The sequence below is a fragment of the Burkholderia sp. AU30198 genome (assembly GCF_020419825.1).
Taxonomy (GTDB): domain Bacteria; phylum Pseudomonadota; class Gammaproteobacteria; order Burkholderiales; family Burkholderiaceae; genus Burkholderia.
The window spans coordinates 1-56,047 of sequence record NZ_JAIZSA010000027.1 but is presented as its reverse complement, the minus strand read 5'-3'; the positions used below and the strand labels follow the sequence as shown (position 1 = coordinate 56,047).

The following is a 56,047-nucleotide window of genomic DNA, read 5'->3' as shown; positions in this document are numbered from 1 at the left end:
GAGTTCGGTGCCACGCTCGACGGCCAGCGCGTATATTCATGGTGGAGCCTGCCGGTCGAGGCCGGGCAGACGCTCGTGCTGCCGGCCGCGAAACGCGGGATGCGCGGCTACCTGTGCATCGCCGGCGGCATCGACGTGCTACCGATGCTCGGCTCGCGCAGCACCGATCTTGCATCGCGTTTCGGCGGCCTCGGCGGGCGCGCGCTGCGCGACGGCGATCGCCTCCCGGTCGGCGTGCTTCCGGCCGGGATAGGTTGCCTCTCGGCCGATGCGCCCGAATTCGGCGTCAAGGCGCCAGCGTGGTGCGCGTTCGCGCGTGTCGACGAGCCGCCGCGCCGGCACCGCCCGGCGCATGCACCGTGGGCGATGCCCGTGCGCGTGCTGCCGGGCCCCGACTACGCGTCGTTCGCCGCCGATTCGCAGCAGGCGCTCTGGGATGAAGAATGGCTTGTCACGGCGAACAGCAACCGCATGGGCTATCGGCTTGCCGGCGTCGAACTCGTGCGCGAGCGGCCGGCCGAGCTGCTGTCGCACGCGGTGCTGCCCGGCACGATCCAGGTGCCGCCGAACGGCCAGCCGATCGTGCTGATGCACGACGCGCAGACCACCGGCGGCTACCCGAAGATCGGCACGGTGATCCGTGCGGACCTGTGGAAACTCGCGCAGGCGCGGCTCAACCTGCCGATCCGCTTCGTGCGCACGACACCCGACGCCGCGCGCGCCGCCCTGACCGCAGAACGTGCCTATCTGCGGCAGATCGACGTGGCGATCGACATGCGCGAGGAAGCGCGCCGCCGCGCCGAATCGCGCGCGGCGTGACAATAGAGGGTGCAGTAGAGAAGACGGGCCACGTAATCAGTGGACGAGGAACATCATGGAAATCGATCTGAATGCCGATCTCGGCGAAGGATGCGGTTCGGACGAGGCGCTGCTCGACCTCGTGACGTCCGCGAACATCGCATGCGGGTGGCATGCGGGCGGTGCGAACGCGATGCGCGACTGCGTGCGCTGGGCCGTGCAGAAAGGCGTGGCGATCGGCGCGCATCCGAGCTTTCACGATCCGGAGAATTTCGGCCGCAAGGAAATGCAGCTGCCGGCCGGCGACATCTATGCGGGCGTGCTGTACCAGCTCGGCGCGCTGTCGGCGATCGCGCAGGCCGAGGGCGGACGCATCGCGCACGTGAAGCCCCACGGCGCGCTCTACAACCAGGCCGCGCGCGATCCGATGATCGCCGATGCGGTGGTGTCCGCGATCCGCGATTTCGATCCGTCGCTCGCGGTGTTCGGGCTCGCGAACAGCGTGTTCGTCGCGGCCGCGCGGCACGCGGGGCTCGCCGCGGTGGAAGAAGTGTTCGCCGATCGCGGCTACCGCGCGGACGGCTCGCTCGTGCCGCGCAACCAGCCCGGCGCGCTCGTCGACGACGAGGACACGATGATCGCGCGCACGCTGGACATGGTGCGCAGCCGGCAGGTACGCGCGATTGGCGGCGAATGGGTGATGCTCAATGCGCAGACCGTCTGCCTGCACGGCGACGGGCCGCATGCGCTGGCGTTCGCGAAACGGATTCGCGCCGCGCTCGAGGCGGTGGGCGTCGACGTGGTCGCGCCCGGCCTGCTGCAGGCCGACGAACGCGCCTGATCCGGCCCACCGCGCGGGCGGGCGCGCAATCCGTCGCACAAAAGAAAAAAGCGCCCTCGTGGCGCTTTTCCGTTGGCGCAATCGCTGCGGCTTCGCCGTCTGTCGATTCTCGCCCCCCGAAACCGTCTTGCGACGGTGACCGGAAACATCTTCCGGATTAAAAAACGTCCGCCGCCGCCCGATTACTGCCTTTCCCCGGTGGGACGACGGAACGTTGCTTATCCCGCAAGTCGGCCTGCATGCCTTGTTGTTGTCCGACGATGATTGGCCCCGCCGTACATGCAGACACTTTCGCGGCCGGCACGTGCATCACGTGCCGGCAACGCGCTAACCCCGCGCTTTATTTTCTGCTACCCCGTAGAACTTTTTCTATTCTTTTCATTTTTTCAACTTGTGGATCGAAGAATAGATATTGGCAGATCGGGATGTCAATCGTTTGAAACGCTATTTTCCGACGAATCGAGGGTTTTCCTTATCGGATAGCGTGCCCATACGGGCGTTTGACGCCGTTCGCGCGACGTCGATCAAACAGGGGAGGAACGGTTCGGGCGCGACGGCGACGTTCAGTTCGCGTCGACGCTGTAACCTTGTTGACGCAACAATTCGAGCACGCCGCGCGGGCCGCCCAGATGCAGCGCGCCGATCGCGACGAACAGCGGCCGGTTCGGTGCGGCGATTGCCGTCATCCGTGCAACGAAGCGGCGGTTGCGCTCGTACACGATCTTGTTGTCGATCGACGCCGACAACGCCTTCGAACGCGCGAGCCGCTCGCTCTTCGCGACCGCCCATGCCGAGATCGCATCGGCGTCGCCAATTCGCCACAGTCGATGCAGCGCCTTGATGTCGTCGGCGTTCTGCGCGGGCGTCTGCACCATGTCCTGCGCGAGCATCTCGCGCTGCTCGGCCAGCGTCAGCCCGGTGAACGCGCGCATCTGTTCGGCGAGCGTCTCGAGCCCGATCACGCGGCCGCCCTTCTTCTTCAGGAACACGTTCTGCAGCTGCGCCTCGGTGCCGTACTCGGTCTGCAGGCCGGCCGACAGCGAATCGTAGGTCTCGACGACGAGCGCCGCGAGCCACGGCCGCATCTTGCGGATCTCGGCGAGCGCGGCCGGATTGCCGTGCAGGCGCGCCGCGAGCCGCAGCCACAGCGGCTCCGGCAGCAGGCGCTGCAGGCACGGGTAGCGGCAGACGCCGTACTTCGACACGTCGTCCTGCGATTCGAGCAGGTCGTCGGGCGACAGCTCGAGCGCCAGTGTGGGCGACGCGGCGAGCGCCGCGAGGATGCGCGGCCGGAACGGCTGCGCGCTCGGGTAATCGGACGGGTCGCCGGTGTGCAGCGTGCCGAGCACGTAGAGCGTGACCTTGCCCTTGGTCGCGACGTAGAACGGCATGCGCGCGGGCTGCACACGCACGGTGCCGCGCGATACCGTGCCGTCCGACACGGCGGGTGCGTGGAAGCCCGGCAGGCTCATGCCGGGCGGCGGGACTTGCGACGGATGGATCGGTGACGTGGCCGGCGCGCGCCCTTCGGCGCGCGCGGATTCGACGGGAACCACGAGGCTGGCCGCCACGCACGCGCCGGCCAGCGCCGCGCCCGTGACGGTACGCACGCTCCAGCGCCGCGCGTAGCGGTACGCGCGCATCACGCGCGCGCTGCTTGCCCCCGCACGGCGCACGCCGGACGCGCGCGCCGCCAACGCTTCAGGCATTCGCCTCCCCTACCTCCTCGGCCCGATGGCAGGCCACGCGCCGGCCGTCGACCTCACGCAGCTGCGGCTCCTCCGCACGACAGCGCTCGACCGCATACGGGCAGCGCTGGTGGAACGCGCAGCCCGACGGCGGATTGAGTGGCGACGGCAGTTCGCCCTGCAGCTTGATCTGCACGCGGCGGTCTTCCTCGAAGATCGCCGGTGTCGCCGACATCAGCGCGCGCGTGTACGGATGGCGCGGCCGTGCGTAGATCGTCGCCTTGTCGCCGAGCTCGGCGACGCTGCCGAAGTACATCACCATCACGTCGTCCGCGACGTGCTCGACCACCGCGAGGTTGTGCGAGATGAACACGTAGCTGGTCTTGAACTGCTCCTGCAGATCCATGAACAGGTTCAGGATCTGCGCCTGGATCGACACGTCGAGCGCGGACACCGGCTCGTCGGCGACGACGATGCGCGGATCGAGGATCATCGCACGCGCAATCGCGACGCGCTGGCGCTGGCCGCCCGAAAACATGTGCGGATAGCGCTTCGCGTGCTCGGGCCGCAGGCCGACCGTGCGCATGATCTGCGCGATGCGCTGCGCGCGTTCGGTGGCCGTCAGGTTCGCGTTGATCTCGAGCGGCTCGGCAAGCGTCTGCTCGACGGTCTTGCGCGGGTTCAGCGACGCGAACGGGTTCTGGAACACCATCTGCACGCGGCGGCGCAGGTCGGCGACCGTCTCGCGGCTTGCGCCGGCGACGTTCTTGCCGTCGATCGTCAGGCTGCCCGAAGTGGGCGTCTCGATCATCGTGAGCTGGCGCGCGAGCGTCGACTTCCCGCAGCCCGATTCGCCGACGACGGCGAGCGTCTTGCCGCGCTTCAGCGAGAACGACACGCCGTTCAGCGCCTTCACCGTGCCCTGCCCGAACATCCCGCGCTTCACCGAATAGTGCTTCGCGAGGCCGTCGGCCACCAGTACGGCTTCCTCGTCGTGCGAAGTGGCACGCGCTTGATTGACTGCATTCATCGTGCACCTCCCGTCAGGTCGAGGTTGGAAACGTTGAGCGGCTTGATGCAGCGTGCGCGCATCGCATCGTTGCCGGACACCAGCGTGTCGAGCGCCGGCCGCGCCTTGCGGCAGTCGTCGACGACGTACTTGCAGCGCGGCGCGAACAGGCACCCGGACGGGCGATCATCGCGGCCCGGCACCATGCCGGGCAATGCGGCAAGGCGACGCGCCCCCTTATTGTGCTCGGGAATCGCCGCGAGCAGCGCTTCCGTGTACGGATGGTGCGGCGCGCGGAAGATGTCGGGCACGCGGTTGGTCTCGATCACCTCGCCCGCGTACATCACCGCGACGCGCTGCGCGACCTCCGACACCACGGCCAGGTCGTGCGAGATCAGCACGAGCGCCATCCCGCGCTCCTTCTGCAGCTTCACGAGCAGATCCATGATCTGCGCCTGGATCGTCACGTCGAGCGCGGTGGTCGGCTCGTCGGCAATCAGCAGCTTCGGGTTGCACGCCACCGCCATCGCGATCATCACGCGCTGGTTCATCCCGCCCGACATCTGGTGCGGGAACGACGCGATGCGGTTCTTCGCATCGGGAATGCCGACCTGGTCGAGCAGCTCGAGCGCGCGCCGGTGCAGCGCGTCGCCGCGCAGCCCTTCGTGCAGCTTCAGCACCTCCTTGATCTGGTAGCCGACCGTGTAGCTCGGGTTCAGGCTCGTCAGCGCATCCTGGAACACCATCGCGATGTCCTTGCCGACGATCTTGCGGCGCGCCTTCGGCGACGCCTTCAGCAGGTCGACGCCGTTGAACGTGACTTCATCGGCCGTCACCTTGCCCGGCGCATCGATCAGGCCCATCAGCGCCATCATCGTCACGCTCTTGCCCGAGCCCGATTCGCCGACGACGCCCACCACCTCGCCCGGCGCGATCGACAGGTTGATCCGGTCGACCGCGGGCAGGCCATTGAAGTTCACCGCGAGATTGCGGATGGTCAGAAGATCTTGGCTCATGGTCAGGCCATCCGTTTCAGTTTGGGATCGAGCGCGTCGCGCAGCCCGTCGCCGAGCAGGTTGATCGCGAGCACCGAAATCAGGATCGACAGGCCGGGCATCGTCACGATCCACCATGCGTTGTCGATGTAGTCGCGCGCGGAGGCCAGCATCGCGCCCCACTCGGCGGTCGGCGGTTGCACGCCGAGGCCGAGGAAGCCGAGCGCGGCCGCGTCGAGGATGGCCGACGAGAAGCCGAGCGTCGCCTGGACGATCAGCGGCGCCGTACAGTTCGGCAGCACCTGCGAGAACATCAGGCGCAGCGTGCCGGCACCGGCCACGCGCGACGCCGTCACGTACTCCTTCTGCAGCTCGCCGAGCGCCGATGCGCGCGTGAGACGCACGTAAGCCGGCAGCGCGACGATCGCGATCGCGAACATCGTGTTGGTGAGGCCCGGGCCGATGATCGCGACGACCGCGACCGCGAGCAGCAGCGACGGCAGCGCGAGCAGCACGTCCATGATGCGCATCACCGGCGTGTCGGCCCATTTCTGGAAGAACGCGGCGACGAGCCCGAGCACGATGCCGGGGATCAGCGCGAGCACGACCGACACGAAGCCGATCCAGAACGACATCCGCGCGCCGTACATCAGGCGCGAAAGAATGTCGCGGCCCGCTTCGTCGGTGCCGAGGATGAATTTCCAGTTGCCGCCGTCGAGCCAGGCGGGCGGGATCTTCACGAAGTCGCGGTATTGCTCGGCCGGGCTGTGCGGCGCGAGCAGCGGGGCGAGCAGCGCGACCAGGATCAGCACGATCACGACGATGCCGGCGCCGACCGCACCGCGGTTGCGCGAGAAATTGGCCCAGAACTCGCGCAGCGCGAGCGCACGGCCGCCGGCCGGCGCGGATTCGGTCGGCAGGGTATTTTGCAGATTGCTCATGGGATTACCTCGTGTGGCGGATGCGCGGATTCAGCACGCCGTACAGCAGGTCGACGACCAGGTTCACGACGATCACGAGCGTCGCGATCAACAGGATGCCGCCCTGGACGACCGGATAGTCGCGGCGGCCGATCGCATCGATCAGCCACTTGCCGACACCGGGCCACGAAAAGAGCGTCTCGGTCAGCACGGCGCCCGCGAGCAGCGTGCCGATCTGCAGGCCGATCACGGTGACGACCGGGATCAGCGCGTTGCGCAGCGCATGCACGACCACCACGCGCGCGGGCGACAGCCCCTTCGCGCGTGCGGTGCGGATGTAGTCCTCGCGCAGCACTTCGAGCATCGACGAACGCGTCATCCGCGCGATCACCGCGAGCGGGATCGTGCCGAGCACGATCGCGGGCAGGATCAGGTGGCTGACCGCCGACTTGAACGAACCTTCATCCGGCGCGAGCAGCGCGTCGATCAGCATGAAGCCCGTCGGGTGCGGGAAGTCGTATTCGACGGCGATGCGCCCCGACACGGGCGTCCAGCCGAGGTACGACGAAAACACCATGATGAGGATCAGCCCCCACCAGAAGATCGGCATCGAGTAGCCGGTGAGCGCGGTGCCCATCACGCCATGGTCGATGACCGAGCCGCGCCGCAACGCGGCGATCACGCCGGCCGGCAGCCCGACCGCGAGCGCGAACACGAGTGCGCACAGCGACAGTTCGACGGTCGCCGGGAAGCGCGCGAAGAACTCGCCCGCGACGCTCGTGTTGGTGATGATCGACGTGCCGAGATCGCCATGAATCGCGCGGCCGATGTAGTGGAGGTACTGCATGGGCAGCGGCTGGTCGAGCCCGAGGCGTTTCATCGCCTCCGCATGCATGGCGGGATCGACGCCGCGCTCGCCCATCATCACTTCGATGGGGTCGCCCGGTATCAGGTGAATCAGCGCAAACGCCAGGATGGTGATGCCGATGAAAGTCGGGATCACCATGCCCACGCGGCGCAACACGAATGTGAACATGATGCGTCTCGTATTTTCTTGTGGGAAATGTGCGACCGGCGACGGGAAGCTTTTGGCCTCCCGCCGCCGGATGAATTAGCCGGTCTTCTCGACAGCTTACGCCGGGCGTGTTACTTCACGCCAACACCATCGAAGCGGGCATAGCCGAGCGGCTCGATACGCATGTCGACCACGGTCTTGCGCACCGGCTGGTAGACCGTCGAGTTCGCGATCGGCGAGAACGGCAGCTGCTGCGCGAAGATCTGCTGAGCCTGCGTGTAGAGCTTCGTGCGCGCGTCCTGGCCCGTCGTCGTGCGGCCCTTCTGGACCAGATCGTCGAACGGCTTGTAGCACCAGTGCGAGAAGTTGTTGCCCTTGATCGCGTCGCAGCCGAGCAGCGTGCCGAGCCAGTTGTCCGGATCGCCGTTGTCGCCCGTCCAGCCGATCAGCATCGTGTCCTGCTCACCCGAGTGCGCGCGCTTGATGTACTCGCCCCACTCGTACGTGACGATCTTCGCCTTCACGCCGATCTTCGCCCAGTCGGCCTGGATCATCTCGGCCATCAGGCGGGCGTTCGGGTTGTACGCGCGCTGCACGGGCATCGCCCACAGCGTGATCTCGAAACCGTTCGGGAAGCCCGCCTTCGCGAGCAGCGCCTTCGCCTTCGCGGTGTCGTTCGGCGCCATCTTCAGGTTCTTGTCGTACGACCATTGGGTCGGCGGCATCGGCGCGGAAGCAGCCTGGCCTGCGCCCTGGTAGACGGACTCGAGGATCGCCTTCTTGTTGATCGCCATGTCGAGCGCCTGACGCACCTCGAGCTTGTCGACCGGCTTGTGCTCGACGTTGTACGCGAGGTAGCCAAGGTTGAAGCCTGCCTGCGACGGCATGTCGACGCCCGCATCGGCCTTCAGCGTCGCGATGTCGGCCGGACGCGGATAGCTCATCACCTGGCATTCGTTGCGCTTGATCTTCTGCACGCGCACGCCCGGGTCGGGCGTGATCGAGAAGATCAGCTTCGAGAGCTTCACTTCGCCCTTCTTCCAGTAATCAGGATTGCCGTCGAATCGGATCGTCGCATCCTTCGTGTAGCTGCGGAAGATGAACGGGCCCGTGCCGATCGGCTTCTGGTTGATGTCGGCGGCCTTGCCTGCCTTCATCAGCTGGTCGCCGTATTCGGCCGACAGGATCGACGCGAATTCCATCGCCATGTTCTGGATGAACGGCGCATTCGGCTCGGCGAGCGTGAACTTCACGGTGTACGGATCGACCTTCTCGACCTTCGTGATCAGCTTGTCGAGGCCCATGTCGGTGAAGTACGGGAACGACACCGGGTACGCCTTGCGGAACGCCTGGTTCGGGTCGAGCATGCGCTCGAACGTGAACAGCACGTCGTCCGCGTTGAATTCACGCGTCGGCTTGAAGAAGTCGGTCGTGTGGAACTTCACGCCGTGGCGCAGGTGGAACGTGTACACCTTGCCGTCTGACGACACATCCCACTTCTCGGCGAGGCCCGGCTCGACCTTCGTGCCGCCGCGCTCGAATTCGACGAGGCGGTTGTAGACGGTGAACGTGGCGGCGGTGAAATCGACGCCGGTCGTAAATTGCGCGGAATCGAAACCCGCCGGGCTGCCTTCTGAGCAGTAGACGAGTGTCTTGTTCGGGATCTGTGCGAATGCAGAGCCCGCGACGCCGAGCGATGCCGCTGCCACGCCTGCAATGGCGGTAACACGCAGGGTGTGCAACAGACGGTTGTATTCCATGTTTCCTCCAGGTCTCCAGATCGGAACCGAACCCCGCCAGGGGCCGGTGTACGCGGATATTACTTGAGCTAACGATGTGGCAACAAGCTGGAGAAAAAACTCTTCTGGATGCCCGCCGGGTTTTTGCCGATGTTTAGTGGGGGTAAAAAAATGCGATAACGCGCGCGAGCGACAATTTCGTTCATCTCGCGCAAGTTTCGTTCGACGACTAAACAATTCGGGCGCGAACGCGAAGGGTCGACGCACCGTTTATCGTGTTCTGCAGCACATCATTGCGTTTTGCGAAACGATCCGATGACTGCCTTCAAATCGTCATGTCGTCACGCCGGTGCGTCGAGGTCGGCGCTGCGCGCGGGCACGAACGCGACCGCGACGATCGACAGCGCGATCCCGGCCATCACATAGTAGGTCGGCGCGAGCGGCGTGCCCGTGACCTTGATCAGCCACGTGACGATGAACTGCCCGAAGCCGCCGAACAGCATCACCGCGACGTTGTACGCGATCGACAACCCGGTCGAGCGCACGTTGGCCGGAAACAGCTCGGCGATCATCGCGCCGAACGGCCCGTAGTAGCCCGCGAGCGTGACCGACAGCACGGCCTGCACCGCGATCAGCCGCGCGATGCTCGGCGCGGCATCGAGCCACGCGAACAGCGGATACATCAGCACGAGCGTCAGCACCAGCGACCATAGCGACAGCCCCTTGCGGCCGATGCGGTCCGACCACGCACCCGCGATCGGCGACAGCACCATCAGCAGCAGGTTGCCGACGATCACCGCATAAAACGATTCCGCGTAGGGCAGCTTCAGCTGCTTCACCGCGAAGGTCGGCAGATAGCTGATCAGCACGTAGATCGTCACCGTCAGCGCGATCACCGAGCCGAGCCCGCACAGCACCTCGCGCGGGTGGCGCGTGAACACGTCGCGAAGCGTCGCGCGGCGTGCGTTCTGCTGCGCATGCAGGAACGCTTCGGAATCGGCGAGATGGCGGCGGATGTAGAAACCGATCGGGCCGATCACGAGCCCGAGGATGAACGGCACGCGCCAGCCCCAGTTGCGCAGCGCATCGTGTGACAGCCCGCGCGTGACGGCTGCGCCGACGAGCGCGCCGATCAGCAGCGCGGCCGCCTGGCTCGCCATCTGCCAGCTGCCGTAGAAGCCGCGTTTCGAGAACGGCGCGGCTTCGATCAGCAGCGCCGTCGCACTGCCGAATTCGCCGCCCGCGGAGAAGCCCTGCAGCAGCCGGCCGAGCACGATCAGGAGCGGGCCGCCGATGCCGATCGCCGCATAGGGCGGCGCGATCGCGAGCAGGAAGATGCCGGCCGTCATCAGCAGGATCACGAGCGACAGCGCGGCCTTGCGGCCCGCGCGATCCGCATACAGCCCGAACACGATGCCGCCGATCGGGCGCATGAAGAACGCGACGCCGAACGTCGCGGTGGTCAGCAGCAGCGACGAGTATTCGCTGGAGGTCGGGAAGAACAGCTCGGCGATCACGACCGTCATGAAGCCGAACACCGTGAAGTCGTACCACTCGAGCGCATTGCCGATCACGGCGGCCGCGACGGCGCGCCGGTTCAGCGCACGCTCGGGCCGGATCGTTTTCGTTGAATTCGCAATCGTCGCCATGCGTGCCTCGTCCTCGTCAGTTCGCCGTGTCGGGCGGCGCGGCGCGCGGGGTGCCCGCGGCGCGCTGGTTTGCAGCGAGTGTAGAAAGCGACGGAACCGTTTTCAAGCAATAAAAAACGCCCGCCATCTTTCGACGGCGGGCGTTTTGCGGTTTTCGCCACAATGCGGCATCGCACGATGCCGCACGGGCCTCAACCCATCTTCGAGAAGGCGCTGCACCAGCCCTTCGCCGACACCTGCTTGCCGGGGAAGGCGCCGCACGGGCCCGAGGCCGAGCCCTTCTTGCCCTGGTACAGCATGCAGGCCGCGCAATCCTGGCCTGCTGCGTATTTCGGGTACTTCGTCTTGTCGACCTTGGTGGCATCGGCCTTGTAGCCGAGCGCCACGGCGGTCGGATCGGTTTCCGACAGCATCGGCGCATCGGCCAGCGCTTCGCGCGACAGCGCCAGCGCGGACACGGCACCAATGCTCGTAATCAGGAAACTCCGACGGGATGTTTTCATGGGGGACTCGCTCCAACGTTATCGGTTTGAAAGCTGTTCTGGCGACAGCCGTTCGACAGAATAACGCTCAAGCGAATAAATGTGCGCGCCGAAATTCCAGAGATAAGGAATTTCGCACGGCCGCCACACGGCCGATACGCACCCGCCACACACCCGCCACACCCTCGCCACGTCAGCGGTAAGCCGCCATGTCGCCCACGCGCTGCGCGAGCGCTAGCGACGCGGTGAGCCCCGGCGACTCGATGCCGAACAGGTTCACGAGCCCGCGCACGCCATGCTGCGCGACGCCCTGCACGATGAAATCGGCCGGCGGCTCGCCGGGCCCCGCGACCTTCGGCCGGATGCCCGCGTACGCCGGCTGCAGCGCGTCGTCGGGCAAGTCCGGCCAGAACGCGCGAATCGACGCGTAGAACGCGGTCGCGCGCGCGGGATCGACTTCGTAGCGCAGCGCATCGACCCATTCGACGTCCGGGCCGAAGCGCGCCTGCCCGCCGAGATCGAGTGTCAGGTGCACGCCGAGCCCCGCGCGGTCGGGCATCGGGTAGATCAGGTGCGAGAACGGTGCACGCCCCGACAGGCTGAAATAGTTGCCACGTGCAAGATAGAGCGGCGGCACCCAGCGCGGGTCGAGGCCGCGCGTGCGACGCGCCAGCGCCTGCGCGCCGAGGCCCGCGCTGTTGATCACGCAGGCGGCCTCGATCTCGGCCGGCGCGTCGCCGCCCGTGCGCACGACGAAACGCCCGCCGCGCAGCACGTCGATCGATTCGACCGGGGATTTCAGTGCGCACACCGCGCCGTCGCGCTCCGCGTCGCCGAGCAGCGCGAGCATCAGCTGGTGGCTGTCGACGATGCCGGTGGACGGCGAGTACAGCGCCTCGACGCATTCGAGCGCGGGCTCGAGCGTCTGCGCGTCGGCGCGCGTAAGCGGCATCAGGTCGAGCACGCCGTTTTCGGTCGCGCGCGCGGCGATTGCCTTCAGCTGCTTCACCTGCGCGGCGCTCGTCGCGACGAGCAGCTTGCCGGCACGCCGGTGCGGCACGTGATGCGTCTCGCAGAATTCGTACAGCAGGTCGCGCCCGTGCACGCACGACATCGCCTTCAGCGACCCGCGCGGATAGTAGAGCCCCGCATGGATCACTTCGCTGTTGCGTGAACTCGTACCCGTGCCGATCGCATCGGCGGCCTCGAGCACGAGCGTTTCACGCCCGCGCGCGGCCAGTTCGCGCGCAATCGCCAGACCGACGACGCCCGCGCCGATCACGACACAATCCATCTGCTCCATGACGTTTCGCGCCGCTAGCGCGTCGAGGGGATAGAAGAGAATTGTACGTCTCGGTTCACCCGCTTGCCGAAGGTCGTGCAACGTATCGCGACGACGCCGTGCATACCGTACGACACACGGCACGACACGCGGCGCGGCACGGCGCGCGCATGCCGCCGCCGTGCGCGCGCCGCCGGGTCAGAAGCCGATCGGCCGGCGCTTCGCGGCGCCCTCGTCGGCCCGGATGTCGCGCGGCCCGATCGCATCGCGGCCGTCGAGCCGTGCGGCACCGAATGCGTGCAGCAGCGCGCGGCGCATCGTGCGCGGCGGGGTCGCGGCCAGCACGTCGAGCGCGTCGTCACCGAGGGTATCCGGGAAGCGCCGCCCCCACGCATGCGACGTGCGGATCTCGTCGTAGATCGTCTGCGCAATCCGGCGCGCGCCGGCCGCATCGGGCGGCTCGATCTCGTACACGTTCATCCGGTTGAGCAGCGGCTCCGGAATCGCGTGCGCCTCGTTCGCGGTCGCGATCCAGATCACGTTGCCCGCATCGATCGGCACTTCCGCGAATTCGTCGATGAACGCGCGCGCGGTGTCGTGTTCGAGCAACGCGTACAGCGCGCCGAGCGGATCGTATTGCGCGTCGCTGCCGGCCTTGTCGATCTCGTCGACCGCGATCACCGGGTTCGCGTAGCTGCCGTTCACGAGCGCATCGAACACCTTGCCCGGCTTCGCGTTCTTCCATTGCGACGACGCGCCCGACAGGATCCAGCCGGCCGTCAGCGAACTCATCGGCACGTAGTGGTACGCGGTGCCGAGCAGTTGCGCGAGCGCCTTCGCAAAGTGCGTCTTGCCGATGCCCGGGGGCCCGAGCAGCAGGATCGGCATCAGTTCGAGCCGGTCGTCCGTTTCGAGGCACAGCGCGACCTGCTTGCGCACGTCGTCGAGCGGCTCGGCGAAATTGGGCAATGCCTCGCCGAGCGCGTCGAACGACGGCATCCGGTTCGGCTTCACGCAGAAGCGCAGATTGCCTGTCTTGAGCATCCTCTCGTAGGTGGCGCGCAGTGCGTCGCTCGCGCTCTCGTTCAGGTCACTCAGCGCCGTCTCGACCTGCTCGAGGTCGTACACCGTGCTGAAGGACGCCACCGCCAGTTCCTGTTTCACCATCGCCGTCGTCATACCAACCTCGCTGCCGCTTGCTGTCACACGACCATCAGACCCTTACGATTTCAGTGTAGCGATCCCGCATCCCCGCGCAAGCAAGCAGCCGCGTGCGTCTGCTGCTAACACCCCGCGCGCGCTGCACGCCGGCGCGCCGCGGCGTATGATCGTCGGTTCACCCACCTGCCGCACCGGCCTTGCCGACCGCGCCCGCGCGGCGCGTCGGACCCCGTCCCGAAGGTATGCCGATGTCCGTTCCCGTTGCTTTCCCGCGCGTCGATGCCGATGCGACCGGCGCCGTCGACGCGGCGCTCACGTCGCGCCGCGCGATCCGCGCGTTCCTGCCGACGCCCGTGCCGCGCGACACACTCGAGGCGATCCTCGAAGCCGCAAGCCGCGCGCCGTCGGGCACCAACATCCAGCCGTGGCGCGTGTACGTCGCGACGGGCGCCACGCGCGATGCGCTCGCCGCCGCGCTCACCGCGGCCCACGACGATCCCGCGCGCGACGAGAAATACGTCGCCGAGTACGACTACTACCCGCGCGAATGGGTGTCGCCGTATATCGACCGGCGCCGCAAGGTCGGCTGGGACCTGTACGGCCTGTTGAACATCGGCCGCGACGAGAAGGCGCGCATGCATGCGCAGCACGCACGCAACTTCCGCTTCTTCGATGCACCGGTCGCACTGTTCTTCACGCTCGACCGCGTGATGACGCACGGTGCATGGCTCGACTGCGGGATGTTCCTGCAGGGCGTGATGACGGCCGCCCGCGCACGCGGGCTCGATACCTGCCCGCAGGCCGCGTTCGTGCCGTTTCACCGGATCGTCGCCGAACACCTCGGCATTCCCGCCAACGAGCAGCTGGTCTGCGGGATGTCGCTCGGCCATGCGGACCCGGACGCGATCGAGAACCGGCTCGTCACCGAGCGCGCGCCCGTCGCGGAGTTCACGCGCTTTTTCGCTTGAAAACGCATGACGCGGCCCTACCTTTTGAACAGGATCGCGTCGTGCGGTGAACCTGCGATGGCGCGTCCTGTCACATCGCGATCGAAAACGATCGGGCGTAAGATGTGCGTCCGTTCCCCGCTATTCCGCGTTTCCGGAGACGTTTCATGCTGAAACACGGCCTGGCCGTCCTGCTCGCGAGCGTCGCGCTCGCCGCCCATGCGCAGAGCCCCGCACCGGCCTCCGTCGCATGGGAGATCCAGGTGGTGCGCGACGGTCAGACCATCGACACGTTCCAGCAGCGCACCACCGTGGGTCAGACCCGTACCGATACCCATCGCTATCCGTCCGCCGTGCCGGTCGGCTGCGGCAATGCCGCGCGTGTCGTGCCGACCGAGCGCGCGCGCTCGGTGACGGTCGCGCCGCTCACCGTCGATGCCGGCGCGAACACCGTGTCGCTCGCGCTCGACGTGCAGGAAACGATCGACGACGAAGGCGCGAAGCCGGCCGATCCGTGCCTGCCCGCATCGCCGCGGCAAATCGTCGCGAGTCACCCCGGCCTGTCGGTCGGCAGCGACGCGTGGACCGACTGGACGCTGGTCGAACAGCATCCGCACCTCGTGTACCGCGTGCGTGCGCACGTCGCGAAGGATTGAGCGTCATGTCCGCCGACGCCCTGTCCCTGCCGTTCGCCGACCCACACGCCGCGCCCGACGAACTCACCGCGGTGAGCTGGAACCTGCACAAGGGCCGCTCGCCGCTCGGCTTTACCGCGTGGAACGCGATGCGCAACTGGATGCAGTCGACGCACGCCGACGTGTATTTCCTGCAGGAAGCGATGGCGCGCCGCATGCCGCGCCCCGTGCTCGCGCCCGGCTTCGGCGCGCCGATGGACGACGCGGTCGACGACGTATGGCACTGCCAGGCCACCGAGATCGCGCATGCGCTCGACTGGCAGATCGCGCTCGGGCCGAACGTGTTCAAGCCGTCGTGGCGGCACGGCAATGCGATCCTGTCGCCGCATCCGCTCGACCTCGGCGGCCGCTGGGACATCTCGGCGCACCGCTTCGAGCGGCGCGGGCTGCTGGTCGCGCGCGCGACGCTCGCGGGCGCGCGCCCGGTCACGCTGCTGTGCGCGCACCTCGCGCTCACGCGCGCCGCGCGGCTGCGCCAGATGCACTGGATCGCGCACTGGATCGTGCGCAACGCGGGCGACGGCCCGCTGATGCTCGCCGGCGATTTCAACGACTGGCGCAACGATTCGGTCGCGCTGTTCGGCGAGATCGGGCTGTCCGAGGTCGCGACGCTGCTCGGCGAATCGGGCCGCACGTTCCCCGCGTTCTCGCCGGCGCTCGCGCTCGACAAGATGTTCGTGCGCGGGCTGACGCCGCTCGAATGGCGCGCACCGTCCGGCGAGGCCGCGTGGCTGTCGGACCACCTGCCGTACATCGCGCGCCTGCGCCTCGATCCGCAATAACGTTCCCGGTATCGGCCGGATGTCAGCCCGCTTGCGCGCCGCCAATGCGCAGCCGCGCAACGCGCGCTACATTAACGGGTCGCCCTTTCCGCCAGCGCCCGCCATCGGGCTGCGCCGCCATGACCTACCTGCCGATCCTGCTGCAAATCGCCGTCGTCTATCTCGTCGCGGCGATCACCCCCGGCCCGAATTTCTTCATGATTTCGCAACTGTCGCTCGCGGGGCGGCGCAGCCTCGGTGCCGCGTCGGCGCTCGGTGTCGGCACCGCGTCGGTCGCATGGGCGACGCTCGCGATGCTCGGCCTCGCGGCCGTGCTGCACCAGGTCGAATGGCTGTACGAGGCGATCCGGATCGGCGGGGCCGTGTACCTCGTGTACTTCGGCTTCAAGCTGCTGCGCGCGGGCATGCGCCGCGACGCGGCGCCGGCCGACGCGCCCGACGAACGCGCGCCGCTGGCCGCGCCGCACGCGCGCGACTACCTGCGCGCGTATCGCAGCGGCCTGTTCACCTGCCTGACGAATCCGAAATCGTGCGCATTCTGGACCAGCGTGTTCGCGGCGATGCTGCCCGCGCACGTGCCGCTGTGGTTCAACGGCGCGGTGCTGGTGACGATCGGCGTGCTGTCGGCCGGCTGGTATTCGTGCGTCGCGTACCTGTTCGCGAGCCCGCGCGCGCAACGCGGCTACCGGCGCGTGCGGCGCCCGCTCGACGCGCTGTGCGGCGTGGCGCTCGTCGGCCTCGGCGCGAAACTCGCGGCCGAACGCTGAAAATCGAAAGCAGATTGAAATAATTCGTTGCGCCAAATCCGCGCGGCCGCGGGGGTCAAGCCCGCGATCCGCGTCAACAGGGTAAAATAACGAGTTCCTCAAACGTCTGTCATCGAGAAGGCGCGTGTCCGACGCGCCGGCCGGCCGATCCGCGATCGGGCCGACGCACTCGGTTTTTTGCCCATTTTTGGGCCCGTTACTCGCGTTCGCTACGCGCGTCCGTTTTCAAAGCCATGAGCAAATACGACACCGCCACCGTCCAATCCGTCCATCACTGGACCGACACGCTGTTCAGCTTCACCTGCACCCGTGAGGCGAGCCTGCGCTTCAACAACGGCGAATTCACGATGGTCGGCCTCGAGGTCGACGGCAAGCCGCTCGCGCGCGCCTACTCGATCGTCAGCCCGAACTACGAAGAGCATCTTGAATTCTTCAGCATCAAGGTGCAGAACGGCCCGCTGACGTCGCGCCTGCAGCACCTGAAGGTAGGCGACACGGTGCTGATCGGAAAGAAGCCGACGGGCACGCTGGTCGCCGACAACCTGCTGCCGGGCAAGACGCTGTGGATGCTGTCGACGGGCACGGGCCTCGCGCCGTTCATGTCGATCATCCGCGATCCGGACATCTACGAACGCTTCGACAAGGTGATCCTCACGCACACGTGCCGCCTGAAGGGCGAGCTCGCGTACATGGACTTCATCAAGCACGACCTGCCGGGCCACGAGTACCTGGGCGACATCATCAAGGAAAAGCTCGTCTACTACCCGACGGTCACGCGCGAAGCGTTCGACAACGAAGGCCGGATCACCGACCTGATCTCGACGGGCAAGCTGTTCACCGATCTCGACGTGCCGCCGTTCTCGCCGGAAAACGACCGCGTGATGCTGTGCGGCAGCACCGCGATGCTGAAGGACACGACCGACCTGCTGAAGCAGGCCGGCCTCGTCGAAGGCAAGAACAGCACGCCGGGCCACTACGTGATCGAGCGCGCATTCGTGGACTGATCGATCCCCCAATTTGCGCGTCATCAAGAACCGGAGCGAAAGCTCCGGTTTTTTTTCATCCCTACTTGGCGAATTCGTAACAAATTGGGATCATCCCATCTCAAATAGTTACATTTGGATACGTCATCGTCCGGTGCTCGGGTGTCAGTGTTTTTCCTACAACACGTTCATTCCGATTATTCACATTTACCCTTAAATGTCCGCCCGACATGACCTTTTCAGAAATTTTGAGATATTATTCGCCGCGCGTGGTTGCCGTTTGGATGGGAGTGGAAGGGTCGGATGCAAGTGTTACAGAACGTAACTTTTGTTACCTCGGCTGGAGGCGATTCTCTGGCGGCGACCGTCATCGAAACGGCAGCCGATCCACGCAGCCAGCCGGTGTCTGAACCGCTTTCTGACAGCAGGGAGAGTCATGGATACGTCGCTTAACGCGCCCTTGGGCGCCCACGCCCCGTTCCCGTCGCAACAGCTCGTGCCGGGCTGCGTCGCGACTCCGCCCATCGCCGACGCCGGGTCGAAACGCGGCACCTCCGCCGCGCGGATCGCCGCGCTGTCCGCCCAACTGCTCGCCGCCGACGAAGCGGCTCGCCGCCACCTGGCCGGCGAATTGCATGACGGGCTCGGCGCCGAACTCACCGCTGCGCGTTTCGCGCTCGCAAACGTTCAAACGTGGCTGCCGGCCGATGCGCCGGACGGGTGCCTGCGCGCGCTGGAGCTGGCTCAGCAGGCGCTCGACGCCGCCACCGACGCGAATCGCCGGCTGATCGACGAGCGCGACACGCCGGCGCTCGATGCGGGCGTGGTCGGCGCGTTGTCGTCGTGGGTCGACACCCATGCGGCACGCACCGGCCTGCGCACCAGCTTCGTGTGCGCGGCCGACGCACGCCTGACGCAGATCGCCGGCGCGAGCGCGCTCGCGGTATTCCGCGTCGCGCAGGAAGCGTTGTCGAACGTCGCGAAGCACGCGCGCGCGACGTCGGTCGACGTGCGGATCGCCACCGACGGCACGCATCTGTCACTGATTGTCTCCGACGATGGTACCGGTTTCTCCCGGAGCCGCCGCACCGGCTACGGCCTCGCCGGCATGCGCGCCCGTTGCGAGGCATTCGGCGGCCACTTCGAGACGGCCACGCCGGAAACCGGCCACGGCACGCGCGTCACCGCGCGCTTCGCTTGGGGTTCGCTGCTCGCGGTGCCCGTCGCGGCCCGCCGCGCGTCGCTTTCGTGAGGTCGTCATGAGCCTGAACATCCTGCTCGTGGACGATCACGCGATCGTCCGGCAAGGGATCCGCCAGCTGCTGATCGACCGCGGCGTCGCACGCGACGTCACCGAGGCCGAGAACGGCGGCGACGCAATGGCCGCCGTCGACAAGCAGGAATTCGACGTGATCCTGCTCGACATCTCGCTGCCGGACACGAATGGCATCGAAGTGCTCAAGCGCGTCAAGCGCAAGCTGCCGCGCACCCCGGTGCTGATGTTCTCGATGTACCGCGAGGACCAGTACGCGGTACGCGCGCTGAAGGCCGGCGCCGCCGGTTACCTGTCGAAGACGGTCAATGCCGCGCAGATGATCGGCGCGATCCAGCAGGTCGCGGCCGGCCGCAAGTACGTGAGCCCCGCGATGGCCGAGGCGCTCGCCGAATACGTGTCGTTCGAGAACGAGCCGCTGCCGCACGAGAAACTGTCCGACCGCGAATACCAGACGCTCTGCATGCTCGCGTCGGGCAAGCGGCTCACCGACATCGCGAACACGCTGTCGCTGTCCGTGAAGACGGTGAGCGTGTACCGGTCGCGGCTGCTCGAGAAGATGCGGCTGTCGAACAACGCCGAACTCACGTTCTACGTGATGAGCAACCGGCTCGTCGACATGTCGCCCACGGCGGGTGCCTGATCTCCCCGCCCCGATTCAACTGATTCAACCGACTCACCCGATCCAGCGACGCGGCGCACGCCGCGCCGCGGCCCACAGCCGCCCGTCTGGCGCGCAAGCGCTTGTTTTATCGGACGATTTCGCGGCGCGCCGCTGCGCCGCAGCGGGTTTTATGCGCCAAATCGGCTAAAATTACGGGTTTTCACTCGGCCAGTGCTACCGCGCCCGCGCGCGCTGGCGATTCATCCGCAATGTCTCTCTTCCGCAAGAAAAACGTCGATCGCATGATCGCCGGCGCGCACAGCGCCGGGCTCAAGAAAGCGCTCGGCGCGATCGACCTCACCTTCCTCGGCATCGGCGCGATCATCGGCACCGGCATTTTCGTGCTGACCGGTACCGGCGCCGTGCAGGCCGGCCCCGCGCTGATGCTGTCGTTCGTGATCGCCGCGATCGCGTGCGGCCTCGCCGCGCTGTCGTACGCGGAATTCGCGTCGACGATCCCCGTCGCCGGCTCGATCTACACGTATTCGTACGCCACCCTCGGCGAGCTCGTCGCGTGGATCATCGGCTGGGACCTGATGCTCGAATACGGCCTCGCGTCGTCGGCCGTGTCGGTCGGCTGGTCGGGCTACCTGCAGTCGCTGCTGCAGGGCTTCGGGCTCACGCTGCCCACCGTGCTGACAGCCGCGCCCGGTGCGGTGCCGGGTGTCGTCACGTGGTTCAACCTGCCCGCGTTCCTCGTGATGATCGTGATCACGACGCTGCTGTCGATCGGCATCCGCGAGTCGACCCGCATCAACAACATCATGGTGTTCATCAAGGTGTCGGTCGTGCTGCTCGTGATCGCGGTCGGCGTGTTCCACGTGACGCCCGCGAACTGGAAGCCGTTCATGCCGCACGGCTGGAACGGCGTGTTCGGCGCGGCGGCCGTGATGTTCTTCGCGTTCATCGGCTTCGACGCGGTATCGTCGGCGGCCGAGGAAGTGAAGAACCCGAAACGCGACCTGCCGATCGGCATCATCGCGTCGCTCGCGGTGTGCGCGGTGCTGTACGTGACGGTCGCCGCAGTCGCGACCGGCATCGTGCCGTCGGCCCAGTACGCGAACATCTCGCACCCGATTTCGTACGCGCTGCAGGTTGCCGGCGAGAACTGGGTCGCGGGCTTCATCGATCTCGGCGCCGTGCTCGGCATGCTGACCGTGATCCTCGTGATGAGCTACGGCCAGACGCGCGTGATCTTCGCGATGTCGCGCGACGGGCTGCTGCCGGCGACGCTGTCGCGCGTGCACCCGCGCTACGCGACGCCGTTCCTGACGACCTGGCTCGTCGGCCTGTTCTTCGGGCTGATCGCCGCGCTCGTGCCGCTCAACGTGCTCGCCGAGCTGATCAACATCGGCACGCTCGCCGCGTTCTCGATGGTGTCGATCGCGGTGCTCGTACTGCGCCGCACGCACCCCGATCTGCCGCGCGCATTCCGCTGCCCCGGCGTGCCCGTGGTGCCGATCCTCGCGGTCGCGTCGTGCCTGTTCCTGATGCTGAACCTGGAGCCCGTCACGTGGGCCGCGTTCGGGGTGTGGCTCGTGATCGGCCTCGTGATCTACTTCCTGTACTCGCGCCACCACTCGAAGCTCGCGCACGGTCACCACGACGCGCACTGAGCGCCGTCGTCGCGCGCGCATGCCGCGCGATGACGCGACAACCCGCGGGGCCACCACCGGCCCCGCGCGGCACCCCCTCCCCCGAACCGGCCGCTGCGCCGTTCCCGCGATCAATCGCTGTCCGATTGTCGCGATGTCTTGCCCGATTCTCCGGATTGGCCCGCTCGAGCCACCGCACCGCCTGCGCGTGCGCGCCGCGCGGTTCATAATCCCGCCATCGAACGACGGTCCCGGGCAGCGGGCCGTCCGGCAACAGGAAGAAGATGATGGAAAGCGTCGATCTCGATGTATTGAAATCCAGCGCACGCTGGCTCGAAGAAGGGCGCCGCGTGCTGCTCGTGACGGTCGTGAAGACGTGGGGCTCGTCGCCGCGCCCCGAAGGCGCGATGCTCGCGGTGCGCGAGGACGGGCTCGTGGTCGGCTCCGTGTCCGGCGGGTGTATCGAGGACGACCTGATCGCCCGCGTGCACGCGAGCGGGATCGCGGCCGACGCGCGCCCGGAAGCGCTCAAGTACGGCGTAACGGCCGAGGAAGCCCACCGCTTCGGGCTGCCTTGCGGCGGCACGATCCAGCTCGTGCTCGAGCCGCTCACGCGCGACAGCGGGATTACCGCGCTGTGCGAGGAAGTCGAGGCCGGCCGCCTCGTCACGCGCACGATGACGCTCGCGACCGGCCGTGCTTCGCTGTCGCCCGCGCAGGCGGCCGACGGGCTCGCGTTCGACGGCGAGCGGCTCGTGACGATCCACGGGCCGCGCTACCGGATGCTCGTGATCGGCGCGGGCCAGTTGTCGCGCTATCTGTGCCAGATCGCGGTCGGGCTCGACTACCAGGTGACGGTGTGCGATCCGCGCGAGGAATACACGGATGCATGGGACGTGCCGGGTACGCGCGTCGTGCACACGATGCCCGACGATACGGTGCTCGACATGAAGCTCGACGCGCGTTCGGCCGTGATCGCGCTCACGCACGATCCGAAGCTCGACGATCTCGCGCTGATGGAGGCGCTGAAGACACCCGCGTTCTACGTGGGCGCGCTCGGCTCGCGACGCAACAACGCGGCGCGACGCGAGCGGTTGCGCGAATTCGATCTGAACGAAGCGGAACTGAGCCGGCTGCATGGGCCGGCCGGCATCTACATCGGCAGCCGGACGCCACCGGAAATCGCGATCTCGATCCTCGCCGAGATCACCGCCGCGAAAAACAACGTGTCGCTGCCGACGATCCTGCAGGTCGAGGGCGCGAAGGCCGCGCGCGAGATCGCCGCGAACAGCGGCACGGCCTGCGGACTCTGATCGCTATCGACGCCGGCGCAGGGTCGCGCCGGGTACGCGGCCGCAACGCGCCAGGCGGACAAAACTGACGAAAAGGCACGCGCCTGCACCAGGCCAGCGCGTGTCGCCGATCAGGTCAGGCCGGCGGCAATCACACGGCCGCAACGAGCGAAACAGACGGAACCGGCTAAAGGGGCGCACGCGCCGGTACCAGACCGGCGCAATGACCGCCGATCAGGTCAGGCCGGCGCCGGGCACGCGGCCGCAACGAGCGAAGCAGACGGAACCGGCCAAAGGGGCGCACGCGCCGGCACCAGACCGGCGCAATGACCGCCGATCAGGTCAGGCCGGCGGCAAGCGCCGCGGCGACCGAACCCACCACCAGCACGACGCCGACCGTGCGGCGCTTGTTCAGCTCGGTCCACAGCAGCACGCCGGTCAGCGACAGCAGGATCAGCGACCCCGCGATCGTGTCCATCAGCAGCACCCAGCCGAGATTCATCCCGACGCCGCGATGCAGGTTGTTCAGCGTCGTCAGGAACGTGTTGCCCGTGCGCTTCACCGCGACGTAGCCGTTACCGACCCAGTATTCGGCCTGCAGGTTCTGATGCGGGCCGAACAGGCCCATCTGCCAGTGCTCGGGCTGCATCACGCGTTGATCGCCCCACGCCACCGGCTGCGCGGATTCCTTGCGCATGCGGCCCGGCTTGCCGTCGAAATGCAGTTCGTGCTGCAGCCACTTCATCATCGCGGCGGGCGTCTTCGGCGCCGGATCCGGCAGCGCGATCTGCATCTCCTCGACCTGCGGCTCGCCGGTCGAAATCTTCAACGGCGGCGCACGGTGGTTGAGCAGCACGCCCGTCACACCGAACAGCAGCCCGAGCACCGCGCCCCACAGCCCGACCCAGCCGTGCACCTTGCGCAGCCACTTGATGAAGGTCGCGCGACGCGAACGCTGGCGGCGCGCGGCCAGTTCGTCGTCGCTCAGCGGGCGGGCCGCCGGGTGCAGCACGGTGACGCCCGCGCGGGAAGTACCCGTCTTGGGCGGATTGATCGTTTCGGGCGCGTTCACGCGAAAGTTTCCATTCGTTCAAAACAACGGGCGGCGCACAGAAAATGCGCGCCGCCCGAGCAACATGAAAATGAGAATGGATATCATTACATAAATCTATTGGCGGCTCAATCCGCCCGGGCACGTAGCGGCGCCCCCGAATAGAGAAGAAATGCGGACGAAGCGCGTGCGTTACGCCACGATGCCGATCAATAGACCGAAAATGTCACCGGAATGACCGCGAAAGGCAGCGATAGCGTTTCGTAATGAATCGCGCGGCGCCGGCCCGTCAGCCCGTCAGCGCAGCGGCGGCAGCGGAAAGCGCGGCCCGACGTCGTCCGGCGCGGGCTCGGTGCGGTCGAGCGCATACAGCCACGCGAGCAGATCCGCGACCGCCTGGTAGAGCTGCGGCGGAATCCGGTCGTCGAGGTCGACCTGCATCAGCAGCGACACCATCTCCGGCGCCGTATGCACGTACAACCCCGCATCGTGTGCGCGCGCGACGATCATCTCGGCGAGCACGCCGTAGCCCTTTGCAACTACGCGCGGCGCCGCGTCGCCGCCCTTCGGATCGTAGACGAGCGCAGCCGCGCGCTTGCGGGACGTCATGCTCATTGCAGCGCCTCGTCGTCGATATCCGGCGCTCGCGTCGCCGGGCCGCCGGCCGCGCCGCGCGCATACGCGGCGGCCGCCGCCTGAGCCGCAAACAGGTCGAAGCCGTCCGGGCCGTCGTCGACCGCGCGGATCGACAGCCCGCCCACCTTGAGCCCCGACACTTCAAGCCGCTGCCGCAGCGCCGCCTCGTGCCGCGTGAGACGGTCGGCGCCGGTCTGGTTCGCACGCAGCCGCGCAACCAGTTGCGTGCCGTTCAGCACCAGCTCAGCGTCGACCGTGCCGAGCGACGGCAACGTCAGCGTCAGGCGCGTGCGCCAGGCGATACCGTCGCCCGCGCCGTCGTCGCCGCGCGGTGCGCGGCTGCCCGGATCGTCGGGCTCGATCGTCCAGTCGAGCCGCGCGCCGGGCCACGCGTCGCCCGTCCAGCGGAACTGGTCGGTCGCGAGCGCGTCGAGCTGCTGCCTGACGAGCGGCACGGCGGCCGGATGGACGGGCGCAAGCGTCTGCGTCTGTGCCTGCGAATCGGACGATGCGGTGGCCAGTTCGGCGCGCGCGGGCGTCCAGCGCGCATCGGGACGCTCGCCGAGCAGATCGGCCATCTCGGGCGACAGCGACGCGCCCTGTCGCACGCCTGCCGGCAAGGCCTGCGCAGGATCGCGAGCCGGCGCACCGCCCTGGGCCGGCATACCCGGCTGCGCCGTCGCCCGCGCGGTGGCAGGCAACGGCGGGCGCTGCGCGAGCAGCTCGTCGAGCACATCGGTCGCGCCGTGCTGCGCGGCATCCGGGTCGGCCGGCGCGAGTGCGGCCGCGAGGCGTGCCTGCGGCTCGCGCATCAGCGCCGCGAGCGGACGCTGGCCCGCCAGCCACTGCGCCAGATGGGATTCGTAGAAAAGGCCGCTTTCGCTCACGGCCTGCGCGAGCGCTGCACGCAGCGCCGCGACCGGCAGGGCCGCGGCTGCTTCGTGCACCGCCGCAGCGGAAGCCGGCGAGGAAGACGCAGCCGGATCGGACAAGGCCGGCGCGCGGGCCGGCACCGCCGTGTCGGTCAGCAGCACGGTGGGGTCGGCCAGCAACGGCGCGCGGCCGGCGATGGCCGGCGTCGAGTCGCCGCCCGCGCGCGAGATCGCGTCGAGCACGCGCCCGACCTCGGACAGTGCGGTCTGGGTGGAAGCGGGTGGCGCGGCGGGCGGGCTGCCGGCCGCAGGCGAGGACGACGCGCCGGTGCCCGGCGTGCCGACCTGCGAGGTCGCGCCGCCGCCGGCGGGTGCCGACACGGTGCCGGTCAGCAGGCTGTCGAGGCGGCTCGCCAGCAGCGCGGCCGCAACGGAGTCGATACCGGTCATGATCGGAGCCTGCTCACCTCAGCCACTTCGTTGCGAATCCGGGAGCGGCACATCGGTGCCGCCCGCGGGAACTGCGCGTCTGCCGCAACGGGCTCGTGCGCCCCCGCGCCCGTTTCCCCGGAAACGGGCCCTACCCGCGCGCGCGGTAGAGATCGGTCAATACCTTGGTCGAGCGCCGCGCCTCGAACAGCGCGGACAGCCGCGCGACGTCCGGGCTCGCGAGATCGCGGATCGCGGCGTCGTCGGCCAGGATGCGGCGGATCAGGTCGAGCTTGCGGCCGAGATCCGATTCGTCGAGCACGACACCCGGATCGGCTTCCTTGAGCCCGTCGACCAACTGCATGAATTCGGCCTGCAACCCCGGCAACGCGCTCCAGTCGGCGCTGCGCGCAGCGCACAGCATCCGGCCCGACACGGCGGCGAGCGCCTCGTAACGTTCGAAGTATTCGGCCTTGCGATTCATCTTGATGCTTCCACTGCCTGTTGCGCGGCCATCCGCGCGACTTCCGGGGCGATCCCCGTCCATGCTTCCTCGAGCGTCGCGAGCAGCCCGTCGACCTCGACCAGCATCGCGTCGCTCGCCTGCGCGTTCGCTTCCAGCAAACGCCCGCAGATATACGCATACAGCGCGTCCAGCCGCTCCGCGATCTCGCCACCCGCGTCGCGGTTCAGCGACGCCTTCAGCCCGCTCTCGACGATCCGGATCGCCTTGCCGATCGCCTCGCCGCGCGCGGGCACATTGCCCTGCTGCAGATGCATGCGCGCGAGCGCCACCGCCTGCCGCGCGCCCTGGTACAGCATCGCGGTCAACCGGTGCGGGGAGGCGCCCATCACCCCTGTCTCGACGCCGACACGCGCGTATGCACTGGCTCCAGCGTGCCCTGGGGAAAACATGCGCTTCTCCTTGTTATGCCTTGGCTATACGGGAACCGACATCGTGCATCGCACGACGCGGCCTTCACCGGAGTTATCGGAAGGGATCGGGAAAGCTTTAGGCAAGCGGGGCCTGCCCGGCGGCGGCAGGGCCAGCCCGGGCGGGCTCACCGGATGGCCGCCCCGGATGGCCGTCCCCGGATGGCCGGCCCATCACACCGACATCTGCATGATGTCGTTGTAAGCGCTCACGAGCTTGTTGCGGACCTGGAGCCCGAACTGGAAGCCGATGTTCGCTTTCTGCATGTCGACCATCACGTCGTTCAGCGACACGTTCGGCGCGCCGACCTCGAACGCCTGCGCCTCGCCGAGCGCGTGCTGCTGGTCGCCGCTGATCTTGTCGAGCGACGCCTTCATCGCGCTCGCGAACGTGCCGGCCGTCGCCGCGCCCGAGCCGGCCAGCGCCGCCGTCGGGCTCGCGACGCCGCCGGACGCTTGCGCGGCCATCGACTGCATCTGTTGCAACACCGAACCGATTCCGCTGACGTTCGCAGTCATGCTGTCCCCAAAACTGAGAGAAGAGTCCCGGACCACCGGGCGTGTCCGCCGGCGCCGCACCACGCGCACCATGCCGGATCGCGAAAAAGGATAGCAGCGCGCCGCGCGTCAAAGCCGAGAAAGTACGGGGGAAACCCCGCTCTTTTCGGTCGATCGGAGTCCGGCCCGGATCACGATAATCGCATCGTGTCATTGTCCGCCCGCTCGTCCGAGCGAGCTCAGTCGTCCCGCTCCGGAGAAACTCGACGCATGGATTCGCAGGCCAACTCGCTGATCAACCCAGACGCCCGCGCGGGCCTCGCCAGCCCGGCGCCCGGCGCCGCCGCGGCCGCCGCGTTGCCGGGCGCGGGTGGCGCAGGCGCGGACTTCGGGCTTGGCGGCTTCGCGGAACGCATTCCCGGCATCTCGCGGATGAAGGGCAACCCGAAGCTGCCGTTCCTGATCGCCGTCGCGTTCGCGATCGCCGTGATCACCGCGCTCGTGCTGTGGAGCCGCGCGCCCGACTACCGCGTGCTGTACAGCAACCTGTCGGATCGCGATGGCGGCGCGATCATTGCTGCGCTCCAGCAGGCAAACGTTCCCTACAAGTTCGCCGATGCCGGCGGCGCGATCCTCGTGCCGTCGAACCAGGTGCATGAAACGCGCCTGAAGCTCGCCGCGATGGGGCTGCCGAAGGGCGGCTCGGTCGGCTTCGAGCTGATGGACAACCAGAAATTCGGCATCAGCCAGTTCGCCGAACAGATCAACTACCAGCGCGCGCTCGAAGGCGAGCTGCAGCGCACCATCGAATCGATCAACGCCGTGCGCGGCGCGCGCGTGCATCTCGCGATCCCGAAGCCGTCGGTGTTCGTGCGCGACAAGGAAGCGCCGAGCGCGTCGGTATTCGTCGACCTCTACCCGGGCCGCGTGCTCGACGAGGGCCAGGTCCAGGCAATCACGCGGATGGTGTCGTCCGGCGTGCCCGACATGCCCGCGAAGAACGTGACGGTCGTCGACCAGGACGGCAACCTGCTGACCCAGACCGCGTCGGCATCCGGCCTCGACGCCAGTCAGCTCAAGTACGTGCAACAGGTCGAGCACAACACGCAGAAGCGCATCGACGCGATCCTCGCGCCGATCTTCGGCGCGGGCAACGCGCGTTCGCAGGTCAGCGCGGACCTCGATTTCTCGAAGATCGAGCAGACGTCGGAAAGCTACGGCCCGAACGGCGTGCCGCAGCAGGCCGCGATCCGCAGCCAGCAGACCAGCAGCGCGACCGAACTCGCGCAGGGCGGCGCGTCGGGCGTGCCGGGCGCGCTGTCGAACACGCCGCCGCAGCCGGCATCCGCGCCGATCGTCGCCGGCAACGGCCCGAACGCGCCGCAGACGACGCCCGTGAGCGACCGCAAGGACCAGACGACCAACTACGAGGTCGACAAGACGATCCGCCACCTCGAACAGCCGATGGGCAGCGTGAAGCGGCTGTCGGTCGCGGTCGTCGTCAACTACCAGCCGGTCGCCGACGCGAAGGGCCACGTGACGATGCAGCCGCTGCCGCCCGCGAAGCTCGCGCAGGTCGAACAGCTCGTGAAGGACGCGATGGGCTACGACGAGAAGCGCGGCGACTCGGTGAACGTCGTGAACAGCGCGTTCTCGACCGTCAGCGACCCGTACGCCGACCTGCCGTGGTGGCGCCAGCCAGACATGATCGAGATGGCGAAGGAAGCCGCGAAATGGCTCGGCATCGCGGCGGCCGCGGCGGCGCTCTACTTCATGTTCGTGCGCCCGGCGATGCGCCGCGCGTTCCCGCCGCCCGAGCCGGTCGCGCCGGCGCTCGCCGCGCCGGACGATCCGGTCGCGCTCGACGGCCTGCCGGCACTGGAGAAGGCCGAGGAATCCGACGCGCTGCTGCTCGGGTTCGAGAGCGAAAAGAACCGTTACGAACGCAACCTCGACTACGCGCGCACGATCGCCCGCCAGGATCCGAAGATCGTCGCCACCGTCGTGAAGAACTGGGTGTCCGATGAACGCTGAAGGCTTGACCAAGAGCGCGCTCCTGCTGATGTCGATCGGCGAGGAAGAGGCCGCGCAGGTATTCAAGTTCCTCGCGCCGCGCGAGGTCCAGAAGATCGGCGCCGCGATGGCCGCGCTGAAGAACGTCACGCGCGAGCAGGTCGAGGACGTGCTGCACGAATTCGCGAAGGAAGCGGAGCAGCACACCGCGCTGTCGCTCGATTCGAGCGAGTACATCCGCTCGGTGCTGACCAAGGCGCTCGGCGAGGACAAGGCCGGCGTGCTGATCGACCGCATCCTGCAGGGCAGCGACACGAGCGGCATCGAGGGCCTGAAGTGGATGGATTCGGGCGCCGTGGCCGAACTGATCAAGAACGAGCATCCGCAGATCATCGCGACGATCCTCGTGCACCTCGACCGCGACCAGGCGTCGGAAATCGCGTCGTGCTTCACGGAGCGGCTGCGTAACGACGTGATCCTGCGGATCGCGACGCTCGACGGCATCCAGCCGGCCGCGCTGCGTGAACTCGACGACGTGCTGACGGGCCTGCTGTCCGGCAGCGACAACCTGAAGCGCAGCCCGATGGGCGGCATCCGCACCGCGGCCGAGATCCTGAACTTCATGACGAGCGTGCATGAGGAAGGCGTGCTCGAAAGCGTGCGCCAGTACGATGCCGAACTCGCGCAGAAGATCATCGACCAGATGTTCGTGTTCGAGAACCTGCTCGACCTCGAGGATCGCGCGATCCAGATGGTGCTCAAGGAAGTCGAGTCGGAAACGCTGATCATCGCGCTGAAGGGCGCGCCGCCGGCACTGCGCCAGAAATTCCTCGCGAACATGTCGCAGCGCGCGGCCGAACTGCTCGCCGAGGATCTCGACGCGCGCGGCCCGGTACGCGTGTCCGACGTCGAGACGCAGCAGCGCCGCATCCTGCAGATCGTGCGCAACCTGGCCGAGAGCGGCGCGATCGCGATCGGCGGCAAGGCGGAAGACGCGTATGTCTGATTCGGCGAGCGATCGCGCGGGCACCCTCACCGCCTACCAGCGGTGGGAGATGGCGTCGTTCGACCCGCCGCCGCCCCCGCCGCCGCCCGACGACGCGGCCGCGGCTGCCGCCGCGCTCGCCGAGGAACTGCAGCGCGTGCGCGACGCCGCGCACGCCGAAGGCCATGCGGCCGGCCACGTCGAAGGCCAGGCGCTCGGCTACCAGGCCGGTTTCGACCAGGGCCGTGAACAAGGTTTCGAAGCCGGCCAGGCCGACGCGCGTGAACAGGCCGCGCAGCTCGCGGCACTCGCCGCGTCGTTCCGCGAGGCCGTGTTGACCGTCGAACACGATCTGGCCGCCGACCTCGCGCAGCTCGCGCTCGACATCGCGCAGCAGGTCGTGCGCCAGCACGTGAAGCACGACCCGGCCGCGCTCGTCGCGGCCGTGCGCGACGTGCTCGCGGCCGAACCCGCGCTGTCCGGCGCGCCGCATCTCGCGGTGAATCCGGCCGACCTGCCCGTCGTCGAAGCCTATCTGCAGGACGATCTCGATACGCTCGGCTGGAACGTGCACACCGACGCGTCGATCGAGCGCGGCGGCTGCCGCGCGCACGCCGCGACCGGCGAGGTCGACGCGACGCTGCCCACGCGCTGGCAGCGCGTCGCCGCCGCGATCGGCAAGGTGAGCGCATGGTGACGCCCACGCCCGAATCGATCCTGCACGACGGCATGACGCCGCTCGAACGCGAACTCGCGCTTGCGTCGTTCGGCCCGGACACCGCGCACGACGCCACACATGACACCGCCCCGCACGGCGCCGCCACGGCGGCCGACGCGTCCGGCGCCACGCCGCGCGCGCCGCACAACCCGCATCTCGCGCACTGGCGCACCCACCTGAACGGGCTCGCCGCGCGCAGCCACCGCGCGCTGCCGTTGCGGCCGTGCGGGCGCCTGACGCGCGCGGCCGGCCTCGTGCTCGAGGCGATCGGGCTGCGCCTGTCGGTCGGCGCCGAATGCACGATCGAACTGCCGCCCGGCAGTACGCTGCCGCATGCGGAAGCCGAAGTCGTCGGCTTCGCCGGCGATCGCCTGTTCCTGATGCCGACCACCGACGTCGCGGGCGTCCTGCCCGGCGCACGCGTGTGGCCGCGCGAAAGCGCGCCCGTCGCCGATCCGCTTGCGGGTGCGAAGCGCCTGCCGGTCGGCTGGGAGATGCTCGGGCGCGTCGTCGACGCGTCGGGCCGCCCGCTCGACGGCCTCGGCCCGCTCGGATCGAAGGTCGACGCGCCGCTGTCGGCGCCGTCGATCAACCCGCTCGAGCGCGAACCGATCCATCACGTGCTCGACGTCGGCGTGCGCGCGATCAACGCGCTGCTCACGGTCGGCCGCGGGCAGCGGATGGGCCTGTTCGCGGGCTCCGGCGTCGGCAAGTCGGTGCTGCTCGGAACGATGGCGCGCTACACCAGCGCGGAAGTGATCGTGATCGGGCTGATCGGCGAACGCGGCCGCGAAGTGAAGGAATTCATCGAACAGATCCTCGGCGAGGACGGGCTCGCGCGCTCGGTCGTCGTCGCGGCGCCGGCCGACGTGTCGCCGCTGCTGCGGATGCAGGGCGCGGCCTACGCGACGTCGCTCGCCGAGTATTTCCGCGATCAGGGCAAGCACGTGCTGCTGCTGATGGATTCGCTGACGCGCTACGCGATGGCGCAGCGCGAGATCGCACTGGCGATCGGCGAGCCGCCCGCGACGAAGGGCTACCCGCCGTCGGTGTTCGCGAAGCTGCCCGCGCTCGTCGAGCGCACCGGCAACGGGCCGGAAGGCGGCGGCTCGATCACCGCGTTCTACACGGTGCTGACCGAAGGCGACGACCAGCAGGACCCGATCGCCGATTCGGCACGCGCGATCCTCGACGGCCACGTCGTGCTGTCGCGCGCGCTCGCCGAGGCCGGCCACTATCCGGCAATCGACATCGAGGCGTCGATCAGCCGCGCGATGACCGCGCTGATCGACGAAACGCATCTCGACCGTGTCCGGCAGTTCAAGCAGATGCTGTCGCGCTACCAGCGCAATCGCGACCTGATCGCGGTCGGCGCGTACGCGCCCGGCCGCGACGCGCAGCTCGATCGCGCGATCGCGCTCTATCCGCGCATCGAGGCGTTCCTGCAGCAGGGCTTTCGCGAATGCGCGCCGTTCGCGTCGAGCCTCGCCGGGCTCGATGCACTGTTCGACGCTTACGGAGGCTGATCCCGATGGCTCACGGCTTTCCCCTTCAGTTGCTGCTCGACCGCGCGCAGGACGATCTCGACTCGGCCACGAAGCAGCTCGGCACCGCGCAGCGCGATCGCACCGCGGCCGCCGAGCAGCTCGACGCGCTGCTGCGCTACCGCGACGAATACCACGCGCGCTTCTCGCAATCCGCACAGCACGGGATGCCGGCCGGCAACTGGCGCAATTTCCAGGCGTTCATCGACACGCTCGACGCCGCGATCACGCAGCAGCGCAACGTGCTGGCCGCGGCCGAAGTCCGCATCGACGAAGCACGCCCGAACTGGCAACAGAAGAAACGCACCGTCGGCTCGTTCGAAATCCTGCAGGCGCGCGGCGTGGCGCAGGAAGCGAAGCGCGACGCCCGGCGCGAACAGCGCGACGCCGACGAACACGCCGCGAAGATCCTGCGCATGCGGGCCGACGCGGCCCGTTCGTCGTAACCGCCCCCCGCATTCGAACGAGAGAACCGTCATGCCTCCCCTGCCCCTGCTCGGCGCGCTGCTCGACACCGCCGGCACCGCACTCAAGGCCGCTCGCAGCTCGGGTTCGTCCGGCGCCGCCGGCAACGATGCCGCGCCCGCCACGGCTGCCACGGCTGCCACGGCCGCCATGCCGTTCGCGCAGTCGCTGAAGCAAAGCATCATCACGCGTCGCGATGCATCGCATTCCAGCGTGCCGGATGCGTCGACGAAACTGGCTTCGACGAAGCCGGCGGCCGGCACGAAGCCGTCCGCTGCCGATGACGACGACGCGACCGACGATACGACCACGAACGCCGCCAGCAACCCCGACGCCGCCGCGCTCGCGGCCGCCGCGGCCGTGCAGGCGCAACTGCAGGCGCGCACGGACAACGCGACGCCGGCCGATGCTGCCGCCGCTGCCGCTGCCGTGGCGCAAAAGACGGCCGTGTCCGGCCAGCCCGATGCCACGGCCACGCTGGCGGACCACGCGACCCGGGACGCGGCCGCCCAGCCGGCCACGCCGGCGTCGGGCAGCGATGCGTTGCAATCAGCGCTCGCCCGGCTCACGGGTGGCTCGGGCGCGATCGCGATGCCCGCGACCGGCACGACAACGTCGACCTCCGCGTCGACCGCATCGACCGCATCGACCGGCGCCACCGCACCGCTGGCGCCGAAGGTGCCGACCTTCGAGCACACGCTCGCCGACGCGAAGGGCGCGCTCGCCACCCAGCAGACGCCGGCGCAAGCCACCGCGCAGGCGCTGCAGGCCAACGCGACCGCGCAGTCGGGCGAGCAGCACGCGCTCGCCGCAGCCAGCGACGCAACGGATCCGGCCGCCAGCGCGACGCTCGCGGCAGGCGCCACGGCTGCGGCCGCGGCCCAGGCGAACCTGCAGTTGTCGCCGGCCGCGGGAGCGATCGCCGCCGCGAACGCGCACGTGCTCGCGCCGCACATCAGCACGCCGGACTGGACGGACGCGCTGAGCCAGAAGGTCGTGTTCTTGTCGAATGCGCACCAGCAGAGCGCCGAACTGACGCTCAATCCAGCCGACCTCGGTCCGCTGCAGGTCGTGCTGCGCGTCGCGGACAACAACGCGCACGCGCTGTTCGTGTCGCAGCATGCGCAGGTGCGCGAAGCGGTCGAAGCCGCGCTGCCGAAGCTGCGCGAGGCAATGGAAGCGGGCGGGCTCGGGCTGGGCAGCGCGACCGTCAGCGACGGCGGCTTCGCGTCGCAGCAGCAGAACCAGCAGCAGACCTTCGCCGGCGGCCAGTCGTCGCGACGCGGGAGCGACGGATCGTCAGCCGTCGATGCACCAGTCGGCGCTGCGCAATCCGCACCGGCCGCCGCGAGCGTGAGCCGCGCCGGCCTCGTCGATACGTTTGCCTGAGCATGGCCGCTGCCGTGCGCGCGCCGCTCAGCGGCCGTGCACCGCCGCGGCGGCCTCGCCGCGCGTCGCCGCGCCCTTGCGTGCCGCGACGATGAAGTCCGCCGCACGCTCGCCGATCATCACCGACGGCGCATTCGTGTTCCCGCCGACCAGCGTCGGCATCACCGACGCATCCACCACGCGCAATCCTTCGACGCCGCGCACGCGCAGTTGCGGATCGACGACCGCGCGCGCGTCCGAACCCATCCGGCAGGTGCCGACCGGGTGATAGATCGTGTCGGCATGCTCGACGATCGTCTTGCGCAGCTCCGCTTCGCTCTGGTCGGCCCGCGTGTAGAGCTCGCGCCCGCCCTGCGACGCGAGCGGCGCCTGCGACAGGATCTTGCGCATTGCCTGCGTGCCGCGCACGAGCAGGTCGAGATCGCGTGCATCGCTGAAGAAGCGCGGATCGATCAGCGGTGCATCGCGCGCATCGCCGCTCGCGAGCGCCACCGTGCCGCGGCTGAACGGCCGCAGCGCGCACACGTGCAGCGAATAGCCGAAGCCCCAGTGCATCTTGCGGTTGTGGTCGTCCACGAGCGCCGTGCAGAAATGCAGTTGCAGGTCGGGACGCTCGAGCGACGGATCGCTCTTGATGAAGCCGCCGGCCTCCGCGACGTTGCTCGTCATCATCCCGGTGCGGCTCGAGAAATAGCGCGCGAGCGCGGGCGTCATCTTCGCGATCCCGCGCAGGCACACGCCGACCAGTTCCGATGAATTCACGCGCGTATTGATGATGAAGTCGATATGGTCGATCAGGTTCGTGCCGACGTCCGGCGCATCCTGCACGACCGCGATCCCGTGCCGGCGCAATTGCTCCGCCGGGCCGATCCCCGAACACATCAGCAGTTGCGGCGAATTGAACGCGCCGGCCGACAGGATCACTTCCGCACGCGCGTCGAGCGTCTCGACGCGCCCGTTACGCGCGACCGCGACACCGGCCGCGCGCTTGCCGTCGAACACGACGCGCAGCACCGTCGCATCGGTGATCACGTGCAGGTTCGGCCGGTTGCGGCCGTAGATGTACGCGCGGGCGACGCTGCAGCGCGAGCCGTCGCGGTGCGTGACCTGGTAGAAGCCGACCCCTTCCTGCGTCGCGCCGTTGAAGTCGTCGTTCAGCGGATAGCCGGCCGCGTGCGCGGCCTGGATGAATCGTTCGGAGAACGGATTGCGAAAGCGCAGATCCGACACCGTGAGCGGGCCGTCCGCACCGTGCCACGCATCGGCGCCGCGCTCGTTGCCCTCCGCGCGGCGGAAATACGGCAGCACGTCCTGCCAGCCCCAGCCCGTCGCACCGAGCTGCGCCCATTCGTCGTAGTCGCCCGGGTGGCCGCGCGTGTAGATCATCGCGTTGATCGCGCTCGAGCCACCCATCCCGCGCCCGCGCGGCTGGTAGCCGCGCCGCCCGCCGAGGCCCGGCTGCGGCACCGTCTCGTAGCCGTAGTTCGTGCCGAGCTTGAACGGCACCAGCGCCGCGATGCCGACCGGCATGTTGACGAGCAGGTTGCGCTCCGTATGCGAGCCGGCCTCGATCAGCGCGATCGTCGCATCGGGGCAGGCATCGGCGAGACGGCCTGCCAGGCTCGACCCGCCCGAACCGCCGCCGACGATGATGTAGTCGTATTGCATGTCACGTCTCCGTCGTGTCATGGAAGGCGCCCGGCACCGCCGCGCGACCGCGTCCCCTCTTGTAGTTCGGGCATTGTAGGAATGGCCGTCGCGCGCGCGGCGCGCGGATTCAAGAGCGATTCCTCTAAACGCCCGCGTGAACTAAATTTAAGATGTATCGATTCGCTTTGCACGATGCGCCGGCCACGAGAAGCCGATCCGTCGCGCAACGGGAGAGACGACGATGCAGCGCCAGGTTCTGCAGGCCGCGTGCCGACCGGGTTGCCCGGATGCGATGCGCGCAGCCCGCATTTCATTTCAAACGGCTGCCCGCGCGGAGAGGCTCGGCGTCACGCGCGCAGTCGATCGAAATCGAACGACGCGTGTCGTTGCCGACCGTTTGGATGGTTTGTCGCCGCGGCGGCACGATGCGCCGCGGCATGGTTTGACGGACCTGTCGCGCTGCCCCGCTTCGGTGCACCGTCAGGCAGTCGCACCGCCGCGTCGCGCGCCCGGCAACAGTCGCATCGCGCGGCATGCAGATGCGCCGCGACACGGTTTCCGGATGCGCACACCGTCGCGTGGATGCGACGCCCGCGGCACGCGGCAACCGGTTTTCGAGCACACGTCGCATCCGGCCCCGCGCCGCGCGACACGCACCACCCCGATCCGCGTCGCCGCGCTCGCCGAGCGTGCGCGTGCGGCGTGACGGCCGGCCGACCAGCCAGGCCCAACTGGAGGAGACGACATGAAGAACGACCTGCCCGAACTGGCCCCGCAAGCGCTGCCGTCGGTCGATGCACTGACGTCGCTGCTACGCGACCAACGCGCGGCCTACCTGCGCGCACCGTACCCGGCATGGGAAACGCGCGTGCAGCACCTGCGTGCGCTGCGCACGATGCTGATCGACCATGCGGACGCGCTCGCCGAAGCGATCAGCGCCGATTTCGGTCATCGCGCGAAGCAGGAAGTGCTGCTGTCGGAAATCTGGATGGCGAAGGAAGAGATCGACGACGCGCTCAAGCACGGCAAGCGCTGGATGAAGCCGATGCGCAAGCCGATGAACAAGTGGCTGCGCCCGGCGCGCGCGAAGGTGATTCCGCAGCCGCTCGGCGTGGTCGGCATCGTCGTGCCGTGGAACTACCCGGTGCTGCTCGCGGCCGGCCCGCTGATCTGCGCGCTCGCGGCCGGCAACCGCGCGATCATCAAGATGTCCGAACTGACGCCGCGCACGTCGGCGCTGTTCGAGCAGCTCATTGCCAAGACCTTCACGCGCGACCACGTCGCGGTCGTGAACGGCGATGCGGAAGTGGGCGCCGCGTTCAGCGGGCTGCCGTTCGACCATCTGCTGTTTACCGGCTCGACGCACGTCGGCCGCCACGTGATGCGCGCGGCCGCCGACAACCTCACGCCCGTCACGCTCGAACTCGGCGGCAAGTCGCCGGCGATCGTCGGCCCGAACGCGCGCTTCGATGCGGCCGTCGACGCGATCGTCGCGGGCAAGACGCTGAACGCGGGCCAGACCTGCATCGCGCCCGACTATGTGCTGCTGCCGCGCGGGATGGAAGCCGCCTTCATCGAGCGCGCGCGCGCACGGTTCGCGAAGATGTACCCCGACCTGTCAGCCAACGGCGACTACACGACGATCGTGTCGCCGCGCCACTACGCACGGCTGCAGCAACTCGCGAGCGACGCGCAGGCGGCCGGCGCGCAACTGCATCCGCTGTCCGACGCGCAATCCGATTCCGCGTCGCGCCGCTTCGTGCCGTGCGCGGTCACGCAGGTGCCGGCCGCGTCGCAACTGATGCAGGAGGAAATCTTCGGGCCGCTGCTGCCGCTCGTGCCGTACGAGCGGCTCGACGAGGCGATCGCGTACGTGAATGCGCGCCCGCGTCCGCTCGCGCTCTACCTGTTCGACGAGGACGGCGGCACGATCGACCGCGTGATGCGCGAAACGATCTCGGGCGGCGTGTCGATCAACGAAACGCTGATGCACATCGCGTGCGGCAGTCTGCCGTTCGGCGGTGTCGGTGCGAGCGGCATGGGCGCGTACCACGGCTACGACGGCTTCGTGACGTTCTCGAAGATGAAACCGGTGCTCACGCAGCCGCGCCTGAACGCGCGCAACCTGCTCGCGCCGCCGTACGGCAAGCGCTTCGCTGCGCTGATCAAGCTGATGCTGAAGTTCTGAGCCAAACGGGAAACGGGCCGCGCGCATCGCGCCGCGGCCCGCACGAGCATGCCGCGCGGCGAGCATGCCGCGCGCGCCGTCACACGGGCCAGAGCGGCCCTTCCTGCATCGCGCCGATCTGCTCGCGCAACTCGAGCACGCGCGCTTCCCAGTAACGATGCGTGTTGAACCACGGAAACGCGGCCGGAAACGCGGGATCGTCCCAGCGCCGCGCGAGCCATGCCGCGTAATGGATCAGCCGCAGCGTGCGCAGCGCTTCGACGAGATGCAGCTCGCGCGGCTCGAATTCGCAGAAATCCTCGTAGCCGGCCAGCAGGTCCGCCAGTGCACGCGACGCGCCTTCGCGATCGCCCGGCAGCAGCAGCCACAGATCCTGGATCGCGGGCGCCATCCGGCTATCGTCGAAGTCGACGAAGTGCGGGCCGGCATCGGTCCACAGCACGTTGCTCGGATGACAGTCGCCGTGCGTGCGCAGCAGGCGGATCTCGCCCGCCCGCTCGAACGCGGCCTCGACGCCTTCGAGCGCGAGCGTCACGGCCGTCGCATATGCGGGCCGCACATCGTCCGGAATGAAATCGTGCGCGAGCAGGTAGTCGCGCGGCTCGTAGCCGAACGTATTGATGTCGAGCACGGGGCGTGCGACATACGGCTGCGTCGCGCCGACCGCATGGATCCGGCCGATGAAGCGGCCGAGCCATTCGAGCGTGTCGCTGCGATCGAGATCGGGCGCGCGGCCGCCGCGCCGCTCGAAGATCGAGAAGCGGAAACCGTCGAACGCGTGCAGCGTCCGGCCTTCGAATGCGCGCGCGGGCACCGCCGGAATCTCGCGCGCGGTGAGTTCGGCGACGAACGCGTGCTCTTCGAGGATCGCTTCGTCCGACCAGCGTGCCGGACGGTAGAACTTCGCGACGACCGGCGGGCCGTCTTCGATGCCCACCTGGTACACGCGGTTTTCGTAGCTGTTGAGCGCGAGCAGGCGCCCGTCGGTGCGCAAGCCGGCCGGTATCAGCACGCTGTCGAGCGCGTCGAGCACGCACTCGGGCGTGAGTCCGGCGAACGGCGGGCCGGCGGGAGAAGCGGGAGCGGAAGTGACGTCTTTCATGCCCCGCATTGTGCCGCCAGCCGGGCCGAAAGACGAGCGCCCGGTGCGGTGAATGCGCTTAGTGGAGCGCCGCGCCGGCCGGCAGCACGGATTCGCCGGTGTCGATCAGGTCCTCGAGAAAGAACGGCTCGGTGTTGAGTTCCTTCGACTCGCCCGGTACGCCCGCGTACCAGGTCACCATGGCCATGTCGCCCAGGACGCGCTGGACGATGCCGCGCGCGCCCTTCGGCACCGCGATATGGGTAGTGCAGACAATCGACCCGACATGCATGATGGTTCCCCACTCTTGAATCTTGAAACCCGGCCCGCTGGGGGCCGGCAAATGCACGATCCGCGCGCTCTCGACGGAGCGTTGCGCGTAATCCCATTGTTCACGGTTTATCGAAGCACGAAAAGAAGAAGAAGCAGGCGAAGTGCCGCGAATTCGTCGAATGTCTCCAATCAACCACTGCGCCGGGCAGGCGCTTGCCTGCCCGGTCCCCCCCATCATACCCTGTCGAATGTGACTGCCCGCCGAATCCCCGGCATCGCCGCGGCGCGCACGTGACGGACGCTCCGCGCGCATCGTGAGCCCGATGCGGGTTCGCCAGGCAATTTCGTGCGACTGGCGACTGCGGTTGCCGAACCCCGCCACGCCGTCGTCGCCTTCCCTCTGCCTTGAACGCGGCCAGCGCAGCGATCGTTGCGCACGCACCGCCCTCCGCCCTTCATCACGCGATGCCACCGACAGGTGTTGCGTCCGATGCCAGCCTTGCGTTACCTTTGATGCTCATTCGCGTTCTAGCGCATTCCGATACGATGCATCCGCTCACGTCCGCCCTTGCAAAATCCCGGCCGCAGTTCGACTCGCGGCCGCAGGCGTGCGCGCATCCGTCGGTTCTTCCTCCTCCTGTCGCACCGCCGCTCGTTGGCGCCGCGCCGCCCCCTCCGGCGGCACGCGCCGGCTGACCAGCCGGCTTTTCGTTTCGTCTTCCATTCGCCCGCAGGCCTGCATTCGTGCGTCGTGACGCACGGCGTGTTGCTGCGCGCGCGGATGGAACATTCCGATCCGTTCGACAGGTGGATTCACATGGTTTCGTTCAAACGCGCGCTCGCCGCGCATGGCGCGACGTCGCTCTTCGTGCTGCTGTGGAGCAGCGGCGCGATCTTCGCTGAACTCGGGCTGCGTCACGCATCCGCGTTCGTCTTTCTCACCGCACGTTTCGCGCTGGCATCGCTCGTGCTGCTCGGGCTGGCCTTCCTGCGCAAACGCTGGCTGCCGCCGCGCGGCGAGCGGCGCATGGCCGCACTGACCGGCTTGCTGATGATGGGCGGCTATTCGATCTTCTACCTGCTCGCGCTCGAACGCGGGATCGCGCCGGGCGTGCTCGCGACGATCCTCGGCGTGCAGCCGATCCTCACGCTCGCGATCGTCGAGCGGCGCTGGCAGCCCGTGCGCATCGCGGGGCTCGCGCTGTCGCTGGCCGGCCTCGCGCTCGTCGTGTTCCGCGGCACCGGGGACGGCGGCCTGTCGCTCGCGGGCATCGCGTGCGCGCTCACCGCGCTCGTCGCGCTGACCGCCGGCTCGCTGCTGCAAAAGCGCGTACGGGCGGCGCCCGCCGACGTGCTGCCGCTGCAGAATGCGATCGGCCTCGCACTGTGCGTGGCGATCGTGCCGTTCCGGCCGGTGTCGTTCGACATGAGCTGGTCGTTCGTGATCCCGCTGCTGTGGCTCGGCATCGTGATTTCGGTGATCGCGCAACTGCTGTTCTACCGGTTGATGCAGCGCGGCGATCTCGTCAACGTGACGAGCCTGTTCTATCTCGTGCCCGTCGTCACCACGCTGATGGATGCCGTGTGGCTCGGCAACCGGCCCGAGCCGCTCGCGCTCGCCGGCATGGGCGCGATCGTCGCGGGGCTCGCGCTCGTGTTCCGCGCGCCGGCCGCCCGCGTGCAACCTGACCGCGCATGAGCGGGCGTGCCGCCGCGCCCGCGGGTGCGGCGGCACGCATCGGACACATACGACGATTCCGCAACAATCGAAAGGCACGGGAAAGATACGTGCAAGGCATTCGTCCAACTTGCGGGAAAAATGCGTGATTCCCCGGGCTTTCCGCTGATTTTTTAATGGTTCGGATAGCGAAAAGCACTGCCGGTTGCCTATACTCGAACTGACCGCCCCGCTCGCAATCGGGTCGGACCAATACTAGAAACACCCGGCATGGGGCCGGAGTCAGCGCTCAGGCGCCCACTCCGGTCGACCTTGGAGACACGCATGACGACCTACTTCACGATCGGCGACTTCATCCTGTTGATTCCGATGGCGCTGGCCGGAGCGCTATTTCTCGGCGCGGTGCCGTGCGCAACCGAATTCCGCCACAACCTGCTGCGCGTGCTGGGCGTCATCCTCGGCGTCGGCGTCGCGGTATTGCTCGTCGAAGGCCTGCCTGCGCTGATCTAGCGGCGCACCCCGTGGGTGGCGCGCATCGCTGCACCGCAGCGATGCGATGTGCTGCGCGCAAGCCATCGATACGGCACGCGATGTTTCGCATGCCGTAGCGTCTGCCGGTCAGATCGCCTGATCGGTGGACGGCTTTTCCCACAGATTGATGCCGCCTTCCGTCGCGTAACGATCGATCTCCGCGAGTTCCTCCGCCGAGAATTCGAGGTGCTTCAGCGCGCCGACGTTTTCGCGCACCTGCTCCGCACGGCTCGCGCCGATCAGCGCGGACGTCACGCGGCCATTGCGCAATACCCACGCGAGTGCCATCTGCGCGAGGCTCTGCCCGCGCCGTTCGGCGATCGCGTTGAGCTTGCGCACTTGGTCGAGGTTGTCCGCGCTCAGGTGATCCTGCTTCAGCGAGCCGCCGCCCGGCTTGTTCACGCGCGCGTCGGCCGGCACACCGTTCAGGTACTTCGACGTGAGCAGCCCCTGCGCGAGCGGCGTGAACGCGATGCTGCCCGTACCGATCTCGTCGAGCGTGCCGAGCAGTTCGGTTTCGACCCAGCGGTTCAGCAGGTTGTACGACGGCTGGTGAATCAGCAGCGGCACCTTGTACTGCGCGAGCAGCTCGGCCATCTCGCGCGTCTTCGCCGCCGAATACGACGAAATGCCGATGTAGAGCGCCTTGCCCTGCTGCACGGCCGACGCGAGTGCGCCCGCCGTTTCCTCGAGCGGCGTGTGCGCGTCGAAGCGGTGCGAATAGAAGATGTCGACGTAGTCGAGCCCCATCCGCTGCAGGCTCTGGTCGAGGCTCGCGAGCACGTACTTGCGCGACCCGCCGCCGCTGCCGTACGGCCCCGGCCACATGTCCCAGCCGGCCTTCGTCGAGATCAGCAGCTCGTCGCGATACGGCCGGAAATCCTCCTTCAGCAGCCGACCGAAGTTGGTTTCGGCGCTGCCGTACGGCGGCCCGTAGTTGTTCGCGAGGTCGAAGTGGTTGATGCCGAGGTCGAACGCGGTGCGCAGGATCTCGCGCTGCGTCGAGATCGGCGTCGAATCGCCGAAGTTGTGCCACAGGCCGAGCGACAGCGCGGGCAGTTTGAGCCCGGATTTGCCGCAGGTGCGGTATTGCATGTCGGCATAACGTTCGGAAGCTGCTTCGTAGGCCATGAGTCGGTTCCGTCAGGACATCGGGGAAAGGGACGCGCGCCGGCCGCGCACACGGCGCGGCGGCGGCGAAAGAGTCATACGACGACTATGGTAGCGAAAGCGGCCGGAACGCGCTCGACGGCACGGCAATGGACGCGGCCGCGGCCGTCGCCTACACTGCGGCGTCTCGAATCACCGTTTCAGCGAGGTTGGTATGTCCCGGGTCATCTCGGTTGCGCTGCTCGTCGGCGGCGTCGTGCTGCTGTATTTCGGCGGCCAGTCGTTCCATTCGATCAACGACAACGTGTCGCGCTTCTTCACCGGTTCGCCCGCGACGAAGACGATCCTGCTGATCGTGGGCGGCGCCGTCGCGTCGTTCGTCGGCCTGATCGGCCTCGCGATGCCGGGCAGCAAGCGCTGATCGCGCAGCCGCGCGATGCACGCACGGCCCGCGTCGCACGATCGGGCCGCGCCAAACGAAACGGGCGGCCAGGCCGCCCGTTGCTTCATTCGCCCGCGATGCGCCGCATCGCGTGACCGCGGCGGTATCGCCGCCCATCCGATCCGAACCTAGAACTGCACTTCCGGTTTCGACGCCGAGCGCGTGCCGGGCACCGGCCGGTTGCTCGCGCCGTGATAGGTGTACACGAGCGAGAACTTCACCTGGTCGGAACCGTTCTGCCCGGCCGAATGCAGCGTGTTGCTGTGGAAGAACACGACGTCGCCCGTCTGCAGCGACGGGCACGTGGCCGCATCGATCATTTTCTTGTTCGCCGGCAGGTCGCTGCGGAAGAACTTCGCATCGTCGAACGCTTCCGGCCCGAATTCGGCCGTATGCGACCCCGGCACGAGCCACAGTGCGCCGTTCTCGTTCGTTTCCGGCCCGAGCGCGAGCCACACCGACACCATGTCCGGACGCGCGAACGACCAGTAGCGGAAATCGCGATGCCAGCCGGTCAGGCTGCCGTACGCGGGGTGCTTCGTCATCATGCAGTTGTGATGCGCGCGCGACAGCACGGGTTCTTCACCGAAATACTCGCGCATCCACGCGCCGATTTCGGGGGCGATCGCACGCTCGGCGAAGGCCGGATCGCGCGAGTACGCATCGAGCAGCCGCCGCACCGTATGCCCGCCCGGCGCATGCTTGGACTCGGGCGCGCCCGGATAGCGCAGGTCCGCCTCGAACTCGATCGGCTCGGCAGCCTCCCGCAACTGGCGCTCCGCAACCTGCCTGAGCGCCGCGCATTGTTCCTCGCCGACGAGGCCACGCGCGACGACGAAGCCGCGCTCGCGCAATTCCGCGACTTGCGCGCGGATCGATTCCGACTGCAATGGAGACGACATGGGATGCCAGACGTTTATTGTGTGAATGTGACGATTGTAAATCGGCGCCGGATGCCGCGAACAGCACCATTGTCGTGCGCAGGGGCATGCCAATCGAGGATTTGATCCGGCTCAAGGGAACTGTGCGGCGCGGCGCTGGCCTCACCGACAGGCGGTATGCGGCACACGCCTTGTGGCACAAGGGTTTATCGCGACTTTTGCCCGTCATGAATCCCCTGTAGCCTGTCGCGGCCTGTCAATTCTGGCGGGCGCGGCGCGCAGCGAGTTTCGGTAAGATCCGTTGCGCCATCCGAGGCCGTTCATACCAGTGCGCTCTTCAGGGCGCCATCCATACAAGCGAAGCATCGTTCACATGCCATTCCGTCTGACTTCCCGTCTCAGCCGCGCTGCGAAGCGCGTTGTGCCGCCCGCTCCTGCCCGCTCGCTGCGCCATCACCGCGCACGCACGCAGGCGCTGGCCGAGCGTACGCCCGCACACAGCCGGCTGGACGGCATCCGTGCGTGGTTCCACGCATTTTTCTCGATGATGAGCGCGCAGGCGTTCTCGCGCCGTGCCGGCCTGCGCTCGCTGCTGCAGAAGCCGTCGTCGCTGCGCGCACTCGCGCTGCGCCGCGCGCTCGGCCCGCAGCGCCGCGTCAACCGCCCGCGCCGCCTCGCGGCCAGCAACGGCTGGTTCGGGTTCGTCGCGCGCTGAGCGCACGCCGGCGGGCACCGCGCGCGACGATCGCCGTCGCGCCACTGCCCGCATGTCCGATTACCCCGGTGATCGGAACCCATAAAAAAACCCCGGCATTGCCGGGGTTTTTCATTTCGGGCGAACGACGCTTACGCGACGCGTGCCGTCGGCTCGACGCCGGCCGCTTCGGCCAGGGCGAGCGCCTTGTCGGTCGCTTCCCACGAGAATTCCGGCTCTTCGCGGCCGAAGTGGCCGTAAGCAGCGGTCTTCTCGTAGATCGGGCGCAGCAGGTCGAGCATCTTGATGATGCCCTTCGGACGCAGGTCGAAATGCTCGCGCACGAGCTTCGTGATCACCGCATCCGACACGCGGCCCGTGCCGAACGTGTTGACCATCACCGAGGTCGGCTCGGCGACGCCGATCGCGTACGACACCTGGATCAGCGCGCGCGATGCGAGGCCCGCGGCGACGATGTTCTTCGCGACGTAGCGGCCTGCGTACGCAGCCGAACGGTCGACCTTCGACGGATCCTTGCCCGAGAACGCGCCGCCGCCGTGCGGTGCGGCACCGCCGTAGGTATCGACGATGATCTTGCGGCCGGTCAGGCCGCAGTCGCCCTGCGGGCCGCCGATCACGAACCGGCCGGTCGGGTTCACCAGGAACTTGATGTCGCCCTTGATCAGGTCGGCCGGCAGCGTCGGCTTGATGATTTCCTCGATCACGGCTTCGCGCAGCGCGGGCAGTTCGATGTCCGGTGCGTGCTGCGTCGACAGCACGACGGTGTCGATCGAATGCGGCTTGCCGTCGACGTAGCGGATCGTCACCTGCGACTTCGCGTCCGGGCGCAGCCATTGCAGGCGGCCGTCGCGGCGCAGGCTGGCCTGGCGCTCGACGAGACGGTGCGACAGGTGGATCGGCAGCGGCATCAGTTCGGGCGTTTCATCGCACGCGTAACCGAACATCAGACCCTGGTCGCCCGCGCCCTGGTCGAGGTTGTCGTCGTGTGCACGATCGACGCCCTGGGCGATGTCCGGCGACTGCTTGTCGTACGCGACGAGCACCGCGCAACCCTTGTAGTCGATGCCGTAGTCGGTGTTGTCGTAGCCGATGCGCTTGATCGTGTCGCGCGCGATCTGGATGTAGTCGATGTTGGCCGTCGTGGTGATTTCACCGGCCAGAACGACGAGACCCGTGTTGCACAGCGTTTCCGCCGCAACGCGGGAATACTTGTCTTGCTCGAGGATGGCGTCGAGGATCGCGTCCGAGATTTGGTCCGCGACCTTGTCCGGATGGCCTTCGGAGACGGATTCGGACGTGAAGAGATAATCGTTTGCCACTTTTTCAGGCTCCTGTGTGGTTACGGTCGGTTTCACGTAGCCAGCTTCGTTGGGCCTGAAGCGGCGACGCTTTAGCGGATTACCAGGACCGGGCAGCGTGTGTCACGCCAACCGGCTTCGCCCCGCAAGTTGTCAGTTAACTCGGCGAAGCCCGTATTATAGCGGCTTTCCTGAATTGTCACAGAGCGCCACCCGTGCTGCATCTTCCGCTGTCTTACCTACCTGTTCGCAACGCGCCGGCCAACCGGTTCCACGGAGGTTTCGCATGCTAGGTCGTCTAGGCACGCACCTCGCCATTGGCTTGCTGAAACTGCTCGCCCGGTTGCCGTACGGCCTGACCGCACGGTTCGGCGATGGTCTCGGCTGGCTGCTCTACCAGATCCCCAGCCGGCGAAAGCGCATCGTACACACCAATCTGAAACTCTGCTTCCCGGACTGGAGCGACGAGCGGCGCGAGGAAGTCGCCGGGCAGCATTTCCGCCATGCGATCCGCAGCTACGTCGAGCGCAGCTACCAGTGGTTCGCGTCGGAACAGGCCTACCGCAAGCTGTTTACGGTCGAGAGCGAGGTCGACCTCAGCGATCCGGACATGCCGCCGACCCTCTTGCTCGGCTTCCATTTCGTCGGCATCGAAGCCGGCTCGATGGCGATCAATCTCGCCCTCGGCCGGACGTGCGGCTCGCTCTACACGCCGATGAAGAGCCCGGAAATCGAAGCCGCGGCCAAAGCCGGCCGCAGCCGCTTCGGCGCGGAGCTGGCGAGCCGCGCCGACAGCGCGCGTACCGTGCTGCGCTGGCTGCGCGACCGCAAGCCGGTGATGCTGGGTGCAGACATGGATTACGGGTTGCGCAACTCGACGTTCGTACCCTTCTTCGGCATACCCGCCTGCACGCTGACGGCGGTCGGCCGGTTCGCCAAGACCGGCCACGCGCAGGTTCTGCCCTTTATCGGCGAGGTGCTGCCGAACTACAAGGGCTACCGTCTGAAGGTCTTCAAGCCGTGGGCCAACTACCCGACCGGCGACGACGATCTCGACGCGCGGCGGATGAACGAATTCCTCGAGGAACAGATCCCGCTGATGCCCGAGCAGTATTACTGGGTCCACAAGCGCTTCAAGACACGCCCGCCTGGCGAGCCCAGCCTGTACTGAGCAGTGCCCGCGGGCGCGCCGTCATGCGCGCGCCTGCCACAAGTCGTAAGCAGATTGCTGTGCGAGCCACAGATCCGCTCGACCGCCGTTCTCCTCGCCGAGCCACGCCTCGATACGCAACGCCATTTCCGGTGAAATCCCAGTGTGACCATGCAGAATGCGCGATAGCGCCGCACGCGTGACGCCGAGTTGCGCCGCGGCCTCGGTGACGGTCAGGCCGAATGCCGGCAGCACGTCGTCGCGCAGCGCTTCGCCTGGATGCGGCGGATTGAAGATGCGAGTCATCGCTTGAATCACCTCGGTGGTAGTCCTGGTAATCGACCAAAACGGCATCGGCGCCCTCGAAACTGAACGTCAGACGCCAGTTGCTGCTCACGCTCACCGCGAAATGACCGTCCAATCCCCGGGCAAGACCGTGAAAGCGCCACCCGCCCCCGCCCGCGCAGGACGCCCCTGTCAGCTGCATGTATCATTTGCGGTTGAGATCAGCACGACGAACGACACCGCCCCGGATGGCGCGGCATCGCGAACGCCGCGCTGACCGCCTTGTTCGCCATGGAAATCCGGACCCAGTGAAACTCTCGTTCACCAAGATGCACGGCGCGGGCAACGACTTCGTCGTGCTCGACGGCTATTCGCGCGCATTGCCGCCGCTCACCGAAGCGCAAGTGCGTGCGCTCGCCAACCGCCACTTCGGCATCGGCGCCGACCAGTTGCTGCTCGTCGAAAAACCGACCGTCGACGGCGCCGATTTCAAGTACCGGATCTTCAATTGCGACGGCGGCGAGGTCGAACACTGCGGCAACGGCGCACGCTGCTTCGTGAAGTTCGTCAGCGACCGCGGCCTGACCGACAAGCGCAGCGTCCGCGTGCAGGTGATGAAGGGCCTGATCACACTGACGATGCAGGACAACGGCGAAGTCGTCGTCGACATGGGCGCGCCCGTGTTCACGCCGGCGCAGGTGCCGTTCGATGCAGCGGGCCTCGACGGCCGCACCGAGGGCCACGACACGCTGTGGCCGCTCGACGTCGGCGGTGCGACGCGCTGGATTTCGACGGTGACGATGGGCAACCCGCATGCGGTGCAGGTCGTCGACGACACCGAGGCCTATCCGGTGCTCGAAGAAGGCCCGCTGATCGAGCACCATGCGCGCTTCCCGGAGCGCGTGAACGCCGGCTTCATGCAGATCGTGTCGCGCAGCGAAGTGAAGCTGCGCGTATACGAACGCGCGGCGGGCGAGACGCTCGCGTGCGGCACCGGCGCGTGCGCGGCGGTCGCGGCCGGCATCCGGCGCGGCCTGCTCGATTCGCCGGTGACCGTGCACACGCACGGCGGCACGCTGACGATCAGCTGGGACGGCGCGCGCGACGAAGCCGCCGCGCTGATGATGGCCGGGCCCGCCGCCACCGTGTTCGAAGGCGAGATCGACCTGCACGCCTGACCCTGCAACGTCCTTGATAACTGAACGCTCCAGCCACATGAACGATCGCGAAGTCGCCGACTACCTGCTCGCCAATCCCGAATTCTTCGCGCAGCACGCCGAACTGCTCGCGACGATCCGTCTCGCGAACCCGCACGGCAAGGCCGCGATCTCGCTGCAGGAGCGGCAGATGGAGATGCTGCGCGACAAGAACAAGCATCTCGAGCGCCGGCTCGCCGAACTCGTGCGCTACGGCCACGAGAACGACAGCCTGTCCGCGAAGTTCAGCCGCTGGACCGCGCGCGTGATCGCGGAACGCGATCCGTACGCGCTGCCGCGCACGATCGCCGATGGCATCGCCGACGTGTTCGACGTGCCGCAAACCGCGCTGCGCGTGTGGGACGTCGCCGACACCTATTCGCAGGCCGACTTCGCGCGCCAGGTCGGCGAGGAAGTGCGCCTGTTCACGAATGGGCTGTCGACGCCGTACTGCGGCGCGAACACCGGCTTCGAGGCCGCGCAGTGGCTCACACCCGCGGTCGCCGCATCGGCCGCGAATGCGGCGGATGGCGTGGAAGCCGCCCCGCCGGCCGGCGATGGCTCGGCCGCATCGGTCGCGCTACTCGCGCTGCGTGCGCCGCTCGCCGGCACCGATGCGCCCGCGTTCGGCCTGCTCGTGCTCGGTTCGCCCGACCCGCGCCGCTTCCACGACGGGATGGCCACCGATTTCCTCGCGCAGATCGCGACGCTCGCGAGCGCCGCGCTCACGCGCCTGCTGCCGCACTGATCCTTCCGCCCGCGATGACCGACGATCCGATTGCCGCCTACCTGTCGAACCTGAAGCACGTCAGGCAGCTGTCGGAACACACGCTGCGCGGATACACGCACGAACTCGACGAGCTGAAGAAGCTCGCGAACGGCCGGCCGCTCGAAGCGCTGACGGCCGCCGACATGCGCGGCGCGGTCGCGCGCGCACATTCAGGCGGGTTGTCCGCACGGTCGATCTCGCACCGGCTGTCCGCGTGGCGCGCGTTCTACCGCTGGCTCGCGCAGCGCATCGAGATGCCCGCGAACCCGGTCGCCGCGGTGCGCGCGCCGAAACGCGCGAAGACCTTGCCGAAAGCGCTGTCGGTCGACGACGCATCGGCGTTGATGGACGCGCCGCTCGCCGGCACGACCGAAGGCATCCGCGATCACGCGATCCTCGAGCTGTTCTATTCGTCGGGGCTGCGCCTCGCCGAGCTGATCGGGCTCGACGTGAGGTACACGCAGGCCGACGGCTACCGCTCGGTCGGCTGGCTCGATCTCGCCGAAGCCGAAGTCACCGTGCGCGGCAAGGGCAACAAGGAGCGCAAGGTGCCGGTCGGCCGCAAGGCGATCGACGCGCTGAACGCGTGGCTCGCGGTGCGCGGCGAATTCGTGAAGCACGATCCGCATCCGCTGTTCGTGTCCGTGCGCGGCAACCGGATGTCGCCGGGCGTCGTGCGCGAGCGCGTGAAGCGCGCGGCGCTCACCGCGGGCATCCCCGCCAACGTCCATCCGCACGTGCTGCGTCACTCGTTCGCAACGCACGTGCTGCAGTCGAGCGGCGACCTGCGCGCGGTGCAGGAACTGCTCGGCCACGCGAGCGTCTCCGCGACGCAGGTCTATACGTCGCTCGACTTCCAGCATCTCGCAAAGATTTACGACAGCGCGCATCCGCGCGCGAAGAAGCGCGACTGACGCGCGTCCCGTGTTACCCGCCGCGCGCGGCGACCGGCCACGGTCGGCTTCGCGCACGGCCCCTTTCGATCTCATCATGCAAACCGTCACCCTCAAGCCGTCCAAGGAAAAATCGCTGCTGCGCCGCCATCCGTGGATCTACGCCAATGCGATCGACCGCGTCGACGGCAAGCCCGCGCCCGGCGCGACCGTGATCGTGCGCGCGCACGACGGCCGCTTCCTCGCGCGCGGCGCGTACAGCCCGCAATCGCAGATCCGCGTGCGCGTGTGGAGCTTCGACGAGAACGAGCCGATCGACCACGCGTTCTTCAAGCGCCGCGTGCAGCGCGCGGTCGCGCACCGCACGACGATGGTGTCGAACACGGGCGCGGTGCGCCTCGTGTTCGGCGAAGCCGACGGCCTGCCGGGCCTGATCGTCGATTACTACATCGCGGACACCGCGGAAGCCGGCGCGACGCCGCGCGGCCAGCTCGTCTGCCAGTTCATGGCGGCCGGCGTCGAAGCGTGGAAGGACGCGATCGTCAAGGCGCTGGTCGGCGCCACGGATTGCCCGAACGTCTACGAGCGCTCGGACGTGTCGATCCGTGACAAGGAAGGGCTCGAACAAACCACCGGCGTGCTGGCCGGCGATGCGCCGCCCGCGACGCTGATCTCGAACGAAAACGGCGTGCGCTATCACGTCGACGTGCCGAACGGCCACAAGACGGGCTTCTACGTCGACCAGCGCGACAACCGCGCGCTGGTCGCGCAGTACGCGGCCGATCGCGACGTGCTGAACTGCTTCTGCTACACGGGCGGCTTCTCGCTCGCGGCGCTCAAGGGCGGGGCGAAGCGCGTCGTGTCGATCGACTCGTCGGGCGATGCGCTCGCGCTCGCGCAGCAGAACGTGGTCGCCAACGGTTTCGACGCCGAACGCGCGACCTGGCTCGACGCCGACGCATTCAAGACGCTGCGCCGCCTCGTCGACGAAGGCGAGCGTTTCGACCTGATCGTGCTCGATCCGCCGAAGTTCGCGCCGACCCGCGACAGCGTCGATCGCGCGGCGCGCGCCTACAAGGACATCAACCTGAGCGGCTTCAAGCTGCTGCGTCCGGGCGGCCTGCTGTTCACGTACTCGTGCTCGGGCGCGATCGACATGGACCTGTTCCAGAAGATCGTCGCGGGCGCCGCCGCCGACGCGAAGGTCGACGCGCGCATCCTGAAGCGGCTCGGCGCGGGCGTCGATCACCCGCTGCTCGCGGCATTCCCGGAAGGTGAATATCTGAAGGGCCTGCTGTTGCAAATCGTCTGATCGCCCCGATCTACGCGCGTAACCCACCGCCGGCACGCGCGTTGCGCCCGGCGGATCCGCGCTCCCGCCTGTCGTTCGGACAACGGGCGAGGGCTTGACAGGTATGTTTCAATGGATGGTTGTGCGCCCCGGCCGGCAAAGCCGCGGGCGCGACGCACATCCTGGTTTTGACCCCGATTCACGAACCACAGGCGATTGACATGGCCACTCCCGTCACCATCCTCACCGGCTTCCTCGGCAGCGGCAAGACGACGCTGCTCAAGCGCATCCTGAACGAACAGCACGGCATGAAGATCGCCGTGATCGAGAACGAGTTCGGCGAAGAAAACATCGACAACGAAATCCTCATCCAGGATTCGAACGAGCAGATCATCCAGATGAGCAACGGCTGCATCTGCTGCACGATCCGCGGCGACCTCGCGCGCACGCTCGGCGATCTCGCCGCGAAGAAGCGCGAAGGCAAGCTCGACTTCGACCGCATCGTGATCGAAACCACCGGCCTCGCGAACCCGGGCCCGGTCGCGCAGACCTTCTTCATCGACAGCGAGATCGCCGACGATTTCCTGCTCGACGCGGTCATCACGCTGGTCGACGCGAAGCACGCGAACGCGCAGCTCGACGAGCACGAAGTCGTGCAGCGCCAGGTCGGTTTCGCCGATCGCCTGTTCATCACGAAGTCGGACCTGGTCGACGACCAGACGGTGGCTGGCCTCAAGCATCGCCTGATGCACATGAACCCGAAGGCCGCGATCAAGGTCGTGAACTTCGGCGAGGCCGAGATCAAGGAAATCTTCGACCTGCGCGGCTTCAACCTGAACGCGAAGCTCGAGATCGACCCCGACTTCCTGGCCGAAGACGATCACGCGCACCAGCACCACGATCACGACCATGATCACGATCACGCCCATTGCGACCACGATCACGGTCAATGCGCGCACGATCACGACCATGGCCATCACCATCATCACCACGCGCACCACGACGACAAGATCAAGTCGTTCGTGTACCGCAACGACCGCCCGTTCGACCCGAACAAGCTGGAAGACTTCCTCGGCGGCATCCTGCAGATCTACGGCGAGCGGATGCTGCGCTACAAGGGCGTGCTGTACATGAAGGGCGTCGACCGCAAGGTCGTGTTCCAGGGCGTGCACCAGATGATGGGCAGCGACCTCGCGTCGAAGTGGCTGCCGGTCGAGAAGAAGACCAACAAGATGGTGTTCATCGGCGTCGATCTGCCGCAGGACCTGATCACCGACGGCCTCGACGCCTGCCTCGCCTGACGCGAACCGGCAACCGTCGCACCCCCGCCCGCACGGCCGCCTCGCGGGCGGCTGCGGCGGCCGCGGGGCGCCCTTTCCGGGCAGGGTTTCGCCGTCATCGCTTTTTCGCGATTTGCGCGTTATATTTTCTAGATATTGGCGCAGCCGACGGGGATCGACCCGATACGGCGCCCGCTTGCGATTCAGTTACAATACGTGCCCGCTGGAGTACGGCAACAAATAGGCCCGGTTCTTGCTGAACCAGTTTTCCGGGCATCGCAACCGCGCCGGATCGCCCATCCGCCTCCCGGCCGCGGTCGATGCGATGTGCCGCGCAGCACACCGGTTCGCAGCGCGCGCAACTCCGCGCCAGGCCTATCCTGGTATTTGAGAACCGGTTTTCCAGAGGCTTTCGGCCCCGCGGCGGCAAATCGCAAATGATTGCAAGCGCGGTTGCGGGTAATCCCAAAGTGCAGGCAATATCTCTTGATTTGCCGCACATTGAAGAAGCAAGCAGATGACGAAGAAACTCTTGACCGAAGCCGAAATCCTGAAGATGAGCGACAAGGATTACATGAATGAGGATCAGCTCGCCTTCTTCAAAAATCGGCTCGAACAGTTGCAGGCGGACATCCTCAAGAATGCAGGCCAGACGACCGAGAACCTGCGCGAGACGGTGATCGTGCCCGATCCCGCCGATCGCGCGACGATCGAGGAAGAGCACGCGCTCGAGCTGCGTACGCGCGATCGCGAACGCAAGCTCCTCAAGAAGGTTCAGCAGTCGCTCGCCCGCATCGATTCCGGCGATTACGGCTGGTGCGAGGAAACCGGCGAGCCGATCGGCATTCCGCGCCTGCTCGCGCGTCCGACCGCCACGCTGTCGCTCGAGGCGCAGGAGCGCCGCGAGTTGCGCCAGAAGCTGTTCGGCGACTGATCGAGCGGCGTTCCGCTCAGACACGCTGCTTCCCGAAAGCGCGCGGCCTGCCGCGCGCTTTTTGTTTTTCCGGCACCGGTTCCCCACCGGCCGCCGATTTGCCTCCCGCCTCTTGATATCCCGGCGCCCGCCCTAAAATGAAACGGACGCGCGCCGGGCCGCTTCCCGGCGCACTGCGAGTTACGCAGCGGCGCCTCGCGCCGCCCGACTCTTCCCCGTTTTTCTCAAGGAACGCAGATGGAGCAATTTCACGGCACGACCATCGTTTCGGTCCGACGCGGCGACAAGGTCGCGCTCGGCGGCGACGGCCAGGTAACCCTCGGCAACATCGTCATGAAGGGTGGCGCGCGGAAAGTGCGGCGGATCTACAACAACCAGGTGCTGGTCGGATTCGCGGGCGGCACCGCCGATGCGTTCTCGCTGCTCGACCGCTTCGAGGCGAAGCTCGAGAAGCACCAGGGCAACCTGACCCGCGCGGCCGTCGAGCTCGCGAAGGACTGGCGCACCGACCGGATGCTGCGCCGCCTCGAGGCGATGCTGATCACGGCCGACGCCACCACCACGCTCGTGATCACCGGCAACGGCGACGTGCTCGACCCCGAAGAAGGCATCTGCGCGATCGGCTCGGGCGGTGCGTATGCGCAGGCAGCAGCCCGCGCGCTCGCGGAGAACACCGAGCTGTCGCCGCGCGAGATCGTCGAGAAGTCGCTCAAGATCGCCGGCGACATGTGCATCTATACGAACCACAACCGCATCATCGAAACGATCGAGTAAGGACCGCACCATGAGCACCATGACCCCTGCCGAGATCGTCTCGGAACTCGACAAGCACATCATCGGCCAGGCGAAGGCCAAGAAGGCCGTCGCGGTCGCGCTGCGCAACCGCTGGCGCCGCCAGCAGGTCGCCGACCCGCTGCGCCAGGAAATCACGCCGAAGAACATCCTGATGATCGGGCCGACGGGTGTCGGCAAGACCGAAATCGCGCGCCGCCTCGCGAAGCTCGCCGATGCGCCGTTCATCAAGATCGAAGCGACCAAGTTCACCGAAGTCGGCTATGTCGGCCGCGACGTCGACAGCATCCTGCGCGACCTGATCGATATCTCGGTCAAGCAGACGCGCGAAACCGAGATGCGCAAGGTGCGCAGCAAGGCGACCGACCAGGCGGAAGACCGCATCCTCGACATCCTGCTGCCGCAACCGCGCGCGGTGGGCTTCGGCGGCAACGCCGAGCACGCGAACGACGACAACAACGCGACGCGCCAGACCTTCCGCAAGCGCCTGCGCGAAGGCCAGCTCGACGACAAGGAAGTCGAGCTCGACCTCGAGCAGCCGTCGGCCGGCATGGACATCATGGCGCCGCCGGGGATGGAAGAGATGACCGAGCAGATCCGCTCGATGTTCTCGAACCTCGGCAGCGGCAAGAAGCAGCGCCGCAAGGTGAAGATCAAGGAAGCGCTGAAGCTGCTGACCGACGAGGAAGCGGCGAAGATGCTCAACGAAGAGGAAGTGAAGACGAAGGCCGTGCAGAACGTCGAGCAGAACGGCATCGTGTTCCTCGACGAGATCGACAAGATCACGTCGCGCAACAACGAAGGCAGCGGCGGCGAAGTGTCGCGCCAGGGCGTGCAGCGCGACCTGCTGCCGCTCGTCGAAGGCACGACTGTCAACACGAAGTACGGGATGGTGAAGACCGATCACATCCTGTTCATCGCAAGCGGCGCGTTCCATCTCGCGAAGCCGAGCGACCTGATCCCCGAACTGCAGGGTCGCTTCCCGATCCGCGTCGAGCTCGACTCGCTGTCGGTGAACGATTTCGAAGCGATCCTCGTCGCGACCGACGCCAGCCTCGTCAAGCAGTACCAGGCACTGCTCGCGACCGAAGACGTGCAACTCGAATTCGCCGAGGACGGCATCCGCCGTCTCGCGGAGATTGCCTATGCGGTCAACGAGAAGACCGAGAACATCGGTGCGCGCCGGCTGTACACGGTGATCGAGAAACTGCTCGAGGAAGTGTCGTTCTCGGCCGGCAACCATGCGGGCGAACGCGTGACGATCGACGCGAAGTATATCGACCGCGCGCTCGGCGAAGTGTCGCAGGACGAAGACCTGTCGCGCTACGTGCTGTAACGCGCACGGCGTCGGACGAAAAACGGGCGGCCCCTTCTGAACTGACCCCAGGAAGTTGGATGGTCGGAACCGACGGTTAAGCTGATGAGGGCTGAGTCCTGTATTGCACGGGACTCAGCCCTTTTAGTTTGGTCTTGATGCGTTGGTGATTGTAGTAGTGGATG

General features: G+C 67.6%; 55 protein-coding genes and 1 pseudogene (1 of these 56 cut by a window edge). 31 read left to right on the top strand and 25 right to left on the bottom strand.

Annotated elements, in window-relative coordinates:
- Positions 1-819, top strand: partial view of a biotin-dependent carboxyltransferase family protein gene (locus LGN19_RS36540; RefSeq protein ID WP_122946470.1) — the 3' portion only. The gene continues 249 nt to the left of window position 1, outside the view; the window shows 819 of its 1,068 coding nt (coding positions 250-1,068); its start codon lies beyond the left edge, outside the window; its stop codon occupies positions 817-819.
- A gap of 55 nt (positions 820-874) precedes the next feature.
- Entirely contained in the window at positions 875-1,639 is a 765-nt protein-coding gene (gene pxpA, locus LGN19_RS36535; RefSeq protein ID WP_226219926.1) for a 5-oxoprolinase subunit PxpA, read from the top strand.
- A 563-nt stretch (positions 1,640-2,202) separates the two neighbouring features.
- Here the strand turns inward: pxpA and LGN19_RS36530 are convergent.
- The 10 genes from LGN19_RS36530 to LGN19_RS36485 form a co-directional block, all read right to left on the bottom strand.
- Positions 2,203-3,348 carry a TraB/GumN family protein gene (locus LGN19_RS36530; protein WP_122946471.1) on the bottom strand — a complete coding sequence of 382 codons (1,146 nt, stop codon included), beginning with the start codon at positions 3,346-3,348 and terminating at the stop codon, positions 2,203-2,205.
- The gene (locus LGN19_RS36525; protein WP_226219925.1) at positions 3,341-4,357 is read right to left on the bottom strand and encodes a peptide ABC transporter ATP-binding protein; all 1,017 of its coding nucleotides are present in this window, start codon (positions 4,355-4,357) and stop codon (positions 3,341-3,343) included. Before LGN19_RS36525 ends, LGN19_RS36530 begins: the two co-directional genes overlap by 8 nt.
- Positions 4,354-5,352: an ABC transporter ATP-binding protein gene (locus LGN19_RS36520; RefSeq protein WP_085041880.1), complete on the bottom strand. Its 999-nt coding sequence runs from the start codon at positions 5,350-5,352 to the stop codon at positions 4,354-4,356. The genes LGN19_RS36525 and LGN19_RS36520 overlap by 4 nt, the downstream gene beginning before the upstream one ends.
- 2 nt (positions 5,353-5,354) lie before the next feature.
- Positions 5,355-6,272 carry an ABC transporter permease subunit gene (locus LGN19_RS36515; RefSeq protein ID WP_122946474.1) on the bottom strand — a complete coding sequence of 306 codons (918 nt, stop codon included), beginning with the start codon at positions 6,270-6,272 and terminating at the stop codon, positions 5,355-5,357.
- Between the two features lie 4 nt (positions 6,273-6,276).
- A complete protein-coding gene (locus LGN19_RS36510) occupies positions 6,277-7,287 on the bottom strand; it encodes an ABC transporter permease subunit (RefSeq protein WP_122946475.1) in 1,011 nt (336 codons plus the stop codon).
- A gap of 110 nt (positions 7,288-7,397) precedes the next feature.
- Positions 7,398-9,026 (bottom strand): ABC transporter substrate-binding protein, encoded by a 1,629-nt coding sequence (locus LGN19_RS36505; protein ID WP_226219924.1) that lies wholly within the window; start codon positions 9,024-9,026, stop codon positions 7,398-7,400.
- 320 nt (positions 9,027-9,346) lie between these two features.
- A complete protein-coding gene (locus LGN19_RS36500) occupies positions 9,347-10,654 on the bottom strand; it encodes an MFS transporter (protein ID WP_122946477.1) in 1,308 nt (435 codons plus the stop codon).
- 191 nt (positions 10,655-10,845) lie between these two features.
- Positions 10,846-11,157, bottom strand: a complete 312-nt coding sequence (locus LGN19_RS36495; protein ID WP_021163765.1) for a high-potential iron-sulfur protein — start codon at positions 11,155-11,157, stop codon at positions 10,846-10,848.
- 172 nt (positions 11,158-11,329) lie between these two features.
- The gene (locus LGN19_RS36490; RefSeq protein ID WP_122946478.1) at positions 11,330-12,439 is read right to left on the bottom strand and encodes an NAD(P)/FAD-dependent oxidoreductase; all 1,110 of its coding nucleotides are present in this window, start codon (positions 12,437-12,439) and stop codon (positions 11,330-11,332) included.
- Positions 12,440-12,616: 177 nt separating this feature from the next.
- Entirely contained in the window at positions 12,617-13,597 is a 981-nt protein-coding gene (locus LGN19_RS36485; protein ID WP_043184670.1) for an AAA family ATPase, read from the bottom strand.
- Between the two features lie 230 nt (positions 13,598-13,827).
- On the opposite strand from LGN19_RS36485, the gene LGN19_RS36480 reads away from it, so the two are divergent.
- From LGN19_RS36480 to LGN19_RS36440, 9 genes are all read left to right on the top strand, one after another.
- Complete coding sequence (locus LGN19_RS36480) at positions 13,828-14,547, top strand: nitroreductase (RefSeq protein ID WP_226219923.1); 720 nt, start codon at positions 13,828-13,830, stop codon at positions 14,545-14,547.
- Between the two features lie 146 nt (positions 14,548-14,693).
- Positions 14,694-15,182: a hypothetical protein gene (locus LGN19_RS36475; RefSeq protein WP_122946479.1), complete on the top strand. Its 489-nt coding sequence runs from the start codon at positions 14,694-14,696 to the stop codon at positions 15,180-15,182.
- A gap of 5 nt (positions 15,183-15,187) precedes the next feature.
- Positions 15,188-16,003 (top strand): endonuclease/exonuclease/phosphatase family protein, encoded by an 816-nt coding sequence (locus LGN19_RS36470; RefSeq protein ID WP_226219922.1) that lies wholly within the window; start codon positions 15,188-15,190, stop codon positions 16,001-16,003.
- Positions 16,004-16,122: 119 nt separating this feature from the next.
- Entirely contained in the window at positions 16,123-16,770 is a 648-nt protein-coding gene (locus LGN19_RS36465) for a LysE family translocator (RefSeq protein WP_122946480.1), read from the top strand.
- A gap of 233 nt (positions 16,771-17,003) precedes the next feature.
- A complete protein-coding gene (locus LGN19_RS36460; protein WP_226219921.1) occupies positions 17,004-17,774 on the top strand; it encodes a ferredoxin--NADP reductase in 771 nt (256 codons plus the stop codon).
- 415 nt (positions 17,775-18,189) lie between these two features.
- Positions 18,190-19,005, top strand: a complete 816-nt coding sequence (gene rqpS / locus LGN19_RS36455) for a quorum system sensor histidine kinase RqpS (protein WP_122946481.1) — start codon at positions 18,190-18,192, stop codon at positions 19,003-19,005.
- Positions 19,006-19,012: 7 nt separating this feature from the next.
- Complete coding sequence (gene rqpR, locus LGN19_RS36450) at positions 19,013-19,669, top strand: response regulator transcription factor RqpR (protein WP_122946482.1); 657 nt, start codon at positions 19,013-19,015, stop codon at positions 19,667-19,669.
- Positions 19,670-19,899: 230 nt separating this feature from the next.
- Positions 19,900-21,306 carry an amino acid permease gene (locus LGN19_RS36445; protein WP_122946483.1) on the top strand — a complete coding sequence of 469 codons (1,407 nt, stop codon included), beginning with the start codon at positions 19,900-19,902 and terminating at the stop codon, positions 21,304-21,306.
- Positions 21,307-21,572: 266 nt separating this feature from the next.
- Positions 21,573-22,598, top strand: a complete 1,026-nt coding sequence (locus LGN19_RS36440) for an XdhC family protein (RefSeq protein ID WP_226219920.1) — start codon at positions 21,573-21,575, stop codon at positions 22,596-22,598.
- A gap of 316 nt (positions 22,599-22,914) precedes the next feature.
- On the opposite strand, the gene LGN19_RS36435 is transcribed toward LGN19_RS36440, so the two are convergent.
- The 6 genes from LGN19_RS36435 to fliE form a co-directional block, all read right to left on the bottom strand.
- Positions 22,915-23,649, bottom strand: coding sequence for a PepSY-associated TM helix domain-containing protein (locus LGN19_RS36435; protein WP_226219919.1), 735 nt, complete (start codon positions 23,647-23,649; stop codon positions 22,915-22,917).
- Between the two features lie 276 nt (positions 23,650-23,925).
- Positions 23,926-24,243 (bottom strand): EscU/YscU/HrcU family type III secretion system export apparatus switch protein, encoded by a 318-nt coding sequence (locus LGN19_RS36430; protein ID WP_226219918.1) that lies wholly within the window; start codon positions 24,241-24,243, stop codon positions 23,926-23,928.
- Positions 24,240-25,586, bottom strand: a complete 1,347-nt coding sequence (locus LGN19_RS36425) for a flagellar hook-length control protein FliK (RefSeq protein ID WP_226219917.1) — start codon at positions 25,584-25,586, stop codon at positions 24,240-24,242. Before LGN19_RS36425 ends, LGN19_RS36430 begins: the two co-directional genes overlap by 4 nt.
- A gap of 130 nt (positions 25,587-25,716) precedes the next feature.
- Positions 25,717-26,049, bottom strand: a complete 333-nt coding sequence (locus LGN19_RS36420; RefSeq protein WP_205788888.1) for a flagellar protein FliT — start codon at positions 26,047-26,049, stop codon at positions 25,717-25,719.
- Complete coding sequence (gene fliS, locus LGN19_RS36415; RefSeq protein WP_226219916.1) at positions 26,046-26,480, bottom strand: flagellar export chaperone FliS; 435 nt, start codon at positions 26,478-26,480, stop codon at positions 26,046-26,048. Before fliS ends, LGN19_RS36420 begins: the two co-directional genes overlap by 4 nt.
- A gap of 192 nt (positions 26,481-26,672) precedes the next feature.
- Complete coding sequence (gene fliE, locus LGN19_RS36410; protein WP_021164033.1) at positions 26,673-27,017, bottom strand: flagellar hook-basal body complex protein FliE; 345 nt, start codon at positions 27,015-27,017, stop codon at positions 26,673-26,675.
- A 249-nt stretch (positions 27,018-27,266) separates the two neighbouring features.
- On the opposite strand from fliE, the gene fliF reads away from it, so the two are divergent.
- From fliF to LGN19_RS36380, 6 genes are read left to right on the top strand one after another with little or no spacing between them, the layout of a single operon-like run.
- The gene (gene fliF, locus LGN19_RS36405; RefSeq protein ID WP_226219915.1) at positions 27,267-29,030 is read left to right on the top strand and encodes a flagellar basal-body MS-ring/collar protein FliF; all 1,764 of its coding nucleotides are present in this window, start codon (positions 27,267-27,269) and stop codon (positions 29,028-29,030) included.
- Complete coding sequence (gene fliG, locus LGN19_RS36400) at positions 29,020-30,015, top strand: flagellar motor switch protein FliG (RefSeq protein WP_122946491.1); 996 nt, start codon at positions 29,020-29,022, stop codon at positions 30,013-30,015. The genes fliF and fliG overlap by 11 nt, the downstream gene beginning before the upstream one ends.
- The gene (gene fliH / locus LGN19_RS36395) at positions 30,008-30,691 is read left to right on the top strand and encodes a flagellar assembly protein FliH (protein WP_226219914.1); all 684 of its coding nucleotides are present in this window, start codon (positions 30,008-30,010) and stop codon (positions 30,689-30,691) included. The genes fliG and fliH overlap by 8 nt, the downstream gene beginning before the upstream one ends.
- Positions 30,685-32,238, top strand: a complete 1,554-nt coding sequence (gene fliI / locus LGN19_RS36390) for a flagellar protein export ATPase FliI (RefSeq protein ID WP_226219913.1) — start codon at positions 30,685-30,687, stop codon at positions 32,236-32,238. Before fliH ends, fliI begins: the two co-directional genes overlap by 7 nt.
- Positions 32,239-32,243: 5 nt before the next feature.
- The gene (gene fliJ, locus LGN19_RS36385; RefSeq protein ID WP_122946493.1) at positions 32,244-32,702 is read left to right on the top strand and encodes a flagellar export protein FliJ; all 459 of its coding nucleotides are present in this window, start codon (positions 32,244-32,246) and stop codon (positions 32,700-32,702) included.
- Between the two features lie 31 nt (positions 32,703-32,733).
- Positions 32,734-34,110, top strand: a complete 1,377-nt coding sequence (locus LGN19_RS36380; RefSeq protein ID WP_226219912.1) for a flagellar hook-length control protein FliK — start codon at positions 32,734-32,736, stop codon at positions 34,108-34,110.
- Between the two features lie 27 nt (positions 34,111-34,137).
- On the opposite strand, the gene LGN19_RS36375 is transcribed toward LGN19_RS36380, so the two are convergent.
- On the bottom strand, positions 34,138-35,778 hold the full coding sequence (locus tag LGN19_RS36375) for a GMC family oxidoreductase (RefSeq protein ID WP_226219911.1): 1,641 nt from the start codon (positions 35,776-35,778) through the stop codon (positions 34,138-34,140).
- Positions 35,779-36,505: 727 nt separating this feature from the next.
- Here LGN19_RS36375 and LGN19_RS36370 point away from each other — a divergent pair.
- The gene (locus LGN19_RS36370) at positions 36,506-37,948 is read left to right on the top strand and encodes a coniferyl aldehyde dehydrogenase (RefSeq protein ID WP_122946496.1); all 1,443 of its coding nucleotides are present in this window, start codon (positions 36,506-36,508) and stop codon (positions 37,946-37,948) included.
- Between the two features lie 79 nt (positions 37,949-38,027).
- Here the strand turns inward: LGN19_RS36370 and LGN19_RS36365 are convergent, their stop codons facing one another.
- Positions 38,028-39,050, bottom strand: coding sequence for a serine/threonine protein kinase (locus tag LGN19_RS36365; protein WP_409952495.1), 1,023 nt, complete (start codon positions 39,048-39,050; stop codon positions 38,028-38,030).
- Between the two features lie 58 nt (positions 39,051-39,108).
- Positions 39,109-39,321, bottom strand: coding sequence for a hypothetical protein (locus LGN19_RS36360; RefSeq protein ID WP_011353523.1), 213 nt, complete (start codon positions 39,319-39,321; stop codon positions 39,109-39,111).
- 798 nt (positions 39,322-40,119) lie between these two features.
- Here LGN19_RS36360 and LGN19_RS36355 point away from each other — a divergent pair.
- Positions 40,120-41,001 (top strand): DMT family transporter, encoded by an 882-nt coding sequence (locus LGN19_RS36355; protein ID WP_122946793.1) that lies wholly within the window; start codon positions 40,120-40,122, stop codon positions 40,999-41,001.
- Between the two features lie 303 nt (positions 41,002-41,304).
- Positions 41,305-41,490, top strand: a complete 186-nt coding sequence (locus tag LGN19_RS36350; RefSeq protein WP_011353526.1) for a hypothetical protein — start codon at positions 41,305-41,307, stop codon at positions 41,488-41,490.
- A 108-nt stretch (positions 41,491-41,598) separates the two neighbouring features.
- Here the strand turns inward: LGN19_RS36350 and mgrA are convergent, their stop codons facing one another.
- Positions 41,599-42,642 carry an L-glyceraldehyde 3-phosphate reductase gene (mgrA, locus tag LGN19_RS36345; protein WP_174963110.1) on the bottom strand — a complete coding sequence of 348 codons (1,044 nt, stop codon included), beginning with the start codon at positions 42,640-42,642 and terminating at the stop codon, positions 41,599-41,601.
- A 193-nt stretch (positions 42,643-42,835) separates the two neighbouring features.
- Between mgrA and LGN19_RS36340 the strand changes: the two genes are divergently transcribed.
- Positions 42,836-43,042 carry a DUF3185 family protein gene (locus LGN19_RS36340; protein ID WP_122946499.1) on the top strand — a complete coding sequence of 69 codons (207 nt, stop codon included), beginning with the start codon at positions 42,836-42,838 and terminating at the stop codon, positions 43,040-43,042.
- Between the two features lie 149 nt (positions 43,043-43,191).
- Here the strand turns inward: LGN19_RS36340 and LGN19_RS36335 are convergent, their stop codons facing one another.
- Positions 43,192-43,965, bottom strand: coding sequence for a phytanoyl-CoA dioxygenase family protein (locus tag LGN19_RS36335; protein WP_226219910.1), 774 nt, complete (start codon positions 43,963-43,965; stop codon positions 43,192-43,194).
- A 352-nt stretch (positions 43,966-44,317) separates the two neighbouring features.
- Here LGN19_RS36335 and LGN19_RS36330 point away from each other — a divergent pair, with 352 nt between their 5' ends.
- The gene (locus LGN19_RS36330; protein ID WP_226219909.1) at positions 44,318-44,659 is read left to right on the top strand and encodes a hypothetical protein; all 342 of its coding nucleotides are present in this window, start codon (positions 44,318-44,320) and stop codon (positions 44,657-44,659) included.
- A gap of 131 nt (positions 44,660-44,790) precedes the next feature.
- Here LGN19_RS36330 and metK read toward each other — a convergent pair whose 3' ends face one another.
- Positions 44,791-45,978 (bottom strand): methionine adenosyltransferase, encoded by a 1,188-nt coding sequence (metK, locus tag LGN19_RS36325; protein WP_122946502.1) that lies wholly within the window; start codon positions 45,976-45,978, stop codon positions 44,791-44,793.
- Positions 45,979-46,243: 265 nt separating this feature from the next.
- Between metK and LGN19_RS36320 the strand changes: the two genes are divergently transcribed.
- The gene (locus LGN19_RS36320; RefSeq protein WP_226219908.1) at positions 46,244-47,128 is read left to right on the top strand and encodes a lipid A biosynthesis lauroyl acyltransferase; all 885 of its coding nucleotides are present in this window, start codon (positions 46,244-46,246) and stop codon (positions 47,126-47,128) included.
- Positions 47,129-47,149: 21 nt separating this feature from the next.
- Here LGN19_RS36320 and LGN19_RS36315 read toward each other — a convergent pair whose 3' ends face one another.
- On the bottom strand, positions 47,150-47,413 hold the full coding sequence (locus LGN19_RS36315; protein ID WP_226219945.1) for a HigA family addiction module antitoxin: 264 nt from the start codon (positions 47,411-47,413) through the stop codon (positions 47,150-47,152).
- A 16-nt stretch (positions 47,414-47,429) separates the two neighbouring features.
- Positions 47,430-47,558: pseudogene (locus LGN19_RS36310) on the bottom strand (Killer protein); the annotation flags it as partial.
- Positions 47,559-47,700: 142 nt separating this feature from the next.
- Between LGN19_RS36310 and dapF the strand changes: the two are divergent.
- From dapF to hslU, 8 genes are all read left to right on the top strand, one after another.
- Positions 47,701-48,570 carry a diaminopimelate epimerase gene (dapF, locus tag LGN19_RS36305; protein WP_226219907.1) on the top strand — a complete coding sequence of 290 codons (870 nt, stop codon included), beginning with the start codon at positions 47,701-47,703 and terminating at the stop codon, positions 48,568-48,570.
- Positions 48,571-48,607: 37 nt separating this feature from the next.
- Entirely contained in the window at positions 48,608-49,336 is a 729-nt protein-coding gene (locus tag LGN19_RS36300; RefSeq protein ID WP_226219906.1) for a DUF484 family protein, read from the top strand.
- Between the two features lie 14 nt (positions 49,337-49,350).
- Positions 49,351-50,271, top strand: a complete 921-nt coding sequence (xerC, locus tag LGN19_RS36295; RefSeq protein ID WP_175222419.1) for a tyrosine recombinase XerC — start codon at positions 49,351-49,353, stop codon at positions 50,269-50,271.
- Between the two features lie 76 nt (positions 50,272-50,347).
- Positions 50,348-51,562 carry a class I SAM-dependent rRNA methyltransferase gene (locus tag LGN19_RS36290; protein WP_122946507.1) on the top strand — a complete coding sequence of 405 codons (1,215 nt, stop codon included), beginning with the start codon at positions 50,348-50,350 and terminating at the stop codon, positions 51,560-51,562.
- Positions 51,563-51,762: 200 nt separating this feature from the next.
- Positions 51,763-52,842: a CobW family GTP-binding protein gene (locus tag LGN19_RS36285; RefSeq protein WP_175222418.1), complete on the top strand. Its 1,080-nt coding sequence runs from the start codon at positions 51,763-51,765 to the stop codon at positions 52,840-52,842.
- Positions 52,843-53,338: 496 nt separating this feature from the next.
- Positions 53,339-53,755 carry an RNA polymerase-binding protein DksA gene (dksA, locus tag LGN19_RS36280; protein WP_006477498.1) on the top strand — a complete coding sequence of 139 codons (417 nt, stop codon included), beginning with the start codon at positions 53,339-53,341 and terminating at the stop codon, positions 53,753-53,755.
- A 237-nt stretch (positions 53,756-53,992) separates the two neighbouring features.
- Entirely contained in the window at positions 53,993-54,529 is a 537-nt protein-coding gene (gene hslV / locus LGN19_RS36275; RefSeq protein ID WP_021156275.1) for an ATP-dependent protease subunit HslV, read from the top strand.
- Between the two features lie 10 nt (positions 54,530-54,539).
- A complete protein-coding gene (hslU, locus tag LGN19_RS36270; protein WP_226219905.1) occupies positions 54,540-55,883 on the top strand; it encodes an ATP-dependent protease ATPase subunit HslU in 1,344 nt (447 codons plus the stop codon).
- Between the two features lie 76 nt (positions 55,884-55,959).
- On the opposite strand, the gene LGN19_RS36265 is transcribed toward hslU, so the two are convergent.
- Positions 55,960-56,047: IS3 family transposase (locus LGN19_RS36265; protein WP_226219584.1), on the bottom strand; the 88-nt coding region annotated here is incomplete at its 5' end.

Coding starts and splice junctions, on each gene's coding strand:
- pxpA (WP_226219926.1), top strand. CDS start 875: ATGGAAATCGATCTGAATGCCGATCTCGGCGAAGGATGCGGTTCGGAC.
- LGN19_RS36530 (WP_122946471.1), bottom strand. CDS start 3,348: ATGCCTGAAGCGTTGGCGGCGCGCGCGTCCGGCGTGCGCCGTGCGGGG.
- LGN19_RS36525 (WP_226219925.1), bottom strand. CDS start 4,357: ATGAATGCAGTCAATCAAGCGCGTGCCACTTCGCACGACGAGGAAGCC.
- LGN19_RS36520 (WP_085041880.1), bottom strand. CDS start 5,352: ATGAGCCAAGATCTTCTGACCATCCGCAATCTCGCGGTGAACTTCAAT.
- LGN19_RS36515 (WP_122946474.1), bottom strand. CDS start 6,272: ATGAGCAATCTGCAAAATACCCTGCCGACCGAATCCGCGCCGGCCGGC.
- LGN19_RS36510 (WP_122946475.1), bottom strand. CDS start 7,287: ATGTTCACATTCGTGTTGCGCCGCGTGGGCATGGTGATCCCGACTTTC.
- LGN19_RS36505 (WP_226219924.1), bottom strand. CDS start 9,026: ATGGAATACAACCGTCTGTTGCACACCCTGCGTGTTACCGCCATTGCA.
- LGN19_RS36500 (WP_122946477.1), bottom strand. CDS start 10,654: ATGGCGACGATTGCGAATTCAACGAAAACGATCCGGCCCGAGCGTGCG.
- LGN19_RS36495 (WP_021163765.1), bottom strand. CDS start 11,157: ATGAAAACATCCCGTCGGAGTTTCCTGATTACGAGCATTGGTGCCGTG.
- LGN19_RS36490 (WP_122946478.1), bottom strand. CDS start 12,439: ATGGAGCAGATGGATTGTGTCGTGATCGGCGCGGGCGTCGTCGGTCTG.
- LGN19_RS36485 (WP_043184670.1), bottom strand. CDS start 13,597: ATGACGACGGCGATGGTGAAACAGGAACTGGCGGTGGCGTCCTTCAGC.
- LGN19_RS36480 (WP_226219923.1), top strand. CDS start 13,828: ATGTCCGTTCCCGTTGCTTTCCCGCGCGTCGATGCCGATGCGACCGGC.
- LGN19_RS36475 (WP_122946479.1), top strand. CDS start 14,694: ATGCTGAAACACGGCCTGGCCGTCCTGCTCGCGAGCGTCGCGCTCGCC.
- LGN19_RS36470 (WP_226219922.1), top strand. CDS start 15,188: ATGTCCGCCGACGCCCTGTCCCTGCCGTTCGCCGACCCACACGCCGCG.
- LGN19_RS36465 (WP_122946480.1), top strand. CDS start 16,123: ATGACCTACCTGCCGATCCTGCTGCAAATCGCCGTCGTCTATCTCGTC.
- LGN19_RS36460 (WP_226219921.1), top strand. CDS start 17,004: ATGAGCAAATACGACACCGCCACCGTCCAATCCGTCCATCACTGGACC.
- rqpS (WP_122946481.1), top strand. CDS start 18,190: ATGGATACGTCGCTTAACGCGCCCTTGGGCGCCCACGCCCCGTTCCCG.
- rqpR (WP_122946482.1), top strand. CDS start 19,013: ATGAGCCTGAACATCCTGCTCGTGGACGATCACGCGATCGTCCGGCAA.
- LGN19_RS36445 (WP_122946483.1), top strand. CDS start 19,900: ATGTCTCTCTTCCGCAAGAAAAACGTCGATCGCATGATCGCCGGCGCG.
- LGN19_RS36440 (WP_226219920.1), top strand. CDS start 21,573: ATGGAAAGCGTCGATCTCGATGTATTGAAATCCAGCGCACGCTGGCTC.
- LGN19_RS36430 (WP_226219918.1), bottom strand. CDS start 24,243: ATGAGCATGACGTCCCGCAAGCGCGCGGCTGCGCTCGTCTACGATCCG.
- LGN19_RS36425 (WP_226219917.1), bottom strand. CDS start 25,586: ATGACCGGTATCGACTCCGTTGCGGCCGCGCTGCTGGCGAGCCGCCTC.
- LGN19_RS36420 (WP_205788888.1), bottom strand. CDS start 26,049: ATGAATCGCAAGGCCGAATACTTCGAACGTTACGAGGCGCTCGCCGCC.
- fliS (WP_226219916.1), bottom strand. CDS start 26,480: ATGTTTTCCCCAGGGCACGCTGGAGCCAGTGCATACGCGCGTGTCGGC.
- fliE (WP_021164033.1), bottom strand. CDS start 27,017: ATGACTGCGAACGTCAGCGGAATCGGTTCGGTGTTGCAACAGATGCAG.
- fliF (WP_226219915.1), top strand. CDS start 27,267: ATGGATTCGCAGGCCAACTCGCTGATCAACCCAGACGCCCGCGCGGGC.
- fliG (WP_122946491.1), top strand. CDS start 29,020: ATGAACGCTGAAGGCTTGACCAAGAGCGCGCTCCTGCTGATGTCGATC.
- fliH (WP_226219914.1), top strand. CDS start 30,008: ATGTCTGATTCGGCGAGCGATCGCGCGGGCACCCTCACCGCCTACCAG.
- fliI (WP_226219913.1), top strand. CDS start 30,685: ATGGTGACGCCCACGCCCGAATCGATCCTGCACGACGGCATGACGCCG.
- fliJ (WP_122946493.1), top strand. CDS start 32,244: ATGGCTCACGGCTTTCCCCTTCAGTTGCTGCTCGACCGCGCGCAGGAC.
- LGN19_RS36380 (WP_226219912.1), top strand. CDS start 32,734: ATGCCTCCCCTGCCCCTGCTCGGCGCGCTGCTCGACACCGCCGGCACC.
- LGN19_RS36375 (WP_226219911.1), bottom strand. CDS start 35,778: ATGCAATACGACTACATCATCGTCGGCGGCGGTTCGGGCGGGTCGAGC.
- LGN19_RS36370 (WP_122946496.1), top strand. CDS start 36,506: ATGAAGAACGACCTGCCCGAACTGGCCCCGCAAGCGCTGCCGTCGGTC.
- LGN19_RS36365 (WP_409952495.1), bottom strand. CDS start 39,050: ATGAAAGACGTCACTTCCGCTCCCGCTTCTCCCGCCGGCCCGCCGTTC.
- LGN19_RS36360 (WP_011353523.1), bottom strand. CDS start 39,321: ATGCATGTCGGGTCGATTGTCTGCACTACCCATATCGCGGTGCCGAAG.
- LGN19_RS36355 (WP_122946793.1), top strand. CDS start 40,120: ATGGTTTCGTTCAAACGCGCGCTCGCCGCGCATGGCGCGACGTCGCTC.
- LGN19_RS36350 (WP_011353526.1), top strand. CDS start 41,305: ATGACGACCTACTTCACGATCGGCGACTTCATCCTGTTGATTCCGATG.
- mgrA (WP_174963110.1), bottom strand. CDS start 42,642: ATGGCCTACGAAGCAGCTTCCGAACGTTATGCCGACATGCAATACCGC.
- LGN19_RS36340 (WP_122946499.1), top strand. CDS start 42,836: ATGTCCCGGGTCATCTCGGTTGCGCTGCTCGTCGGCGGCGTCGTGCTG.
- LGN19_RS36335 (WP_226219910.1), bottom strand. CDS start 43,965: ATGTCGTCTCCATTGCAGTCGGAATCGATCCGCGCGCAAGTCGCGGAA.
- LGN19_RS36330 (WP_226219909.1), top strand. CDS start 44,318: ATGCCATTCCGTCTGACTTCCCGTCTCAGCCGCGCTGCGAAGCGCGTT.
- LGN19_RS36320 (WP_226219908.1), top strand. CDS start 46,244: ATGCTAGGTCGTCTAGGCACGCACCTCGCCATTGGCTTGCTGAAACTG.
- LGN19_RS36315 (WP_226219945.1), bottom strand. CDS start 47,413: ATGACTCGCATCTTCAATCCGCCGCATCCAGGCGAAGCGCTGCGCGAC.
- LGN19_RS36300 (WP_226219906.1), top strand. CDS start 48,608: ATGAACGATCGCGAAGTCGCCGACTACCTGCTCGCCAATCCCGAATTC.
- xerC (WP_175222419.1), top strand. CDS start 49,351: ATGACCGACGATCCGATTGCCGCCTACCTGTCGAACCTGAAGCACGTC.
- LGN19_RS36290 (WP_122946507.1), top strand. CDS start 50,348: ATGCAAACCGTCACCCTCAAGCCGTCCAAGGAAAAATCGCTGCTGCGC.
- LGN19_RS36285 (WP_175222418.1), top strand. CDS start 51,763: ATGGCCACTCCCGTCACCATCCTCACCGGCTTCCTCGGCAGCGGCAAG.
- dksA (WP_006477498.1), top strand. CDS start 53,339: ATGACGAAGAAACTCTTGACCGAAGCCGAAATCCTGAAGATGAGCGAC.
- hslV (WP_021156275.1), top strand. CDS start 53,993: ATGGAGCAATTTCACGGCACGACCATCGTTTCGGTCCGACGCGGCGAC.
- hslU (WP_226219905.1), top strand. CDS start 54,540: ATGAGCACCATGACCCCTGCCGAGATCGTCTCGGAACTCGACAAGCAC.